Source organism: Flagellimonas marina (genome assembly GCF_042651185.1).
Lineage (GTDB): Bacteria > Bacteroidota > Bacteroidia > Flavobacteriales > Flavobacteriaceae > Flagellimonas > Flagellimonas marina.
The window spans coordinates 1-57,038 of sequence record NZ_JBHSCL010000010.1; the positions used below are offsets into that span (position 1 = coordinate 1).

General features: G+C 44.6%; 64 protein-coding genes. 60 read left to right on the forward strand and 4 right to left on the reverse strand.

Annotated elements, in window-relative coordinates:
* The 26 genes from ACFOWS_RS16630 to ACFOWS_RS16755 all read left to right on the forward strand — a co-directional run.
* Positions 1 to 1,988, forward strand: a 1,988-nt coding sequence (locus ACFOWS_RS16630) for a hypothetical protein (RefSeq protein ID WP_379767063.1), incomplete at its 5' end; no start/stop codon positions are given.
* A 23-nt stretch (positions 1,989 to 2,011) separates the two neighbouring features.
* Entirely contained in the window at positions 2,012 to 3,922 is a 1,911-nt protein-coding gene (locus ACFOWS_RS16635; RefSeq protein WP_379767066.1) for a hypothetical protein, read from the forward strand.
* Positions 3,923 to 4,002: 80 nt separating this feature from the next.
* Positions 4,003 to 7,086, forward strand: coding sequence for a hypothetical protein (locus ACFOWS_RS16640; RefSeq protein ID WP_379767069.1), 3,084 nt, complete (start codon positions 4,003 to 4,005; stop codon positions 7,084 to 7,086).
* Positions 7,087 to 8,079 carry a hypothetical protein gene (locus ACFOWS_RS16645; RefSeq protein WP_379767072.1) on the forward strand — a complete coding sequence of 331 codons (993 nt, stop codon included), beginning with the start codon at positions 7,087 to 7,089 and terminating at the stop codon, positions 8,077 to 8,079.
* Between the two features lie 10 nt (positions 8,080 to 8,089).
* Positions 8,090 to 8,953 carry a baseplate wedge tail fiber connector gene (locus ACFOWS_RS16650; RefSeq protein ID WP_379767075.1) on the forward strand — a complete coding sequence of 288 codons (864 nt, stop codon included), beginning with the start codon at positions 8,090 to 8,092 and terminating at the stop codon, positions 8,951 to 8,953.
* Positions 8,950 to 10,767 (forward strand): phage baseplate protein, encoded by a 1,818-nt coding sequence (locus tag ACFOWS_RS16655; protein ID WP_379767078.1) that lies wholly within the window; start codon positions 8,950 to 8,952, stop codon positions 10,765 to 10,767. The genes ACFOWS_RS16650 and ACFOWS_RS16655 overlap by 4 nt, the downstream gene beginning before the upstream one ends.
* A complete protein-coding gene (locus ACFOWS_RS16660; RefSeq protein ID WP_379767081.1) occupies positions 10,767 to 11,432 on the forward strand; it encodes a hypothetical protein in 666 nt (221 codons plus the stop codon). The genes ACFOWS_RS16655 and ACFOWS_RS16660 overlap by 1 nt, the downstream gene beginning before the upstream one ends.
* Before the next feature lie 9 nt (positions 11,433 to 11,441).
* Positions 11,442 to 12,833 (forward strand): phage tail protein, encoded by a 1,392-nt coding sequence (locus ACFOWS_RS16665; protein WP_379767084.1) that lies wholly within the window; start codon positions 11,442 to 11,444, stop codon positions 12,831 to 12,833.
* 11 nt (positions 12,834 to 12,844) lie between these two features.
* Positions 12,845 to 14,875 carry a phage neck protein fibritin gene (locus tag ACFOWS_RS16670; RefSeq protein ID WP_379767087.1) on the forward strand — a complete coding sequence of 677 codons (2,031 nt, stop codon included), beginning with the start codon at positions 12,845 to 12,847 and terminating at the stop codon, positions 14,873 to 14,875.
* A 34-nt stretch (positions 14,876 to 14,909) separates the two neighbouring features.
* On the forward strand, positions 14,910 to 15,833 hold the full coding sequence (locus ACFOWS_RS16675; protein ID WP_379767089.1) for a hypothetical protein: 924 nt from the start codon (positions 14,910 to 14,912) through the stop codon (positions 15,831 to 15,833).
* 8 nt (positions 15,834 to 15,841) lie between these two features.
* On the forward strand, positions 15,842 to 16,588 hold the full coding sequence (locus tag ACFOWS_RS16680) for a hypothetical protein (RefSeq protein WP_349043825.1): 747 nt from the start codon (positions 15,842 to 15,844) through the stop codon (positions 16,586 to 16,588).
* A gap of 9 nt (positions 16,589 to 16,597) precedes the next feature.
* Complete coding sequence (locus ACFOWS_RS16685; protein WP_379767094.1) at positions 16,598 to 17,371, forward strand: hypothetical protein; 774 nt, start codon at positions 16,598 to 16,600, stop codon at positions 17,369 to 17,371.
* A 2-nt stretch (positions 17,372 to 17,373) separates the two neighbouring features.
* Complete coding sequence (locus ACFOWS_RS16690; protein WP_379767097.1) at positions 17,374 to 18,195, forward strand: tail sheath stabilizer and completion protein; 822 nt, start codon at positions 17,374 to 17,376, stop codon at positions 18,193 to 18,195.
* Positions 18,192 to 18,740, forward strand: coding sequence for a terminase small subunit (locus ACFOWS_RS16695; RefSeq protein ID WP_379767100.1), 549 nt, complete (start codon positions 18,192 to 18,194; stop codon positions 18,738 to 18,740). The genes ACFOWS_RS16690 and ACFOWS_RS16695 overlap by 4 nt, the downstream gene beginning before the upstream one ends.
* Entirely contained in the window at positions 18,715 to 20,538 is a 1,824-nt protein-coding gene (locus tag ACFOWS_RS16700) for a terminase large subunit domain-containing protein (RefSeq protein WP_379767103.1), read from the forward strand. Before ACFOWS_RS16695 ends, ACFOWS_RS16700 begins: the two co-directional genes overlap by 26 nt.
* An 18-nt stretch (positions 20,539 to 20,556) precedes the next feature.
* Positions 20,557 to 22,548, forward strand: coding sequence for a phage tail sheath subtilisin-like domain-containing protein (locus ACFOWS_RS16705; protein ID WP_379767106.1), 1,992 nt, complete (start codon positions 20,557 to 20,559; stop codon positions 22,546 to 22,548).
* A gap of 46 nt (positions 22,549 to 22,594) precedes the next feature.
* Positions 22,595 to 23,080 (forward strand): phage tail protein, encoded by a 486-nt coding sequence (locus ACFOWS_RS16710; RefSeq protein ID WP_016054005.1) that lies wholly within the window; start codon positions 22,595 to 22,597, stop codon positions 23,078 to 23,080.
* A gap of 53 nt (positions 23,081 to 23,133) precedes the next feature.
* Positions 23,134 to 24,708 carry a portal protein gene (locus tag ACFOWS_RS16715; RefSeq protein ID WP_349043862.1) on the forward strand — a complete coding sequence of 525 codons (1,575 nt, stop codon included), beginning with the start codon at positions 23,134 to 23,136 and terminating at the stop codon, positions 24,706 to 24,708.
* Positions 24,708 to 24,962, forward strand: coding sequence for a prohead core protein (locus ACFOWS_RS16720; protein ID WP_016054007.1), 255 nt, complete (start codon positions 24,708 to 24,710; stop codon positions 24,960 to 24,962). The genes ACFOWS_RS16715 and ACFOWS_RS16720 overlap by 1 nt, the downstream gene beginning before the upstream one ends.
* Positions 24,963 to 24,974: 12 nt before the next feature.
* Positions 24,975 to 25,382, forward strand: coding sequence for a hypothetical protein (locus tag ACFOWS_RS16725; protein ID WP_349043864.1), 408 nt, complete (start codon positions 24,975 to 24,977; stop codon positions 25,380 to 25,382).
* 2 nt (positions 25,383 to 25,384) lie between these two features.
* A complete protein-coding gene (locus tag ACFOWS_RS16730) occupies positions 25,385 to 26,044 on the forward strand; it encodes a prohead core and protease (RefSeq protein WP_016054009.1) in 660 nt (219 codons plus the stop codon).
* Between the two features lie 26 nt (positions 26,045 to 26,070).
* Entirely contained in the window at positions 26,071 to 26,865 is a 795-nt protein-coding gene (locus ACFOWS_RS16735) for a hypothetical protein (RefSeq protein WP_349043865.1), read from the forward strand.
* 19 nt (positions 26,866 to 26,884) lie between these two features.
* On the forward strand, positions 26,885 to 28,459 hold the full coding sequence (locus tag ACFOWS_RS16740) for a hypothetical protein (protein ID WP_379767113.1): 1,575 nt from the start codon (positions 26,885 to 26,887) through the stop codon (positions 28,457 to 28,459).
* An 86-nt stretch (positions 28,460 to 28,545) separates the two neighbouring features.
* Positions 28,546 to 29,181: a GIY-YIG nuclease family protein gene (locus ACFOWS_RS16745; RefSeq protein ID WP_379767116.1), complete on the forward strand. Its 636-nt coding sequence runs from the start codon at positions 28,546 to 28,548 to the stop codon at positions 29,179 to 29,181.
* The gene (locus ACFOWS_RS16750) at positions 29,163 to 30,518 is read left to right on the forward strand and encodes a hypothetical protein (protein ID WP_379767119.1); all 1,356 of its coding nucleotides are present in this window, start codon (positions 29,163 to 29,165) and stop codon (positions 30,516 to 30,518) included. The genes ACFOWS_RS16745 and ACFOWS_RS16750 overlap by 19 nt, the downstream gene beginning before the upstream one ends.
* Positions 30,519 to 30,783: 265 nt before the next feature.
* Complete coding sequence (locus ACFOWS_RS16755) at positions 30,784 to 31,206, forward strand: recombination mediator protein UvsY (protein ID WP_016054014.1); 423 nt, start codon at positions 30,784 to 30,786, stop codon at positions 31,204 to 31,206.
* 560 nt (positions 31,207 to 31,766) lie between these two features.
* Here the strand turns inward: ACFOWS_RS16755 and ACFOWS_RS16760 are convergent.
* Together ACFOWS_RS16760 and ACFOWS_RS16765 are read right to left on the reverse strand one after the other, a co-directional pair.
* A complete protein-coding gene (locus ACFOWS_RS16760) occupies positions 31,767 to 31,997 on the reverse strand; it encodes a UvsW-1 domain-containing protein (RefSeq protein WP_379767123.1) in 231 nt (76 codons plus the stop codon).
* 9 nt (positions 31,998 to 32,006) lie between these two features.
* Positions 32,007 to 33,506, reverse strand: coding sequence for a DEAD/DEAH box helicase family protein (locus ACFOWS_RS16765; RefSeq protein WP_379767125.1), 1,500 nt, complete (start codon positions 33,504 to 33,506; stop codon positions 32,007 to 32,009).
* Between the two features lie 70 nt (positions 33,507 to 33,576).
* Between ACFOWS_RS16765 and ACFOWS_RS16770 the strand changes: the two genes are divergently transcribed.
* From ACFOWS_RS16770 to ACFOWS_RS16790, 5 genes are all read left to right on the forward strand, one after another.
* Positions 33,577 to 34,236, forward strand: coding sequence for a hypothetical protein (locus ACFOWS_RS16770; RefSeq protein WP_379767128.1), 660 nt, complete (start codon positions 33,577 to 33,579; stop codon positions 34,234 to 34,236).
* 70 nt (positions 34,237 to 34,306) lie between these two features.
* Positions 34,307 to 34,654, forward strand: a complete 348-nt coding sequence (locus tag ACFOWS_RS16775) for a hypothetical protein (RefSeq protein ID WP_379767131.1) — start codon at positions 34,307 to 34,309, stop codon at positions 34,652 to 34,654.
* Between the two features lie 40 nt (positions 34,655 to 34,694).
* The gene (locus tag ACFOWS_RS16780; RefSeq protein WP_349043872.1) at positions 34,695 to 35,267 is read left to right on the forward strand and encodes an HAD domain-containing protein; all 573 of its coding nucleotides are present in this window, start codon (positions 34,695 to 34,697) and stop codon (positions 35,265 to 35,267) included.
* A 28-nt stretch (positions 35,268 to 35,295) separates the two neighbouring features.
* On the forward strand, positions 35,296 to 35,799 hold the full coding sequence (locus tag ACFOWS_RS16785; protein WP_349043873.1) for a hypothetical protein: 504 nt from the start codon (positions 35,296 to 35,298) through the stop codon (positions 35,797 to 35,799).
* Between the two features lie 20 nt (positions 35,800 to 35,819).
* Positions 35,820 to 36,320: a hypothetical protein gene (locus ACFOWS_RS16790; protein WP_016054023.1), complete on the forward strand. Its 501-nt coding sequence runs from the start codon at positions 35,820 to 35,822 to the stop codon at positions 36,318 to 36,320.
* Positions 36,321 to 36,353: 33 nt separating this feature from the next.
* On the opposite strand, the gene ACFOWS_RS16795 is transcribed toward ACFOWS_RS16790, so the two are convergent.
* Complete coding sequence (locus tag ACFOWS_RS16795) at positions 36,354 to 36,821, reverse strand: hypothetical protein (protein WP_016054024.1); 468 nt, start codon at positions 36,819 to 36,821, stop codon at positions 36,354 to 36,356.
* 49 nt (positions 36,822 to 36,870) lie between these two features.
* Entirely contained in the window at positions 36,871 to 37,704 is an 834-nt protein-coding gene (locus tag ACFOWS_RS16800; protein ID WP_379767136.1) for a hypothetical protein, read from the reverse strand.
* A 114-nt stretch (positions 37,705 to 37,818) separates the two neighbouring features.
* On the opposite strand from ACFOWS_RS16800, the gene ACFOWS_RS16805 reads away from it, so the two are divergent.
* From ACFOWS_RS16805 to ACFOWS_RS16945, 29 genes are all read left to right on the forward strand, one after another.
* On the forward strand, positions 37,819 to 38,688 hold the full coding sequence (locus tag ACFOWS_RS16805) for a hypothetical protein (protein ID WP_379767139.1): 870 nt from the start codon (positions 37,819 to 37,821) through the stop codon (positions 38,686 to 38,688).
* A gap of 111 nt (positions 38,689 to 38,799) precedes the next feature.
* Entirely contained in the window at positions 38,800 to 39,042 is a 243-nt protein-coding gene (locus tag ACFOWS_RS16810) for a hypothetical protein (protein ID WP_379767141.1), read from the forward strand.
* Between the two features lie 147 nt (positions 39,043 to 39,189).
* Positions 39,190 to 39,570, forward strand: coding sequence for a hypothetical protein (locus ACFOWS_RS16815; RefSeq protein ID WP_379767144.1), 381 nt, complete (start codon positions 39,190 to 39,192; stop codon positions 39,568 to 39,570).
* On the forward strand, positions 39,567 to 39,893 hold the full coding sequence (locus ACFOWS_RS16820; RefSeq protein WP_349043876.1) for a hypothetical protein: 327 nt from the start codon (positions 39,567 to 39,569) through the stop codon (positions 39,891 to 39,893). The genes ACFOWS_RS16815 and ACFOWS_RS16820 overlap by 4 nt, the downstream gene beginning before the upstream one ends.
* A 2-nt stretch (positions 39,894 to 39,895) precedes the next feature.
* Entirely contained in the window at positions 39,896 to 40,240 is a 345-nt protein-coding gene (locus tag ACFOWS_RS16825) for a hypothetical protein (RefSeq protein ID WP_349043877.1), read from the forward strand.
* 18 nt (positions 40,241 to 40,258) lie between these two features.
* On the forward strand, positions 40,259 to 40,777 hold the full coding sequence (locus tag ACFOWS_RS16830) for a hypothetical protein (protein WP_379767147.1): 519 nt from the start codon (positions 40,259 to 40,261) through the stop codon (positions 40,775 to 40,777).
* A gap of 2 nt (positions 40,778 to 40,779) precedes the next feature.
* Complete coding sequence (locus tag ACFOWS_RS16835) at positions 40,780 to 41,823, forward strand: RNA ligase, Rnl2 family (protein WP_379767150.1); 1,044 nt, start codon at positions 40,780 to 40,782, stop codon at positions 41,821 to 41,823.
* The gene (locus tag ACFOWS_RS16840) at positions 41,813 to 42,394 is read left to right on the forward strand and encodes a hypothetical protein (RefSeq protein WP_016054034.1); all 582 of its coding nucleotides are present in this window, start codon (positions 41,813 to 41,815) and stop codon (positions 42,392 to 42,394) included. Before ACFOWS_RS16835 ends, ACFOWS_RS16840 begins: the two co-directional genes overlap by 11 nt.
* 69 nt (positions 42,395 to 42,463) lie before the next feature.
* Positions 42,464 to 42,907: a hypothetical protein gene (locus ACFOWS_RS16845; RefSeq protein ID WP_016054035.1), complete on the forward strand. Its 444-nt coding sequence runs from the start codon at positions 42,464 to 42,466 to the stop codon at positions 42,905 to 42,907.
* Between the two features lie 87 nt (positions 42,908 to 42,994).
* The gene (locus ACFOWS_RS16850) at positions 42,995 to 43,246 is read left to right on the forward strand and encodes a hypothetical protein (protein ID WP_016054036.1); all 252 of its coding nucleotides are present in this window, start codon (positions 42,995 to 42,997) and stop codon (positions 43,244 to 43,246) included.
* 18 nt (positions 43,247 to 43,264) lie between these two features.
* Entirely contained in the window at positions 43,265 to 43,720 is a 456-nt protein-coding gene (locus tag ACFOWS_RS16855) for a hypothetical protein (RefSeq protein WP_379767155.1), read from the forward strand.
* Positions 43,721 to 43,742: 22 nt separating this feature from the next.
* Positions 43,743 to 45,176: a nicotinate phosphoribosyltransferase gene (locus tag ACFOWS_RS16860; RefSeq protein ID WP_379767158.1), complete on the forward strand. Its 1,434-nt coding sequence runs from the start codon at positions 43,743 to 43,745 to the stop codon at positions 45,174 to 45,176.
* A complete protein-coding gene (locus ACFOWS_RS16865) occupies positions 45,157 to 45,465 on the forward strand; it encodes a hypothetical protein (protein WP_016054039.1) in 309 nt (102 codons plus the stop codon). Before ACFOWS_RS16860 ends, ACFOWS_RS16865 begins: the two co-directional genes overlap by 20 nt.
* Complete coding sequence (locus ACFOWS_RS16870) at positions 45,462 to 46,313, forward strand: Dam family site-specific DNA-(adenine-N6)-methyltransferase (RefSeq protein WP_016054040.1); 852 nt, start codon at positions 45,462 to 45,464, stop codon at positions 46,311 to 46,313. Before ACFOWS_RS16865 ends, ACFOWS_RS16870 begins: the two co-directional genes overlap by 4 nt.
* A gap of 6 nt (positions 46,314 to 46,319) precedes the next feature.
* Positions 46,320 to 46,589 carry a glutaredoxin family protein gene (locus tag ACFOWS_RS16875; protein ID WP_379767162.1) on the forward strand — a complete coding sequence of 90 codons (270 nt, stop codon included), beginning with the start codon at positions 46,320 to 46,322 and terminating at the stop codon, positions 46,587 to 46,589.
* A 32-nt stretch (positions 46,590 to 46,621) separates the two neighbouring features.
* Positions 46,622 to 47,104, forward strand: coding sequence for an endonuclease domain-containing protein (locus tag ACFOWS_RS16880; RefSeq protein WP_379767165.1), 483 nt, complete (start codon positions 46,622 to 46,624; stop codon positions 47,102 to 47,104).
* Positions 47,101 to 49,224, forward strand: a complete 2,124-nt coding sequence (gene nrdD, locus ACFOWS_RS16885; RefSeq protein ID WP_379767168.1) for an anaerobic ribonucleoside-triphosphate reductase — start codon at positions 47,101 to 47,103, stop codon at positions 49,222 to 49,224. The genes ACFOWS_RS16880 and nrdD overlap by 4 nt, the downstream gene beginning before the upstream one ends.
* Positions 49,225 to 49,295: 71 nt before the next feature.
* Entirely contained in the window at positions 49,296 to 49,814 is a 519-nt protein-coding gene (locus tag ACFOWS_RS16890; RefSeq protein ID WP_379767171.1) for a hypothetical protein, read from the forward strand.
* Positions 49,815 to 49,864: 50 nt separating this feature from the next.
* Positions 49,865 to 50,053: a hypothetical protein gene (locus tag ACFOWS_RS16895; protein WP_379767174.1), complete on the forward strand. Its 189-nt coding sequence runs from the start codon at positions 49,865 to 49,867 to the stop codon at positions 50,051 to 50,053.
* Positions 50,050 to 50,550 (forward strand): hypothetical protein, encoded by a 501-nt coding sequence (locus ACFOWS_RS16900; protein ID WP_379767177.1) that lies wholly within the window; start codon positions 50,050 to 50,052, stop codon positions 50,548 to 50,550. Before ACFOWS_RS16895 ends, ACFOWS_RS16900 begins: the two co-directional genes overlap by 4 nt.
* 9 nt (positions 50,551 to 50,559) lie before the next feature.
* A complete protein-coding gene (locus tag ACFOWS_RS16905; RefSeq protein WP_379767180.1) occupies positions 50,560 to 51,156 on the forward strand; it encodes a hypothetical protein in 597 nt (198 codons plus the stop codon).
* A gap of 29 nt (positions 51,157 to 51,185) precedes the next feature.
* Complete coding sequence (locus ACFOWS_RS16910; RefSeq protein WP_379767183.1) at positions 51,186 to 52,136, forward strand: hypothetical protein; 951 nt, start codon at positions 51,186 to 51,188, stop codon at positions 52,134 to 52,136.
* Between the two features lie 323 nt (positions 52,137 to 52,459).
* The gene (locus ACFOWS_RS16915) at positions 52,460 to 52,654 is read left to right on the forward strand and encodes a hypothetical protein (RefSeq protein ID WP_016028219.1); all 195 of its coding nucleotides are present in this window, start codon (positions 52,460 to 52,462) and stop codon (positions 52,652 to 52,654) included.
* A gap of 58 nt (positions 52,655 to 52,712) precedes the next feature.
* Complete coding sequence (nrdG, locus tag ACFOWS_RS16920; protein WP_349043928.1) at positions 52,713 to 53,204, forward strand: anaerobic ribonucleoside-triphosphate reductase activating protein; 492 nt, start codon at positions 52,713 to 52,715, stop codon at positions 53,202 to 53,204.
* A 50-nt stretch (positions 53,205 to 53,254) separates the two neighbouring features.
* The gene (locus ACFOWS_RS16925; RefSeq protein ID WP_379767187.1) at positions 53,255 to 54,223 is read left to right on the forward strand and encodes a hypothetical protein; all 969 of its coding nucleotides are present in this window, start codon (positions 53,255 to 53,257) and stop codon (positions 54,221 to 54,223) included.
* 48 nt (positions 54,224 to 54,271) lie between these two features.
* A complete protein-coding gene (locus ACFOWS_RS16930; RefSeq protein WP_379767190.1) occupies positions 54,272 to 55,006 on the forward strand; it encodes a hypothetical protein in 735 nt (244 codons plus the stop codon).
* Positions 54,966 to 55,244, forward strand: coding sequence for a glutaredoxin domain-containing protein (locus ACFOWS_RS16935; protein ID WP_016028224.1), 279 nt, complete (start codon positions 54,966 to 54,968; stop codon positions 55,242 to 55,244). Before ACFOWS_RS16930 ends, ACFOWS_RS16935 begins: the two co-directional genes overlap by 41 nt.
* Complete coding sequence (locus ACFOWS_RS16940) at positions 55,245 to 55,583, forward strand: DUF7570 family protein (RefSeq protein WP_349043925.1); 339 nt, start codon at positions 55,245 to 55,247, stop codon at positions 55,581 to 55,583.
* The gene (locus ACFOWS_RS16945; RefSeq protein WP_379767195.1) at positions 55,580 to 57,007 is read left to right on the forward strand and encodes a hypothetical protein; all 1,428 of its coding nucleotides are present in this window, start codon (positions 55,580 to 55,582) and stop codon (positions 57,005 to 57,007) included. The genes ACFOWS_RS16940 and ACFOWS_RS16945 overlap by 4 nt, the downstream gene beginning before the upstream one ends.
* Positions 57,008 to 57,038 lie beyond the last annotated feature (31 nt).

The window sequence follows — 57,038 nt, forward strand, 5'->3', positions numbered from 1 at the left end:
AGGGACACACAGAAAATTACCCCGCTGTTGGGGTAGAATGGGCGACCGAAATCATCCCGATCGGAACTCACCTGTATACGAGTTCTCCATTCGGGCAGAAAAGCGATCCACTTCCGGTGGTGAACTCTCCAAACGTACCCACAAACCCAGACGGAACCCCAGGGGTTTCTACTGACATTCTGGTTACGAAGATTGGTTATTATTTCGCCAGTCAAGCGGATATTGATGCCTATATCACATCGATCGGGGCTACTAAGCTCGCGGGTAATGACTGGTACGGGGCTGATTTGTCAAAAGCGAATCTGTTCAAGAACCCTGGCGAACTCGCGATGTACAAGGTGGAAAACTCCGGTGGTTACTTGCTGACTGCTGGCCCCCGTTGTGATCAGCGAATCCGACAGGTATACAACCCAGACACGGGCGCATTTACCAGCATTGATTATTACTGGAATGGCAATCGTATTGCTTACATGAAACACGACGAATCCCCAGCGCACCAGTGCAAATATACAGGGATGTCGGTAAACACGAACGCAGATACCAGCATTCCTCCGGTTCCTCCGGCTCTCCCGTCAACGTATGGGGCGCTACCGAGTGAGATCTCTTTGTTGCGTTCTGCTCGTTCTGGACTGGGTTGTATTCCGGCGACCGTAGGCTTTGCATACACTAACATTAGTGATGCTATGTTGTCCGCATGGAACGAAACCCGCGAAACGTTCAAACTTGCATTTAACATGTTGACGGGTACGATCAAGAACGGTACAGGCATAGCAACGATGTTTGATGGACTTTCGATCGGGATGGAAGAAATCACAGCGGGTGCTCTGGCATTGTCACAGCAGGCATGGCAAACCGCAATGAAGGTATTCCGGCAGATCATTAGCTCTGCGTTTAACATCGTGGGCGGTGCATGGAGTCTGATCAATAACTTCCTCCCGACTGTTGCGATCATGGGTGTTGCAATCAACATTTACGATCTGGTGTTTGGTGATAGTTCGGTTCAATCCCTGAAAGATTCTTTCCAGGCTCTGATTGATTCCGGCGCACAGACGTATGAAAGCGTCATAAACGCAATATACGGGGCTATAGGCAGTTCTTACAACTACGCCGTTGAATACGTCAAGGCTGGCGCTCGCGACCTTGTAGACGCGTGTAGCGCGTTATTTGACTGGTGTTTGACTATGTTCCAAAATGGTTGCGTTGCTTTGGTGGATTTGTACGGGCGTATGATGCAGATCTGGTCAATGCCTCCTGAAACACCAAACCCGCTTTGGTCTGCGGTGTTGGCTATCCGTAACATCATGCGACAGATTAAACCACTTGATGTGATTCTGGGCGGTAACTTCCCAGGGTTTACAGCAATGGATCTGTATCAGCAAGCACAGGTCAAGGTTAAAGCAGTTATCGATGCATCATATGCGCAGATCTCCGCATTGTATGAACAGGCGCAAGAAGTTTACAAAACCTTGACTTCTCAGACTCAGGAAAGGGATTCTATTAAACGTAAGTTCGACCAGTACCTTAACTGGATGTGGGAACCTGTAACTGAAATGGCTACCGCTGCTTATCAGGCTTCACTCGATGCAGCAAACGCGGCTATTGCAGCGACTAAGGCAACATATGAGGGCATCAAGGCGCAGATCGCATCGTTGCAGGATGGATTGAAAGACACCTACAGCATGGCGATGGATGAACTCAAGAAACTTCCTGTAATGGCTCAGATTAACCAGTTCTTAGGTTACTGTGGGGTTGCATTCGATGACCTGTTAAAAACGTATGACAACGCACTGACGGGCGCTAAATCGCTATACAAAGACTTTGTTGACAGTTCCAGATCGTTTAAGGATACATGCAAAGTAATATATAACCAGATTTGTACGCTTGCCCTAAGTAAAGTGACTCAATATGTTAACAAGCTATTGTCTCTGATTGGACTTGCGATCACTTTCGGTTCGATTAGTGTTTGCGTCCCTATGGTTCAATACTAAATACCCGATAAAGAGGGGTAATAATGGCTACTTTAAAGAAACAAATTAATCAGATCCCCGATATTTTTGTCGGGGCTACTTTCGAAGAAATCAAAGCGGACTTAATTAACTGGCTCCGTGGACAAGAAGAATTCAAAGACTACGATTTTTCAGGCTCGCGTATGAACGTGCTTGTGGATCTGCTGGGTTATGCTACTCTGTACATTCAACAGATGGGTAACACTGCACTGTTCGAATCGTTTATTCGTACTGCGGCGCTTCGTAGCTCTGTTGTGCAACACGCTCAAGATTTGGGCTATATGCCGGATTCCCGTACTGCTGCAAGCACTGCGATCATGGTTACTGCTAAAAACCCACTGAACCCGACATCGATCCGTATTCCGCGCGGTACGAAATTCATCGGTACAGTAAAACAGACAAACAGTTTCCCGTTCGTCGTATCTGATGACGTGGTTATCGTTCGTGACAAAGACAACAACTATGTTTCTATGCTGAACATCGTTCAGGGGCGTTTAGTACGTACCGAAGTCATCTTCGACGGCTCTACTATCCTGATTCGAGATCCAAACATCGATCGTAGTCAGGTTCGCGTTACTGTTAACGGCGCACAATGGGATGACTGGACGAATGAAAGTATCGTAAACGCCACGGGCGCATCAACAATTTTCTATATGCGTGAAACTGTGGACGGACACACCGAAGTTTACTTTGGTGAAGGTGAAACAAGCCAACAAGTCGCGGGTGGTGCTCTGACTGCTGATTATATCGGTGGTCTGAAACCAGCAAACGGATCAACTATCGTTATTGAATATATTTCGACGAACGGAGAAGATGCTAACGGTGCTGAAAACTTTGTTTACGTGGATACGTTGACAAACATTAGCATTACCAGCATCACCGAAAACCCTACAGATTCCGCTGATTATGTCGGTGCTGATGGTGGTGGCGAACCGGAAAATATTGAACGTATTCGTGAACTGGCTCCTATCATGCGTGAGACACAGCGACGTTGCGTTACTGCATCGGATTATGAATCGTTCTTGTCACACCGTTTCGGTTCTGTTATTCAGGCGGTTCAGTGCTTTACAGATAGCGAGAAACCTGGTTATGCATTCATTTCCGTTAAGCCTAAATCTGGTTTACGGTTGACTTCTGTACAAAAAGAAGACATGCAAAACTATCTTGCGAAGTATAATCTTGCGACGATCACGCCGTCTATTCTCGACCCGAACTACTTGTATATTGTACAAAGCATCAAAGTAACGTATGATATCAGCAAACTCGTTGAGTCGGAAGAATGGTTGCGCGGTCAGGTAATCACAGCGATTGATAATTACTATACTGATAACGTTGAAATTTTCAACAAATCATTCAGTAAGTCCAAAATGTTAACCTATGTTGATAATGCGGACGTGTCGATCATTGGTTCCTCTGCTACGATTAGCCTGTTGCGTGAACTGGACAACTACTACAGCGCCCCAATGTCAGGTATTCACTTCCTGAACCAAGTAGCGCCGCGCAGTATTGTTTCGAACGGTTTCAAGTACACAAACGCCGCTGGTGATTCGTATAACGTTCGTTATGCGTCAACCGCTGCCAACAGTTCTGGACGGGCAAAAATCGTGATTGGGCCTTTCAAAAACGGCGATATCGCTATTACTGCGTATACAGGAACCGATTTTAATAAATACCCAGGAGTCACGGATCGTACTAAATATTACGAAGTCGGATATGCGGAACACTACACTGATTTCATTAGTTTCGATCTGGGTGTGCTTAACGTCCCTGCTGAACGCTTTAGCGCTGCATACATCGAACTGACAGCAACACCGTTAGAAGAAACTATTTTCACCCGCGATGGTTCCTTGATTGTATTTGAAAACGATCTACGTCCTCAATATACAACGCTGACGATGAACCCGATCAGTCAATAATTTCAACCCCTGTCATCCGGCAGGGGTTTTTTGTTTGCTAAATATGGGATATAAGTAAAACGCAAATTTGGAGAAACATAATGATTAAAGCGCCGTCAATTACCAGTTTGCGCGTTGATAAACTGGCTGCTAACTTCGTATATTTGAAGTGGGATAGCGTAGGCATGGATTTCTACTACGTGGTAGAAATGGCTGAAACTCGCGGTGCGGGTGGTGCTGTGGTTCCAGATGATGAACTTACCTGGTTTCAATTAGGTTACGCATATCAGAACGAATGGTTTTCTTCTGACGTACAGCCCAACAGCTATTACAAATATCGCGTCATGGTTACGCATAAAGGCTTTGACCCGTCTGACTGGGTTTATACAGAGGAACTCTGGACATTCGATCTCAACGCATACACATATTCGACTATGCGTGAATTCACACCAAGTGATGCATTCATAAACGAAAAATTTTCAAAGAATAACAGAAACTACGTGAATTTTGATTCTGATGTGGTAATGGCGGCTCTGATGAAAGAAGACTTTGTGTTTTCTCCATTATACACCGACGTTTCACAAATCAGTGATAAAATCCTTACTCAAGAAAACTATCATGAGATCCAGGATCATATCGAACACGTTTGTAACGACATTAACAGAACTTTCCTGGTAGCGTCAAACGGTTTGCTTTATCTGTTTGAACGTTTTCAGAACATGGCGAAGGTATCAAACGACAAAGGGCAAACATGGCATTACTACAAGGCGTTTAACGACCGCGTAGGAAACCCTGTATCGCGCTCTGTTGCGTATCAAAGCCGAAACACAACCTATGTACTGGGTTACGATCGTATCTTCTACGGGCGCACCTCAACAGATATTCGCTGGTCTGCGGACGATGTGCGATTCTCTGCTGATGATGTTACGTTTGCCAAACTGGGGAACCAGACGGGCTTAGATTTCGATGTAGACTCATACAACACGTTTGCTAAATTGCCTGGTAACGTGGCGAAATATGCCGAAGCAATGGCCTGTTCTGATGGCTGGCTCTATGTTGCTGCTAAAAACGTCATGCGTCGTATCGCTCTGAAACAGACACCGATCGATACGAACCCAAGTTCACCAACGTTCGGGGAAAAGATTTTCGATACTGTTAGCTATACAATCGTACCTGGTAATGATAAGATTGTTGTTAAGAAAATGGATGTTATGGACGGCATTCTGTACGCGCTTGTAACGGGTGAGGTGAAAACTGCTCTGTTAGATCCAACAAAACCTGCTAACGTTAAATCGTCTACTGCATCCGGTGTGTATCAGTGGCAAGAAGACACTAAAACTTTTGTACGCCTGTACGGGAACACGGAAAAAGAACGTTTCTTCATTGAACATCAATACACCAATATGTCAACAAACGGTACAGAAATTTTCATTTCTGTTGCAAACTACAAGTATCCTGGAACTTTACCAGATCCAGAACTGGTGGTGGAAAACCCAGCGTTGGTTGATGCGGTGAAATATGATCTGCGTCCTGGCTATACCTCCAGCCTTGCGATCAACTTCACGACGATTCGCGCACACATCGACGATCCTACTGTGTGGAAATTTGGTGCTCAGGAATACTACAACGAGGCAAACTATAGTTGGTTCTTCCGCGATTCTGTTCGCACATGGATTACCAATGATAACCGTCCTCTGGTGGTGTACCCGAAAATAACGTATACGCTAGTTACTGATAGTGCTGGCACGTCATCATCGCTTCGTGTTAACCGTGAAGTGTGGGATCGTGGTAATGTGAAAATCTATATCAACAACATCAAGTTTACTGGTTTTACCAAGTACACTAACGGTGTGTTACTGTATAAGAGTTCAGGCGAAATCATCGGATTTTATGAGTTGAGTTATCGCGCCCGTGACAGTTTAACGATTTTCTGGAAACCAGACAATACTTTGTTGATTGCTAATCTGATTCAGCAGGAACGAGAAAAACCATATACGCCAGATCTGTCTCCTGGTTTGATTGACCCAGATTTAAGCCATATGATTACGCGCTTTGCGCCTCAAAGCTATCTGGAACAGCAATATTTCGAGAAGTTCGGGGAATATTATTTGCAGTTCGTTTCATTGGGTGAAAATACCTATTATAACAAACTGTTGAACCTGATCAGGAACAAATATCCTCGCGAACCAAACAGCGTTGAATATCTCTGGTCGGAAGTAAACCGCCGTAATATCTACCTGGATAAATCGAAACGTGATCAGGTTGTTCGGTTCTTCGAATCCCGTGCGAGTGACTTCTATTCGTCAAAGGGTATCGAAACCAGTTACAAATTCCTGTTCAAAATGCTGTATAACGAAGATGTTACCGTTGAAATCGAAAGTTCAAACACTCTCGAATATGATATTTTGGTATCGTCAACGAATATCAGCCAGGATATTGTAGGCCGGACGATTTACACACCAACAGCAAGAGCTAACGTGACGTATATCGAACGCAACTATGAAAACGGACAATTACGCTGGTCAATGACTCTGCATAACGTGATAGGAAACTTCCTTGAAGGTCAGGTTGTCAAGTCAGAAAAAACTAACTTTACTGGAATGGTTCTGCGTGGTGTTCGTGGTAAACAAATGGCGAATAACTCGATCGACTACTTCAACCGTGGACGTTCGTACTATGTGATGAAAATTCGTTCGAATCTACCAGCATCCCGTTATAAGGATGATGTTCTGCGATTCGTTCACCCTGTAGGCTTCGGTTTTATTGGAATCACGATGTTGACTGTTTTCATTAACTCTGGTTTGTCTATGACGCATAGCGAAACGATTATTGATATTCTTCGAAATTATCGCTATGACAGTGGTTATCCGAAGTATTGGCCTGATCGTGTAGCCCGTCTTGATGGTAACGGAAATCAGACATTCGACCTCGTAACAGGAGAAGCATTATATGATGCACATCCTAAAGCCGGACAGCTTTTTGATGTTCCTCCTGAATATGATGTTGATGAACAACCGCTGAATGGTGTTTTACCTTCTGCGCGTCGATTTGATCAAAGTCCACTGTTCGATAGCTCTGCGGTTAAATACTCTCAGTTCCGTAACTTAGTGGAAAAACGATTGAAAGATGACGCTGGTAATCCACGCGATCCAAATCCACCGTCACAAAGAAAGGTAGGAAAATAAATGGCTCAACAAAACATTTACCGTGCGGTTGTAACTGGTAAGTTCCGCACGGAAAACATGATGAACTTTCGCGAAATGATCGGGGATGCCTCCGATCATAACTCGATTTATATGTCGATCGGGAGAACTGAACAATGGGCGGATAATGAATCCGACCCAGAATTCGCGCCCCCTTATCCTAACGATGATACAGATGGTATTGTCGATATGTGGACGCATATGATCGGGATGACTAAAGTTCCTGGCGAAATGATTGATGCGATCGTTCCCCGTAAAGACTGGGGCGATACACGATATCCGAACCCTAAAATCTTTTACGTTAATGATATTGTGGTTGTCAACTCCGCTCCTTATAACCGTACTGACTACGGTAAAGGATGGATGGTATATCGCGTTGCTGACGTTCCTGATATCGGTTCTTGCTCTATCTCCAGCATCACGGGGAAAGTTGAATGTGTGCGTATTGGTGGCGTTTGGACACCTACACACGAATCGATCGAACCTCCACGCGGAGAAGCGAACGGTATTGATATGGGCGACGGTTATATCTGGGAATATCTCTACACGATTCCACCAGATGTTGTGATCAACCGTTGCACAAACGAACATATCGTTGTTCCGTTCCCGAATGAACTCGAAGAAGATCCGGTTCGCTGGGGTTACGACAACGTAATCAAATGGTATCCAGATATGTATGATTTGGTTTACCGAATGAAGGTTCACTCAATGCGATTCCGTGCGTATATGGATTCGTTGTTCTTCCCGCAAGCCTCTTTACCTGGGAACCGTGGATTCCGTCAAGTAAGCGTTATTGTAAACCCGCTACTTAAAAAGGCGCAACCCTCAGACCCAGAAGTAAAAGCAACAGGCCAGTATTACACACGGAATCAACTTGAACTGGATTCAGGACAAATGATCTATATGGAAAACCGTCAACCGATTATTCGTTCTCCTGATCAGACCGAAGAAGTCAGTATTATTTTCGAATTCTAAGGAAACCATAATGGCATATCAAACAGGTAAAAAATTGATTGACGTGGGGCAGATCGGCAACCCGTCAACTGGTGATCCGCTGTATGACGGCGGTGTTAAATTAAACGAAATGGTAACGAACATATACAACGCATTTGGTGATGTTCGTCTGCTTAGTGCTAATAATGGCGTTGGTACAATGTTGCTTCACGCGACTGGTTATTATCAAAAGCTGCCTCGCACATATTATTCAGGGAACCCGATCGAATTGGGTTCTTTGCATGATATGGATACTTCTACAGGGCCGATTACAGTTGTTCTCCCTACGGGTAAGTTAGGTGAAGGATGCTATTTCATAAATAGTAACGGTAGCGTTTCTGTTGATCGCCCTATTGTTTTCCGTCCTCAAGTTGGCGATGGAATTACGGGAGTACAGGATCAGCTTTACGTGACCTCCCCGTATACCCGCGTTATGCTGTGGTGTACGAAGAAAGAGGGTTCAGTAACTACATGGGATTATTCAGTAGAATCAATGTTCGGTTCTAAAACAATGCCCGTTGACGCTACCAAACTAATTTTGAAAGCATCATCTACCGCAATACCGTTATTTGGTTACAGTGAGTTCAGCGGCGCGAAACTTCTCGTGTATGCTGAAAATATGAGAGGTACAGTCACTAAAATGGCTGAAATTCTGTTAGGCGTGGATCGTGTCGCTCGAAATGTGTATTCAACTGAATATGCAGTATTGAAAAACAGCGACGATGATATGTACACGCTAAACTTCACTGTTGGCGCTGGTGATGTGGTATATGCTAACGTTCAATCCAAACTCGAAGATCGTATTAAGTTTACGATTAAAGCGATTGACACCATTAAATCAGGGATCGCAGCATGAAACAAGAAATTATTATTGGTAACGTGGTTGATGACGGCGCTGGCGATTACTTACGCCGTGGTGGTCAAAAGACAAACGCGAACTTTACCGAACTTTACAACAAGCTGGGTGATGGGGAAATCCCTCACCCAGCGGGTGCATGGAAAACGCATTCAGCCCCTACGCTATCCCCTATTTTCGGTGATTCGTGGGCGCTGAATACAAGTAACAACCGTATTACTGTAAACCTCCCTAAAGGCGGCGTAAGCGATTATAACAAGGTTATTCGTCTACGTGACGTATGGAGTAAATGGGCTACCAACAACGTGCGTCTGATTCCTGCAAGCGGAGACACCATTAAAGGTTCCCCGACTTACAAAGAATTGTACAAAGATTTCATGGATGTTGAATTGGTTTATTGTTCTCCTGGTCGCTGGGAATATGTCGAAAACAAACAGATCGACAAAATCACTACTTCGGATCTTGCAACCGTATCAAAAGAAACGTATATCGCTACACAGGGACAGACAGACTTTCCTAACGTATTTGGCCCTAATAACTCGTATAACGTCCGTGCTCTGGAAGTTTACTATCGCGGTAACTTGCTGTACATCGACGACAAAAACGGCTTTGTAGAGGCAAACAGTGATTACGGTTCGCCTGGTGCTAGCGCCGGACAACTGGTAGATCTGGATGGGGTGAATATTCGCCTCAAACGTCCGTGTAACGCTGGTGACACGCTTCAATTCGTTACCTATCTGGATGGTATTGCCGCATGGCGTTCGACGTATGAGGCGCATACTATGCGCGTATACAACACAGGCGACACCGAACAGGTTAGTGTTCCTGGCGAAATCTGGGTTGGTGACTTGTCAACCAAACGCGAATTCACCAATGCCGAGTTCGGGATCAGTCCTCGTATTCTGGTAAACCCTAACTCGTTTGAACTGCTGCTTAACGGTCGTCAACTGGTTAAAGCTGGTGATGCGGATCTCCCGACCTTTACGTGCGAAGGGGCACAAGGTTACGATGAATCAAGCTGTTTGGCTAACTCCGGTGCGTGGGTTCCCTCTGGACAGGACTACAGCCTAATTTTCGTTGATTCTATTGTAACTGGTATCAAATTCGCTCAACCTCTGGAAACTCGCGATGTCGTAACAATTCGTTGGTTCAACAATGATATCGGTACGGTGATGGAATGGGACGGTGTAGGCGGTATTAAAGAACATACTGATAAGATTTATCTGAACAACGAAGAAGAAGTTGTTCTGGTGAATCAGATTGAATATACCGATTACAACAACCCGACACAGAAAACCGCTCGAAAAGTAGCCGATACCTTTACTGGTCGTCTGCTGGATCTGCAAGCGTTCTTTGATGTGATTCACCCGATTGGGACAATCTACGAAAACGCACACAACGACGCGAACCCAGGCGATTATATGGGCTTTGGTATCTGGACACGTTATGCCGAAGGAATGTTCCTTGCTGGCTGGACTACCGATGAAGCCGATAGTGATTTTGGTCTGAATAATAACGATCTGGATGGTTCCGGTCAACCAACTCATACTTCTGGTGGCACTGGTGGCGAACGTGGTTACGAAATCAAACCGATCAACGTTCCTCAAATTCAGTCAACCGATAAGGTTCTGATTAAAGACGCGAACGGGATCATTATTATCGGGGGCTGTCAGGTTGATCCTGATGCGAAGGGGCCAGGTTACACTAAATACCGCGAGGATGTAATTAAAGTAAATCAGGGTAACACTACCCCCGATAAACTTAGAACGCTCCCGCCATATATTACTGTTCATCGCTGGATAAGGGTAGCATAATGAAACAACAATTTATTTCCAAAACAAGGGAGGGGGCGAAAGTCCCTTCCCGCGAAGCAGATTTTTTACAATATGAAATGGGTACGAAAGACCCTTTGATTGGTGGTAAACGTACTATCGGCGGCGCTAACGTCGATCAGCTTCGCAAAGGGGTTGATTACCCTAACGTACAATCAGCAATCGACGATCTATATTCTTTATCTCAGCAGATCCCGATTAACGGGGTGATTATGATGACCGAAGATAGTCCGCCGTCTGCTGTTCAGCAAGTAGAAACAATTAAGTTTGGCGGTGCTGTATTAAACCCAGACCCGGATCAGACAAAAGCAACTATTCACGTATACGGATTCCCATTTGTATTCGATAATACAACTAACGCATCAAGTGTGTGTGAAGAAGTATATAACACCTTTAACGATTTTGTTACCCATGAAAAATATTTCGATTTGGTGACTCGTAAAGGGCTTAACGGGGAAATGCTGGAAGTTCGTTTTATTGATGCAGTTCCGCATCCGGTAACTAATAAAACAGAAAACGGTATTTCGATGGTTGGTACGATCGACGTTCAGGCTAAATCTGGTTATGGAACATGGTCGAAATTGGGGGAAGTTGATTTGGCAGTCACACCAGCAGTTCCGATCTACTATTTCCAGCGTATTGCATAAGGATAACAAATGAGTAACAACACAATTAACCACGTAAGCGATGCGTCCGTTTACGTGACTTTTGATCCTACGGGTACGCAATGGCCTAGCACGTATAAAAACGTCCAACAGGCTCTTGCTGTTATCGGTAGTTGGGCGCGTACTGATGTTGGCTTGCCTGTTGCTGCTCCTGGCTTCCGTGGTATAGCCGCGATCGCAACACAGGCACAAATTGACGCTGGTACTGATAACACAACGATTGTTACCCCTGCATTACTGCAATATCGTTTACAGAACCCTCATGCGTCACAAATCGTATGGGGATATACTCGCTATGCAACTGATGCCGAATCGGTAACTGTTTCGAACGATCTGGTGACTATTACCCCGCGTTCGTTGAACTACGTGTTCAATAACAGAAAATCAACAGAAACCGTGTGGGGTTCTGCTAAACTGTCAACTACTGCTCAGGCAACGTCCGGCACTGATGACACAACCGCAATGACTCCGCTTAAAGTTAAACAGGCGATCTCTGCTCTGGTTCCGGTACAATCCAACGCAACAGAAAGTTCGTTTGGTTTGGTTCAGTTGGCTACCGTCGCAGAAGTCCGCGCAGGTACAATCCGTGATGGATTTGCGATTTCACCATACACGTTTATTCGTCTGACTGCAAGCGAAAGCGATTTAGGTTTACTCCGCATCGCTACCCAGGCAGAAGTAAACGCGGGTACTGATAACACCAAAGCGATCACCCCGCAAAAACTTGCTGCTGTGAAAGGCTCCGGCTCTACTTTCGGTATGGTTAAATTATCAACAGAAATCAATACAGGATTAGCAAATACTGCGTTGTCCGCTGGTGCAAACGTTGTTCCGAGTAACCGAAACAGTGCGATCACTGGCGGTGCATTGTATCAGGGTTCAATTGATGTTGACAATAAATACCAAACAAAGACTGATGTTGACGCAAATATCCCGATCGGTTGCATGATGCTTGCTGCATTCAACTCCGATGCAGGAAACCTGTTTATCTGTAACGGTCGCTCATTAAGCACGACAACTTACGCAGATCTGTTTGCCCGTATCGGGTACACGTATGGTGGTTCGGGCGGTACTTTCAACCTCCCAGATATGCGCGGTGTTGCTGCTCGCGGATTTGATGCTGGACGTGGTTTAGACCCAGGTCGCGGGTTTGGTACTTACCAGGAAGACATGTATGAATCTCACGGACATGATCTGGAATTGATTTATAACAATGGTGGTAACATTCCAAGAAGTCAAGCGATTTACGAACTGAAAGGCGCAGAAAAGAATGACCAACGAGTTATTCATTTCGACAACCGCTATACCCGTGCGCTTCCTAATGGCGGCACAGAAACACGAATGAAAAACGTTGCGGTCAACTATGTAATTCGAGTACGATAAAGGGGTTATCCATGATTTCAAAACTTAACCCGTTACCTAAGATCCCGTTTGTTGATGGAGTCCCTACGGACTCCACTCAAACTAAGATCCAATGGATTATTAACGGTGAAACTCTCAATGGTGCAAACACCAAAACCACTAACGAGGGTTCATTAAACAGAAGCGGTGTTATGGTTCAACAGAACGCCGTACAACTGGAACAAAACACAACTACACAGACATCGAAGATCAACGAAGTCATTGATCAGGTTAACCTCATTAGTGAAAACCTTGCCGCAATCTCTGATGAAAGTGTAATTGACAAGCTGGATCAGGTTGTTTCTGATGTATCTGTTCTTAAAGTCGATATGACTGGCGTTCAGAATACCGTAGCAGGTCAAGTGCTCAAAGTAAATGACATCGAAACAGAAATTGGTGTATGGGATTCGACAACCGATCCTAAACACCGCACGATCCGCAAAGATATCATTTTCCTGAAAGGTGAACTGGGTGCATATCCAGGGTTTAACGAAAACGGTGATGTAGATCCTTCGTCTACTGGTTCTGGCATGAAATACAAAATCATGACGAACGCACAGGCGATTTCGATCCACGAAGGGCGTATTACCCGTCTTGAAGATGACTGGGCGAACTCAGACGTAGGACACTTAACCGATGAAGTGACCGATCTGCGTAACGAAATGGGGCCGAAACATTTGGCAACCTTCGAATCCGTATACGTTCGCTTAGATGGTATCGGGACGCGTTTAACAGGCGTTGATAACGAACTGACAAGCATCAACCAGTATATCGGTCGTAGTGGTTCTGGTGGCACTGGTAGCATCGTTAACCGTATGAATGTAGCAGAACAGAACATCGTTACTTTGCAAACTCAGGTAAACGATCCCGTTGTTGGTGTTCTGCCTCGCGTGATTGTGCTCGAAAGTTCTGTTGGTAACTCTCAGGTTCCTGGTAGTATCCGTTATGATATCAGTACCATGAAGCGAGACATTGGCGATCTTAGTATGATTGTCGGTGAATCAAGTGATGATGGTCTGCGCGGAGAAATGGCGCAGGTATTAACGGACATCGGTACTGACGTACAACCAACGAGTATGAAAGGCCGTATTCTGAACCTTGAAAACACCCAGCGTGACGATCATCAATCACTCATTGATGTTACTGCAATTGTTGGTAATACATCGTCTGGTCTGGTAGCTGCTAATATTGCGATGGGTAAAGCCGTCTATGGTGATGCAGCAAGTTCAGATCCGTTCCTGAAAGACGGTATTCAGAAAACTGCTCGCGATAGTAAAGCTGCAATCGGCGTGAACACTACTGGTTCTGAAACTGGTTTATATAAACTGATTTCCGATCTGACTGCTCGCGTTGCTGCTCTTGAAAGTGGTTCTGGTGGCGATCTCGCGACCCGTGTTACTGAACTGGAAAACAGCAAAGTATCTCACGATGACCTTGATTCTGCTCTGGTTCCGTATATTACAGAAGTTGAAGCAGATGCGAAATATGTTGCAAAAACTGCTCCAATGGTGTTCGACCAGAACATTTCTGGAAACAGTGACTACACCGAAGGTGGTACTATTTCGTTCAGCGTAGTTGTTTCGGGTGGCGCTACCCCTTACACGTATCAGTGGAAGAAAGATAATGCCAACGTAGGAACCAACAGCGCAACATTCTCTAAAGCGGGGGCAACCTCTGCTGATGATGGTGTTTACAAAGTTGTCGTGACTGATGCGGAAAATACTGTAATTACTTCTAACGAAATTACTGTTACCGTTCATCCGGTTCTGTCATTAAGCACTGATATTTCTGATGTGACTGTAACTACTGGCGACCCGCTAACGCTTCATGTTGCGGCAACTGGTGGTAAATCTCCATACGCGTATCAGTGGAATAAAGACGGCTCTGATTTGAATGGTGAAACTTTGGATACTCTGACAGTAGCATCGGCGGCAAGCGAAAACGCTGGCGTGTACTTTGTTTCTGTTCTTGATGATCTGGGTAACACAATCGAATCAACTCACGCAACCGTAACGGTTCAATAATTAATAAGGGGCGCAAGCCCCTTTTGAGGATCATATGATTACAAATAATCCAGAACAGTTAAAGGATGAAATTCTTCGTCGTCTGGGCGCGCCAATCATCAAAATCGAAATCACACAAGACCAGATTTATGACTGCATTCAACGCGCTTTAGATCTTTATGCAGAATATCATTACAACGGCACAAACAAAAGTTATATTATTCTGACTCTGGGTGACGATAACCCGCGCAACGTGTTCGACTTGAGCAAAGAACATATTTTCGCGATCACAAAAGTATTGCGTACAAACATGGGTTCACTGACCACGATGGACGGTACAGCGGTTTATCCGTGGTTTACCGATTTCCTGATGGGGCTTACTGGTGGTTCTCTGGGCGGTCGATGTGCATCAAGCGTGTACGGTATGAACGCATACGGTGCGGATATGGGATACTTTACCCAGATGATGTCCTATCAACGCTCAATGCAAGACTTGCTGGCTCCACTGCCTGATTACTGGTTCAACGATGATACTGGTCAGTTCTGCGCATGGGGGCAGGTTAACAAAGGCGATATTCTCGTTCTTGAAGCGATGGTTCGTTCCTTCGTTGATGTTCCTAGCTCCGTAGGAAGCGTCGCAGGATACGCTACAGCGGGTTCTAACGCAGTGGAAGACCAATCCATAGCCGACATCTACGAAAACCCGTATAACAGCGTTGTGGGCGGTGTACGAGCGGGACAGGGTTCAACTGTTACAGGCGGAACGTCTGCATATAACAACCGTTGGGTAAAAGACTACTCTACCGCATTGGTGAAAGAGATCAACGGACAAATTCTGGCTAAGTTCCAGGGAATGCAATTGCCTGGCGGTGTTGCTCCTGATGGTACGCGACTGATCCAGGAAGCGGAAACCAAACTGCAAAGTCTGCGCGATGAACTGATTTCGATGTCTGACGCAGTACCGATCATTATGGTGTAGGGGGAATAATGCAAAACTGGGATGAAAGTTTATTCGCTCAGTTGTCTACGGGGGAAGGGGTTGATCGCAACTTAAAGGATCAGGTCACTAACCCGTATGTAAACTGGTACAAATATAATCCGACACAACAGCTACATGATTCATTGACTGCTGAATCAATCCAGATGAAATCGCCTGATATGTATTACGTCCGGCGTGACTTCGTGAATATTGATAAGATCCTGGGCGAAGACCGAGAATCCAAATTTACGAAGTCATGGAAAATTGCTGCATATATTGAATCGTATGCCAACTATGAAGGACAACGAGATTTCTTTAGTAAATTTGGTCTGAGTTCAAACGATGAAATGACGCTGGTAATTAACCCTCGTTTGTTCGCACATCAAACTGATGGTGGTATTCCTGTTCTGGGGGATCTGGTTTATTTCCCTATGGACAATAGCCTGTTTGAAATTACGTGGGTAGAAGCCGATCCGTTCTATCAGTTCGGTGATCGTCCTCAACGCAAAATCAACCTGGCGAAATTCATCTACACAGGTGAAGAACTGGCTCCTGAATTGCAGCGAAATGAAGGAATCCACATCGAACCGGATGCAGAACTGGATCTCGAACCGATTCGAAATCTTGACGGGCTGGCTGATATCAACATTGAACAGTACGAAGAAGACAAAGAATTTGAAAGAGAAGGTGATGAATTCATCGAATCTTTTGATGTTGTCAACGGACGCGGTTCACCGTTTGCAAGTCTGCCATAAATACGTTATATGGGTATAGGCGAAAGTCTATACCCTCTTCGAAGAGGATTTTATGATATGGTTGCAAAAATCTCTATAGAACAAAGAGAACATCAATTAAAAGAACGTTGTGCGGAATTAGAACTATCTTTTGATGGATGGGTAGACCAATCAGCGATCACAAAATATTCAAAGTTTTATGTTGTTTGCAGTAAAGGACATAGAACAGAAAAACAGATCAAACCATTTGTCAACAAAAGTCGTCCAAACGGATGTTATTTGTGTTCCCCTAAGATGAAAATATCAAAGGAAAACAGAATCAAGGAAATCAAAACTCTTGCAGATTCAATTGGATATACATTCATAGATTTCGTTGGGGTGTATAAAGATGCACACACAAAAATATCAATGGTTTGCGATAAAGGCCATAATTGGGATGTAAGTATAGTTGCTTTTCTCAATCAAGGTCATCGCTGTAAAAAATGCGCAACGTCTGGGTTCAATCCGAACAAACCAGCATACGTATACGTACAATCACTATCTGGAAAATTTCTGAAATTTGGGATAACCAACAGAACACCAAAGAAAAGAATGTGTGCGCAATCAAATAAATCCGTTTATAAACACGAACTGGTTTATCAAAAATTATTCGATAAAGGTATTGATGCAATGAGTATTGAACAGAAGATCAAACAATCTCTTGTTTGTGGCGTAGTTGATAAATCAGATATGATGGATGGATATACAGAAACAACAGATATATCCAATTACGATAAACTGTTGAATATTATAGAAGGAGTATAAAATTGTTTGGATACTGGTATAATAGTTCGCTGCGTAACTACATTGTTCTTATGGGACAATTGTTTAACCATGTTCAGGTTAAAAGAGTACGCGGCGATCAAGAAAAATACATAAAGGTTCCGATCACCTATGCATCGAAAGAGAAGTTTCTCGCTTCCATGAACAAACTTAACTACACGTTGAGTCAGGAAAACGTTGCTAAAACGGAAACGATTTTACCGCGCATGAACTTATCACTGGTGGATCTGCAATATAACGCAATCCGTAAAACCAGTATCGCGGTCAACCAAAAAATGACACAGTTAGCAACCCCACGAAAAACGATCACACAGTTTAACCCTGTGCCATATCGTCTGATTTTCGAACTGGGTGTGTATACGCGATATGAAGATGATATGTTCCAAATCGCAGAACAGATTTTGCCATATTTTCAACCGCATTTCAACTGTAAGATTACCGAACTGCATAAGAACGATATCACAGTTGACCGAGACATCAAAATCAGTCTCCAATCGGTTGCGCCGGATACCACATTCGAGGGCGATGCAAATCAACGCCGTCATGTTGAGTGGTCATTTATGTTTGAATTACAGGGTTATCTGTACCCGCCTGTAACTGATGTCAAGGGTGAAATCAGAACCGTTTACACGGATTTCTTCGCTAACATGAACCCGTTAGATAAAGATAACTTTGAATCCGTGGATAGTCAAGCCGATCCGGTAGATCTGCCTATGCAGGACTACACGGGCGAAGAATATATTCAGACGTACTCGCACGATAAGCCGATCCCGTCTGGTGATGAACCTCCTAAGCCGAGGGAATGAGAATGGATGAAAAATTAGATTTGCAGCAATTGCTGAATATTGATTCCCTCCCTGGCGGCGTTGAGTCTGGGGAGGATGTGGTTGTTTACGAGAAACTTGAACTGGTTGACGTTCAATCACATCCAGCAGACCGGAAACCGGATCTGGAAGAGGATTATACGCTCGCGCGTAAGACTGCGCACCATATGAATCAGATGATCATGGATATGGCGCAGATCGCATTACACAACGCGAAGAACTCCGAATCACCTCGCCACGTCGAGGTATTCACAAGCCTGATGAATCAGTTAAACGTTTCAAACATTGGCCTGATGAAGATTCACAAAGAAATGCGTGAGATTACGGAAGAGACTACAAAACCAGGTGCTGAAAAAAGCGGTGGTGGTAGTGAAATGAATATCGAGAATGCAACCGTATTTGTTGGTTCCCCTACGGAACTGATGCAGAAATACGGCAGTGCATATGAACCCAAAGAGGGCTTCATTAATGGTGAAGCTGTAGAGGTAAACCCTGATGGAAATGGAACCGACGATCGATCCGAGTAAGGAATCAGATCACCCTATCGGATTAATGCATCCCAAATATCTGAAAAAGAAAATTGATGAATTGGGGATGGAGTGGACACAAAGCGAACACGATAAAAAATGGTATCCGACAACGTTCAGTGACTACCTGAAAATTAACGGCATTCAAAAGGTCGATATTCAGTCTAAGGACAGTTCGAACTTTGCCACGTACAAAAATAAAGGCAACAAGAAAACCCGATATAACGGGAACCCAAACCTGAAACGAGCATTCGTCCAAACTAAATGGACACAACAAATGCTCATGGAATGGGTTAAATGTCGCGACGACATCGTTTATTTTGCCGAAACATATTGTGCGATCACCCACATTGACTATGGTACAATCAAGGTTCAGTTGCGTGACTATCAGCGCGAAATGCTGATCGAAATGCACAAAAACCGTATGGTTGCCTGTAACCTGTCGCGTCAGTTGGGTAAAACAACCGTTGTTGCAATCTTCCTGGCTCACTTCGTGTGTTTCAACGAAGATAAATATGTTGGTGTGCTGGCTCACAAAGCCTCGATGTCTGCGGAAGTTCTGGATCGTACCAAACAGGCGATCGAACTACTGCCCGACTTCTTGCAGCCTGGTATTGTTGAATGGAACAAAGGTTCTATTGAACTTGACAACAAATGTAAAATTGGTGCGTTTGCATCTTCTCCCGATGCGGTGCGTGGTAACTCCTTCGCGATGATCTACATCGACGAATGCGCGTTTATCCCGAACTTTGTTGATGCGTGGTTAGCGATTCAACCAGTAATCTCTTCTGGTCGTAAATCGAAAATCCTTATCACAACGACACCTAACGGGCTTAACCACTTCTATGATATCTGGAACGCTGCTATAGAAGGAAAATCCGGCTTCGTGCCTTACACGGCGATCTGGACATCGGTTAAAGAGCGATTGTATACAGACGGTGACAACGGTACATTTGATGACGGTTATTCGTGGTCTGCGAAGATGATCGCTGGCTCCAGCAAAGAGGCATTCTTACAGGAACACTGCGCGGAATTCATGGGAACCAGCGGAACCCTGATCGCTGGCTGGAAACTGTCAAAGCTCTCATGGATTGATATTGATGAAACGGAAACGAACTTTTATCAGTATAAACGTCCAGTAGAGGGGCATAAATACGTTGCGGTACTTGATCCAGCGGAAGGTCGCGGACAGGATTACCATGCAATGCACATCATCGACATTACGACGATGCCATTTGAACAGGTTGCGGTGTATCACTCAAACAAAACGTCGCATCTTATTTTGCCGGACATCCTGTTACGTTATCTGAATATGTATAACGAGGCATGGATTTACATTGAGCTAAATAGCACAGGGCATTCAGTTGCCAAATCTCTGTTTTCCGAACTGGAATATGAGAATGTTATTTGTGACAGTTACAACGATTTGGGTATGAAACAGACTAAGCGATCAAAAGCTATGGGATGTTCGACGCTGAAAGACCTGATCGAGAAAGATAAATTGATCATAAATAACAAAAAGACAATACTCGAATTTCGTACTTTCTCAGAAAAAGGCGTTTCGTGGGCTGCGGAAGAAGGATATCACGACGACCTCGTTATGTCGCTTGCTTGTTTCGGTTGGCTTACAACTCAAATGAAATTTGCCGAATTCTGCGAGAAGGACGATTTAAGACTAGCCAATGAAGTTTTTGCACGGGAACGCGAACAGCTATACGAAGACGCACTGTGTCCGGTTATCGTTACTAGCGGTGATGAAACGATTTCGGTTGGTTCTCACGGTATTTCGTTTATATAAATTAGAGGAAATTCTATAATGGCTTTACAATCTCCAGGTATTGAAACCAAAGAAACATCGGTACAATCTACCGTTGTTCGAAATTCAACTGGTCGCGCTGCCATTGTTGGTAAATTTTCATGGGGGCCAGCTTATCAGATCCGTCAGATTTCTAACGAAGTCGAACTGGTAAACTATTTTGGTACTCCAGACAACTTGACCGCTGACTATTTCATGAGTGCTGTTAACTTCTTACAGTACGGTAATGATCTCCGTGTGGTTCGCGTTGTCGATAAAGATGCCGCAAAAAACGCAAGCGCAATTTTTAACCAGATCAAAACAACGATTGCTTCTCAGGGTTCTAACTACTCTGTGAATGACCAGATCAAAGTTAAATTTAACAACAACGTAATCGAAGAAAACGGTAAAATTTCTAAGGTTGACAGCAACGGTAAAATCCTTGCGGTAATCATCCCAAGCGAAAAAATCGTGGCCCGTGCGAAACAGAATGGTACTTACCCAGATATTTCTACTGGCTGGACTACCGAGATCGTTTCCGCGTCTTCCGGTGTTTCCGCTTCGATCACAATCGATGGTATCGAAAGCGATTCTGGGATCACTCTGCTGAACCTGGATATTGCGAAAGAAACCATTCAGGCAACCGCATTCCAGGCGCTTACCCAGAAATATCAGATCCCGTCTGTCGTGGCTCTGTATGCTGGTGAACTGGGTTCAACCGTACAGGTTGAGATCATTTCCAAAGCGGCATATGAAAGCGGTGCAATGATTACTGCATATCCATCCGGTTCTTCTGTGAAGAACAGCGGTCGCTCTGTTATGACCTATGGGCCACAAACAGACAATCAATACGCTTTTGTTGTGCGTCGTGGTGGTATTGTACAGGAATCCTTCATCGTGTCAACCGAAAAGACCGATAAAGATATCTATGGCGTTAACATCTTCATGGATGACTTTTTCGCGAACGGTGGTTCTCAGTACGTTTATGCAACCTCCCTGAACTGGCCTAAAGGCTTCTCCGGTATCCTGGAATTCGGCGGTGGTTTGTCCTCGAACGACACTGTAGGCGCTGATGAACTGATGACTGGTTGGGATATGTTTGCTGATCGCGAAGCGCTGCATGTGCCTCTGCTGATTGCTGGTGCTTGCGCTGGTGAAACCGTAGAAGTAATGTCAACCGTTCAGAAACACGTTGTTTCAATCGGTGATGAACGTCAGGATTGTACCGTGTTTGTTTCGCCTCCGCGCTCTCTTCTGGTTAACATTCCTCTGGCAACAGCGGTTGATAACATGATTGAATGGCGTACTGGTTATAAAATCAGTGGTGGTGCTGCGGTAGACAATAACCTGAACGTAAGTACAAGTTATGGCTTCCTGGATGGTAACTATAAATATCAGTATGATAAATACAATGACGTGAACCGTTGGGTTCCGCTGGCAGGTGATATCGCTGGCCTGTGTGTTTACACTGATAGCGTTGCTCAACCGTGGATGTCTCCAGCAGGTTACAACCGTGGTCAGATCCGCAACTGTATCAAACTGGCTATCGAACCGCGCACAGCACATCGTGACGCAATGTATCAGGTTCAGATTAACCCGGTAACTGGTTTCGCGGGTGGTTCCGGCTTCGTTCTGTTCGGTGATAAAACACTGACTAACGTACCGAGTCCATTTGACCGTATCAACGTTCGTCGCTTGTTCAACATGATCAAGAAAGACATCGGTGATAACGCGAAATACAAACTGTTCGAAAACAACGATGATTTCACCCGTTCTTCGTTCCGTATGGATACAGGTCAGTACATGACTAATATTCGTGCGCTGGGTGGCTGCTACGATTACCGTGTAATCTGCGACACCACGAACAACACGTCAGACGTAATCGATCGTAACGAGTTTGTAGCAACGATCTACGTGAAACCGCCTCGTTCTATCAACTACATCACTCTGAACTTCGTAGCAACGTCTACAGGCGCAGATTTCGATGAACTGGTAGGGCCGCAAGCCGTATAACGTCAAAGGGGCTGAAAAGCCCCTATAAATAAATCCGAGGTTAAAAATGCTTACTGACATTTTACGCGCCTTTGAATCTGGTGATTTCGCACGTCCGAACTTGTTCGAAGTAGAGATCCCATATCTGGGCAAAAACTTTAAATTCAAATGTAAAGCGGCAACCATGCCAGCGGCTACAGTTGAAAAAGTTCCTGTAGGATACCAAAACCGCAAAATCAACGTTGCTGGTGACCGTACCTATGATGACTGGACAATCACAATCTATAACGATGACGCGCATAATACGCGTGACGCTCTGGTAGCATGGTCAAACATGATGCACGGAATGGGTGATCAGATTAGCGGTGATATTCCAGCGAACTACAAAAAAACCGCTACGGTTAAACAGAAAAACCGTAACGATGAAATTACCGCCGATCACACCATCCACGGGCTGTTCCCTACTAACGTAGGCGAAGTCACCCTGGACTGGGACAGCAACAACGAAGTGTCAACCTTTGAGGTTACGTTCGCGCTGGACTGGTGGGAATAAAGGTTATAAATACAGGGGTAGCAATACCCCTATCATTATTTTTCGGAGTTACTATGAACTTTTTGGGCTTTGGCAATGTACTTAGCTTTTTCAAGAATTTCGCCCGTGAGGACGAATTAGATCTTGAACAGCAATTAAAAAATGATACAGGTTCGGTCGCGCCTCCTAAAAATAATGATGGTGCTTATGAAATCGAAACTGATCTGACTAATCAGAAATACGCAAGCGTATTCCAGCAGTTTTATTCTGGACAAGATCCGGCGATTCAGAACAAAGAACAATTAATCAATACATATCGCGGCATCATGTCTTACCCAGAAGTAGAAAACGCTGTTTCTGAAATTATTGACGATGCGATCGTGAATGAACAGGGCAAAGATATCATTACTTTGGATCTTGCCAAAACAGATTTTAGTAAGGCAATCCAGGACAAAATCGTAGAAGAATTTGATAACGTTCTAAATATCTATGATTTTGATAACATGGGTGCGCGTCTGTTCCGTGATTGGTATGTGGATTCCCGTATCTACTTCCATAAAATCATGCATAAAGACGAAAGCAAAGGTATCCGCGAACTGCGTCAACTTGATCCGCGTTCGATGGAACTGATCCGCGAATCTATCACTGAAACCCTTGATGGTGGCGTGAAAGTATTCCGTGGTTATCGCGAATTTTTCGTGTATAGCGCTCCTAAAAATGGCTATACATACAACGGGCAGATCTACCAGCATAACCAGAAGGTTAAAATCCCGCGCTCCGCTATCGTGTATGCGCATTCTGGTCTGGAAGATTGCAGTAACAACATTATCGGATATCTGCACCGCGCAGTCAAGCCAGCAAACCAATTGCGTTTACTGGAAGATGCGATGGTCATCTACCGTATCACCCGCGCACCTGAACGCCGTGTGTTCTACATCGATGTAGGTCAGATGGGCGGCAACAAAGCGACACAGTACGTAAATAACATTGCACAGGGGCTTAAAAACCGCGTTGTGTACGATGCTAAAACGGGTACTGTTAAGAACCAGCAAAACAACCTGTCAATGACAGAAGATTACTGGTTAATGCGTCGTGACGGTAAAGCTATCACCGAAGTAGACACGCTTCCAGGCGGTGCTAACTTCTCTGATATGGATGATATCAAATGGTTTAACCGTAAGCTCTATGAAGCACTGCGTGTGCCATTAAGCCGTATGCCTCGCGATGATGGGGGTATGCAAATTGGTGGTGGTGGCGAAATCACCCGTGATGAACTGAAATTCAGTAAGTTTATCCGCACACTGCAAATTCAGTTCAGCCCTGTGCTTTCCGATCCGTTAAAAACTAACCTGATCGCGAAAAAAATCATCACAGAGGAAGAATGGGAAGAGAACGTTAGCAAAATCTCCTTCATTTTCCAGCAGGATTCATATTACGCGGAAGTGAAAGATATTGAGATCATGGAACGTCGCCTAACGTTAATGTCACAGGTTGAAGGTGTAGTAGGGAAATATGTCTCCCATAAATACATCATGAAAGAGATTCTTCGAATGTCTGATGAAGACATTGACGAACAAGCGAAGCTGATCGAAGAAGAATCCAAAGAAGAACGGTTCAAAAATCCCGAAGAGGAAGAGGAAAACTTTTGATGAAAGAATTTATCGAAGCAATCAAAAGCGGTGATCTGGTGGAAGCGAAGAAGCAATTCTATTCCATCATGGAAGACCGTACCGAAGCCCTTCGCCAAGAAATGCGCGTTGAACTCGCGGAAGCTGTACGCATCGAAGGTGAAACCGACGATGACGACAACGATGACGATGACGACGACAAAGGCGGCGATGATAAAGGCGACGACAAAGACAAAAAGCCGTCTGATAAAAAAGACGACGATAAAGACGAATAAGAGGTGTAAATAATGCAACTCGAACTCGAAGAAATCAGCGTCGAAGATCTCGAACCCCATTTAACCGAAGCGAAAGCCCGTGTTGATGTTCTGGGGATCGATGACGGCACTGTGAAGATCATCGAAAATTTGGCGGTCAATGAACCTCATTTAGCCCTGGCTATGATGTCCATTGTCGAGGGTTTGAGTTTAGATGAAGTCATTGTTAAACACGTAGATTCGCGCGGTAATGTGGAACGTAAAAAAGACCGTAAAACCCGTGAACGTAATGCGTATCAAACAACTGGTTTAACTAAATCTCAACGTCGCCAAATTGCGCGTCGTGCGCTAAAAACAAAACGTGCAAACCCTTCTATTACAACCCGCGCACAGCGTAAGCGTAAAAAAGCGCTCCGTAAACGCGCCGCATTAGGGCTATAAATATGAATGAATCCCAACTCAATGAAAACGGCGATATGCTGCTAATCGAGGAATGGGGTTTACCTTGTGCGGATATTTCCGATTCGATTTTAGAATCGGTCGGTGAGTCGAAAAAAGACGGTAAACTTCGGATTGAAGGTATTTTCCTCCAGGCCGAAAAAGTTAACCGCAATAAGCGACTGTATCCGAAAAAAGTATTAGAAGAAGCAGTAAACGATTATATCAGAACTCAGGTTAATACCCGTCAAGCTCTGGGTGAAATGAATCACCCGCCGCGACCGAATGTCGATCCGCGTAATGCTTGCATCCTAATTGAAAAATTATGGTGGAAAGGTAATGACGTTTGGGGTCGCGCTGTTGTTGTCGAAGGTGATAACGGTGATGGGGATAAACTCGCGGCGTTAATTCGCGCAGGTTGGGTTCCAGGTGTTTCTTCTCGCGGACTGGGTAAACTTTCCGATTCTGGAAAAGGTTACGGTATCGTACAAGAAGGGTTTAAATTGGCGGTAGGCGTTGATGTTGTTTGGGGGCCAAGCGCTCCAGATGCTTACGTTAAGCCGATTACCGAATCTCAGTCAAGCAAAACGCTTGTTGAGAATAATAGTGCTGATGATGACGCTTTCAGAAAACTCTCTGAACGTTTGAAAAGTCTATATAAATAATATCATATCAAACAGGAAACTTAGAAATGCTTAAAGAACAACTGTTGGCAGAAGCCCAGAACCTGGATACCCCAGTTGAGTTAGACAGCATTTTCGAATCAGTTGAACTTTCTGATGATGCGAAAGCAAACTTCACCACTGTATTCGAACAAGCTGTAAAAGCAGGTGCTGCGAAACTCGCTGAAACCCACATCGCCCAGATCGCGGAACGCTCCGATGAACTGGTTGAAGCCCAGGTTGCCGAAAAAGCTGGCGAAATCGAAAATAAACTGTACGAAGATGCGAATAAATACTTCGACCACATCGCGCAGGAATGGCTCTCTGAAAACAAAGAAGCTGTGTCCCGTGATATCAAGGCCGATCTGTTCGAATCTCTGGTAATGGGAATGAAAGAACTGTTCGTTGAACACAACGTAGTTATCCCAGAAGCGCAGGTTGATGTTGTTGCAGAACTCGAAGATGAACTGACCGAGAATCAGCAGGAAGTTAAACGCCTGTTCGAAGCTAATCAGGCTCAGGCTAAAGAGATCGCCAACATGAAACGCGATACCATCGTTTCAGAAAAAACAAAAGATCTGACTGAATCGCAAATTGAAAAGGTTCAGAACCTGATCGAAGGTTTGGAATATTCCGACAAGTTCGAATCCAAACTGACCGCAATCGTTGAAATGGTAGCGACTAAAGCGGAAAAACAGGTTGAAGAGAGTACCACTACTCAGACAACCACTAAAGATGACTTTGTTCCGGTGAATGAAAATACACCTCCAGCAGAGAAATCGAAGATCAATAAATATGTACAAGCGGCTAAAGCCCTTTCCTAATCTTATAAGGTAAGAAACAATGTCTAAGAAAAACGAATTGATGGAAAAATGGAACGATCTTCTGGAATCTCAGGAAGGTTTACCGGATATCGCTACCAAATCCAAAAAACAACTGGTTGCAGCAATTCTGGAAACTCAGGAAAAGGATGCTGATACTGATCCAGTATATCGCGACGAAAAAATCATTGAATCCTTCGGCGGTTTCCTGGCGGAAGCAGAGATCGCGGGTGACCACGGTTACGACGCAACCAACATTGCCTCTGGTAAATCCAGCGGTGCAATCACCAACATCGGCCCTGCTGTAATCGGTATGGTTCGCCGTGCGATTCCTAACCTGATCGCATTCGACATTTGCGGTGTTCAGCCTATGACTGGCCCTACTGGTCAGGTGTTCGCACTCCGTGCTGTATACGGTAAAGATCCTCTGGCTGGCGGTACTCCTGCAAACGTTCGTGAAGCATTCCATCCGATGTTCGCTCCAGACACCATGTATTCTGGTGAAGGTGCAAACACCGCGTTTGCTGCTATCGCTTCCGGTACTGCTATCGCTTCCGGCGCTATCGTTAAGCACGTATTCCAGGAAACTGGTATCGCGTACTTCCAGAACGTAACCTCCGGCAACGTAACCGTAACTGGTGCTGATGCTGCTGCTCTGGATGCTGCTGTAATCGCAGAAAACGAGAAAGGCACTCTGGCTGAAATTTCCGAAGGTATGGCTACCAGCGTAGCAGAACTCCAGGAAAACTTCAACGGTTCCAGCGCTAACCCGTGGAACGAAATGGCTTTCCGTATCGACAAACAGGTTATCGAAGCTCGTAGCCGTCAACTGAAAGCACAGTATTCCGTTGAACTGGCACAGGATCTTCGCGCTGTACACGGTATGGACGCTGACGCCGAACTGTCTGCAATCCTGGCAACTGAAATCATGCTGGAAATCAACCGCGAAATCGTTGACCTGATCAACTACACCGCGCAGATTGGTAAAACTGGTTTCACCCAGACCGTAGGCTCTAAAGCTGGTGCGTTTGACTTCCAAGATCCAGTAGATATTCGCGGCGCTCGTTGGGCTGGTGAAAGCTATAAAGCTCTGCTGATTCAGATCGACAAAGAAGCGAACGAAATCGCGCGTCAAACTGGTCGTGGTGCTGGTAACTTCATCATCGCTTCCCGTAACGTGGTTTCCGCTCTGGCTCGTATCGACAGCGGCATCACTCCGGCAGGTCAGGGTCTCCAGAAAACTCTGAACGTAGACACCACTAAAGCGGTATTCGCTGGTGTACTGGGTGGCACTTACAAAGTGTACATCGACCAGTACGCTCGCCAGGATTACTTCACCGTGGGCTACAAGGGTGATAACGAAATGGATGCTGGTATCTACTACGCTCCATACGTTGCGCTGACTCCGCTGCGTGGTTCTGATCCTAAGAACTTCCAGCCAGTAATGGGCTTCAAAACTCGTTACGGTATCGGTATCAACCCGTTTGCGAACTCTCGCTCTCAGGCTCCGGCAGATCGTATCACCTCTGGTATGATCAGCAAAGAAATGTGCGGTAAAAACGCATACTTCCGCCGCGTGTGGGTTAAGGGCTTATAAGTTGTTGAAAAACAACGACTTTTTAAAGGGAACCTTCGGGTTCCCTTTTTGTTTATATAAATAATGAAAACTATTGAGGCTATATTATGAAACATATAATTTATAAAATAACAAACAAGATAAACGATAGAATCTATATCGGCGCACATTCGACAGATGATATTAACGATTCATACATGGGTTCTGGTAAAGCAATCAAAGCGGCTCAACGGAAATATGGAATTGAGAACTTCGTAAAAGAGATCTTGTTCGTGTTTGATACAAGCGAAGAGATGTATGAAAAGGAAAGGGAGATTGTAAACCTAGATTTCGTCAATCGTCCAGATGTGTACAATATGGGCGTGGGTGGTTCTGGTGGCCCTATGCTGGGAATGTTTCATTCAGAAGAAAAGAAACATGAAATCTCCAAAAGAACTCGTGAAAGAATGACACCAGAAGTAAAAGAACGCCTTTCAAAAATAAAAACAGGAAAGAAACAATCGGAAGAATCCAACAGGAAGCGTTCAGAGACTATCAAAGCTATGTACAAGGGTTCTGCATTCGACAGAACCGGATCTAAGCTCACAGACGCGCACAAGGCCAAAATAAGCCGTTCTGTGTCGATAGATGGAGTTGTTTACGCAAGCGGTTCCGATGCTTCTAAAGCGTTGGGGCTTTCTCGATCTGGCCTTGATTACCGTTTAAAGAGTGACAAATTTCCTGAATGGAAATTCGTTGCATAAATAAACAATATACTCCCTATAATTCAGGAACCAAAGAAATGAGTGATAAACACTACACAATTCACAAGTTGATGCGTCAGTCTGCGCTTCCGTCTGGTAAACGAGAAAAAGTTATCAACGAAGCAACAGGCACGACCGACATCAACGTACAGAACACGCGCCCAGAACTGGTTTCTTTGACTCGCGCGGTTAACAACCTGATCTATCATGAACTGGTTGCTGTACAAGAAACAGAACTCCCTGTTGCAACACTGTTCGGTGTTCGCTATCGCAACCCTAACGGTGATATGACTTTCTCCAGTGCTGCAACCTATTCAGGCCGAATCTCTGGACGTACAGATATCGACGAAATCGATCTGACTAAAGCCTACGTTAAAGGTGATTTGTTCAAGCATGACGGCACTGACGTTGTTTATGAGGTTATCGAACCGATTACCCTGAACACTCTGGATACTGACAAAGACACCGCGATCATGAAAGCTGTGTTCCAAAGCAAAATTCGACTGGTGAGTGAAGCCGCTGACACTTCTAAGTATGAAACCAGCGAAGATATCGCGTCAACCTCCTTCCAGATGGATCGCTGGAATATTCCGGTACGTTCGCGTAAGTTTAAAACCGAAATGACGGTTGAACTGATGCAGGATTTGGAAGCGAACCAGTTCGAAGCTGATGGGGTGATCGAAGACATCCTGGGAACCGTGGCAAGTGAAGAAGTCAACAAAGACATTATTCAAACACTGATCACCGTTTCCAAACGTTACAACGTCGATGGACTCGTTACGGATGGTATTTTTGACGGCACAACCGCATACACCGCGAAGGATGCCCCAGCATTGGGTCGTATCCTGTATCAATTAGCGTGTGAAATGGGGCAGGAAATGAATAGAACGACTTCATTTGATGCTACCTATGTCCTCGCAACAGCGCGTGTTGTAGGCATTCTGGCTGCGTCTGGTTGGATGCACGAAACCGACGAACAACACCCACTGGCAACAGGTAAGCTGAACAACGGTTATTATGTCTATACAGACACAACCAGTCCGTTCGATTATATGCTGACTGGTTGCAAATATGATCTGGGTGATATGGATCACGTAGGCTCTCTGTTCTTTGCTCCGTATACCGAAGCTGACGAAGCAGGTTCAATCAAAGTATCCGTAGATCCGGCATCCCTGCAACCAAAAGTTGCTATCCTGATGCGTTACGGTCTTTCCGTGAACCCATACACAGCAGAAAGCGAATCCGATCACCTGATCAAAGGTGATGATTGGTCTGCTCTTGCAGGTAAATCTAAGCTGAGTCAGATCGTAGGTATTAAGTTACCTAAACTGGGTTAACAAGTTTTGTTTTGAGAAGACCATTATAGTAATAAAGATCTATAAGGTCAAACGAGCGAAGCGAGTTTTCACGAACGAAGTGAGTGATGGGTAAGTACGATGTACTGTTTATAATATTTATATTTTATATATAGAGAAAACAGTACATTTCCGTATACTTTTTAACCAACATTCACTCACTACGTTCGTTCATGTACTCGCTTCGCTCGTAGATTTGACTTCTTGATCTAACTGGTTATAATGTTACTTTGTTTTGAGGTGATACATGGCTGAACTAAAACTTGAAGATCTACAGGCTGAACTTGAAGAGGATATGCGTATTGATCCGTTGAAGTTACAAAGCGAATCAGCAGACATTCCGAAGATTTGGTCAAAATGGCTTCGATACCATTCGAATGCTAAGAAAAAACTTATTCAACTCCAGGCGAAGAAAGAAGCGATTGTAAAAGATCGGTTACTGTTCTACACTGGTAGACACGAAAGCGAAATGACCGATGTCATTTACACTGGTTCGGGTGAAATCAAAATTGCTATCTCCGGTGATCCTAAGACCGTTGAAGTTAACAAGCTGATCCAATACTTCGAACTGATTGCAGAGTTTACCGGAAAAGCGCTGGATATCGTTAAGAACAAAGGCTACTCCATCAAAAACATGTTGGAGATCCGTAAACTTGAGAGTGGTGCATAAAATGGCAGAAGAATTTGATTGCAAATGCGTTGTGTGCAAACAACCGATGAACTCCCGTAATACGGCGTTTGTCAATGAAGCTGGCCCGATCTGCGGTGTCGTATGTTTGCAATATCTCAACGAAAGGAATGATCGCGGTATCAATGAAGCCGACGATCTGAACGAAGTTCAAATGTTGCTGTAGGTGGGGATATGAAAGACTATTCAAAAATCGACTTTAACGAAGTATTTCGTTTGCTGGGATTGATGGAAGAATGTGTGACCAGGGTTCATGCACTTCGAATTTCGTTTGAAAGCGGTTGTATCGAAGACGAACGCCCAGATTTATAGCAGTAAATAGATGTGTACCCCTTGTGGGGCTTGGGCTTACCGTGTGGCGTACCCATTTGCGCCGTCCGATAGAATTTACTTTCGGTGGGGTGATTGGTAAGATACCTTCGAGTAAAGGCCAGTTAATTATAATTCAGAATAGTACAGCACTGAAATAAAATAAATGTACGTGTCGGAACAAACGGTTTCCGAAATTAAAAAGCCCCTTCCTTTCGGTTGGGGCTTTCTTTTTAAAACTTCTCTTCTTCTCCGGTTTCAAGTTCGGCTTTCAGTTCTTCTCGCCGTCCCTTGATCGCGTCACGCATTGAAATGTCATCGGATGCTGCAACCTCGACTTCTTTCACGCGGGTGTTGTAATACTTTTCAAGTTCTTTCAAACCGTCCAGTGTCCGGCACGAAGCAACCTTATTCATGAAATCATCAATCGCTGCTTCGTTTACGAATGTAGTAAAACTTTTCATTTTGACCTCTTAAATTTCTACCTGTTTGATCGCGTAGTCGAATCGTTCTTCATTGTAGATCCGCACACGTTCCATAGCATGTTTCATACCGTAGTTTGTCGCACTGTATTTATTTTTGGCTGTCTTAGACTTTGACAGCGTAGCCAGGTTATCAACGATATCCCATACAGTAGCGAGCGCTTTCGATCCGTGCTTACGAAGTACACGACCGATAGACTGTTTCACCACAACAGCAGATTTGCAAGGGTGCGCAAAAATGATGTGGTGTAGGTTCTTGATTGAGATACCCGTACTCAATACTCCGATCGAACCGATGACGATTAAACCTTTCGTCGATTCCGCGATTTTCTTCATTTCGTTACGATCGTCAATGTCTGTATCACCATTGACCAACACCACGTTATCGTAAACCTTGCTCAACTGCTCGTACAGCCATTTTCCGTGCTCTTTGTACCGGAACATCACAAAGGCGTTTTCGTTCTTCTCACGGGCTAATTTGAGCGCTAATTTTAGAATCCACGCGTTGCGCCGTGTGTGGCTGGTTACGTACTTGATTTCCGTCTGGTAGTCCGCACCCTTCAATTTTTTGACCTCTTCTTCTTTGTATCGAAGGAAGATCGTGTTAATTTTCAGGTTGGTGACTTGTCCATCATCCATCAAACGACGCGTATCAACTGGTTTAAAGACTTTGCCGAACGCACCGATGTATTGCATCATGTTCGTTTTCCCTTCTTTCAGGGAACCGGATAAACCCAGTTTGAAGATACATTGATCCATCGTGTCGATAATCTTTTTGATGCTCATGCCTGTTGAGAGGTGGCATTCATCAACCATCAAACACATGAACTGTTGGAACCATTCGGCAGGCATTTTAACCGCTGATTGCCAGGTAGAAACGTAAATCAGTGCATTACTGTTTTTCGCTGTACCGGAACGGATACCCAGCATTGCCGATTTCGGGAACAAACGATAGTTTGCAATGTCCTCGATCATTTGGTCAACAAGTGCGGTAGTCGGAACGATGATCAACACCTTCCCGCTGTAATTTTCCAGACACCAACGAGAGATAAGCCCCTGAATCAGAGATTTACCTGCTGATGTTGGCAGGTTCAGAACACCGCGACGGTTTTTGATACCGTGGAACACGGATTCGCGTTGATACCAGTACGGATCGATCTGTTTGTCGCCGTCATAAACCGGATGTTCGCTAACCCACTTATCAAAATCTTCTTGCGTGATATCCTCAGTTTCGTGGATCTTTGGATCAACCCAGATTGAATACCCGCGTGATTCTGCGAATTTGGATACCAGATAGGCTAACCCATACGGGAGTTTCCCGTTGTAGTCCATCAAGTAAATGTAACCGTTCCATCCACCATATTTGTATTTGGCCTGATACTGATAGCCTGGGGGCTGGAAGCTGAAATAGTCACGCAGTTCATAGACAATGTTTGCTTCTGCCTGAATCTGTACGTGGCTTGTGTTTAAAAATTTGACTTCAATATCCACTATGATTACCCTATGTACAAAGTATATATGTATTTATGCTCTAAATATTGAATAAACACTGGAGATTCCAATGAACATTGATTACGAAAAGGTTGATGGGTTCCGTACCCTCGACGCAAAAGAACAGAAAGGCGCGTTAGCTGATTATGCTATGAACGTGTTTGCTGTTAAGCTGAACAAACAGAAATCCTTTGATAACATGCTGGCTGATCTGGTTGCTGCTTTACCGGATGAAGAAGAAAAGCCGGAACTGCTGATTGATTCCCCTGAACCGGAAATCGTCGCATACAAAGGTGAGGTGACTATGGGTGAACCTGTCATCGAAGCCCCAAACATTCCTGATGTGGTTATTGATGCTTCTGCGGATTTTATGGAGTACGTTAAAGAGGTCGCACCGGAAGTAGCCGATCAAATCCAATTAGTACCTGATGTCGTAGAAGCTCCTGTAAGCGCTTCTGACGAGTCCAAAGGCGAACTGGTATGGTTGGACACATTCAGTCCTACAATCTTCCTGATGGGGCGCTCTGCTCGTTCTAATGGGTATTATACTTGTCCGTGGTGGATCTATGACTGGATCAAGAAAAATCCAAACTGGTATAAAGATCCTGATAGCTGTCCACACGCAAGCGCGATAGACACCATCAAATCGCTGGTGTACTACATCAAGCGTGATGGGGAAGTTACTGTTCGTGAAACACGCAACAGTCGATTCGAAACTTTCCGATTTTAGCACTTTTTGCTAAAAAAACTTGTTGACGCATACCCTCGTTTAAAGTATATTTGTACTCGAAGGCGGGGGAATGGCTCTCGCAGTGAAGAAGGAAAGCAAAATGAAAAACGAAATGATGAAAAATGCTTACTACCCAGTTCTGTTTGTTTGGGCTGATGGTAAAGTGAAGAAAGTAGTCAATTCAAATGCTCCTTACTATACTGTTGGTGAAGCGCTGCGTCACGCTGCCGAAGCTAATTATCCTGTTCCTTCTGAACCTGGTTATGCTCGTTGGAATGGTTCAAAATGGGTTGCTGATACCTGGGACAACTACGAAGAAGCAAGAATGGAATGCGATCCAGATTATGTTTCTCGTCAGATGGAAGCGCACATGATTGCAGACCGTCGCCTTGATAACGAAGCTCGCGGTTTCTATTAAAATTCAAAGGGGGCTTCGGCCCCTTTTTTGTAGGTAAAATATGACTGAATTAAATCACGAATGCCTGAAAGACTTATCAGAAGGTAAAGAGATCGGAAACGTCATCTTCCTTGATATCGACGGCGTTCTAAATAATATGCGGTGCATGAAATTTGGTGAGCATATGGACATTGAATGTGCTCGACACCTGCGCCGGATCGTAAATCATGCGAACTGTGATATTGTCATTTCCTCTACATGGAGGATCGGCAACACAACCCATACTCTACGGGAAATCTTCTACCCGTGGGGATTGTATCGCATCATTGGGAAAACCTGTACGAATCTAACAGACCGACAAGCAGGACGCGGTGATGAAATCAAAGCATGGATCGACACCTTCGGATGTAAGAATTACCTTATCCTTGATGACGATACCGATATGCTACCGGAACAGAGTGAACATTTCATCAATACCGATGGGTTCGTAGGGCTGACAGAAGAACAATCCACTTACGCGATCCGTAATGTGTTCGGTGTAACAAACCCGTTCTGTCCTGAATGCAACGGCTATGGGCGCGTGAACCAATATGATAAATGTCCGTCTTGTGACGGCAAAATTTTACTTCTCTAAATAGAGAAAAACTAAAGAGGTTTTGAAAATGGCTACAGAAAAATGGACTACGGTACACCCGATCCCGTGGCGTAACACCAGCTTTACCTATCTGCCGTGGTGGATCTTTGATATCATCGTGGCTGCGAATGCTGCAAGCGAAGACTGGCGTGATTATGCCGAAGAAAAATACGCGAAAGAATTCGACACACTGAAACAAGCGTATATTGATTACACCGATGTTGATTTCATCGAATCTCGTAACGGTTATCTGTATAAGCTGAGTGATTTTACTCCTGCTGATCCTGTCGTAACAATTACACCAAAAACCGCTCCTGCTGATTTCAAAGTAGGTGATGCGGATCTGGCTGCAACTGATCTGTTTACCATCGATCCTTCTGGTACAGAAATGACTCTGAGTGTTGACTCTTCCGGTCATGGTTCTATCGTTGGTGGTAAACTTCATGCGGTTAGTGAAGGTGATGTTGTTGTAACAGCAACCTCTGGATCTGTTACTGCAACTCTGACGGTAAACGTTAAACCTGCACCATAATAACAACTAAGAAGGTAAAAATGCTACTATTTGAATTCAATGATGTATTCGCAAAATTCAGCGACGCAATCGAAGCCAAATTTGGCAAACGCCCACAAAACATGACAGATGCAGAATATGAAGCTGCTGTATCGTCCCTGGTTCGTACAGATTTCTATGAAAAACTGGCGATCGAGGTGTTGGGTTGGGATATGATGAAATGGGGCATGACCTATCGCGATCGCGAAGTCGGTTTTATTCTCGTCAACGAAGCAAAAAGCCCGTCCTGGGTGAATAGTCAAAAAATCGCGTACATGGATAAAGTATGCGCACAGATGGGTATTGTACGTTTAGACTTCTGGACTTGTCGGGATCTGAACGAACTGAAAGCCCACGCTTACCGTTGCCCTCTGATCTCCCGCAATGATAAGCATCGTCAAGCATGGGATAGCGCAGGGAAATATCGTAGTGTTTTCCTGAACGACGATATGAACATCACTATTCAGGATGTGAACCGCTCCTTTGCGGATTACACACCATAAACAAAAAAGGGAACCGCAATGGTTCCCTTTCTTTTATGCAATTTTTCTGATTTCTTTCAATGCTTCTTCTTTGCTACCAACGAAGAGAATCGCTTTACCTCCGGCTTTTCTGAATGGCAACACAGCTTTTGCCCTGTCATCAATCAGTATACCTTTGTCCGCATATGCTGCTTTCTCTCCGCTGCTTTTGGTGTAGTGGAATTCAGGCAGATAACCGAACACCTTCATCAACGCTTTTCTTTTTTGTTCTGCTACCGCATCGGAATTGTATTTCCCTACGCTGGTTAAGATCGCAACCTGACCTAAAGTTCTCAAATGACAGAACAGGTCGATGCCCTCTTGTAATGGTTCCAGATTTTCGTAGAAGTCAGTTTGTGATATAGCCTGTTTCGCTTTTTTCAATTCTTCTTCCGGCATTCTCGCCGGGTCACCGTACATCGGAACAAAAGAACCTTCCCAGTTGAACAGTACACCATCCATATCGAACAAAAACTTTTTCATATCAATTCCTCGGTTTGTGTGTGCATCATATTCATATATGTTCCTATTGTCAACCCCATGTATCAGTTTTCGGTGCGTATGCTGCAACTTTCGCCACTAACTCTTTATCAAGCTGATCAATGGATTTCTGCGGCTTTCCTTTTGCCTTAACTTTGATGTAGTTAGACTTAACGACAAACATACCGCCTTTGTCAGATTTCTTGATTTCACTGTCAATGCCTACTTTGTTGAAGCTGATCCAGATATCGCCGTCCATGTACTGTTTCAGAGAGTCGCCCATATTCAGGATCTTCGCCATAGTGAGCGCTGCCCCTTCGTGGGTATCCATGAGGATTTCTTTAGGCACAACACGATCGCGTTTAAGGTTCTGTTGCATCGCAATATGAACATCGTTCATAACCCAAACGATATGGATGTTTTCTTTCTGATAACCCAGCGCTTCAACATCACGGGCGATACTTGCCAGCTTACTCATGCTTTTTAGGGTAACGTCGAAAATCAGGTTTGGTTTACGATCTTCCGGTGCTGATGTGATACCCGCGTAAACACGCGCCTGGTTTTTGTTTGATACGTTGAACACGTCCGCGATCACATGATGCAGGGTTGCTACGTTGTCCGGGTTTTTCAGGTTCATTGTTTTGACATCGTGACCAGTTTTCGCTTTGATCTCTGCTGCCAGTTTGGTACTACCCATTACCAGTTTTTTGAGTGCGTCAACGTCCAGTGTGATACCTTCGATGCCTAACAGCTTTTCGAGGGTGAACCCTTTACCAGAACCCGCACCGCCAGCCAGGATGACTACCTGACCAAATTTAGGATAAGCCTTACCGCCGAAGGTGATCAGCGCTTCATCAAGGCTCGTAAAGTCTTTGAATGATTTCATCTTAGAACTCCAGGTGTTTATTTAAAAGTATTTATTGACACGGTTTATGAGTGCGTTTATAGTGCAATTGTTCGACGGATAAGCCGGAAGAACTTTAACCATAAGGTAACAATTATGAAAAATGAACTGCATGAATTCATCAACGCCGCTGCTCTTGGCGACCAGTCAAAATATAAAGCCCGTCGCGATACCCTGATTGACGATTTCTGTAATCTCCTGGGGTTCAAGCGCTGGCATACCCCGTCTATGCGTCCAGATTGTGATCCAAAATGGGACTACTTCAAATGGAGTTCTCGCGATCGTGGTTACGTTGATAACGTCCGTGTGATGTCTTTCACCCACTTATACGCAAACTCAATAATTGCTGTTGCAAAACGACATGATTCGACTTATCCGAACGGATGGAATGTTGCTAAAGTCATAGAAACACTTCTTCAACTGCGTCGCGAATATAAATCAGCATACCGTGTCAATCCCAATCCTATCTATAATGAATGGCAAATCGTCGCGAAATACCTGCTGAACATCACCTATTCTATTTTCTGTCGCTTCGGGACAAAAGAGATTGGATTTGGCTCTCATGATATAATTGCAGAAGCACGTCACCGGATGATCCATACAATCCTGAAAATTCAAAACTCTGGTGGGCTTGTTCTTGCTGCGTTCTGTGATGAAATTGTGTACTATGGTGAACAGGTCGAAGTTGATGATGTTCATCATGAAAAATTCAAAAGATTTGTATTCGGGCAATATAACAGCTATTCATATGGAAACGATATTCGTGTGATGATGCACCCGCGCATTATGTTGGATATGGAAGGGTGGGAACCAGGTCACGGAATTGGTGATGCCGAAAGCCAACGTGAACGCCGTGTTCGTTCAGTTGCTAAAACTCGCGAATTGATGACAGGTAGCCTTACTGATTACCTGTTCAGAACAAAAGAAGACGTTGAAAAAGAATTTGTTGACTTGTCGGGCGAATAGCGATAAGCTGTAATCTCTGAAAACAAGGAGATAACCATGAATACCATTCACTGCCGCAAAGAGTTCGTTGAGTTCTATCACGGATCATGTACTGCTGCCGGAATCGAAAGCATGTTGTTGCCTCCTTGTGATTCTGATACTCTGTCTGAAAAAGGCAGAAAGAAAAATCTGGATCGTGTTTTCTTCACTGCTGATATCGGGCTGGCTCGTATCTATGCTGGAAGGGCTGCACGTTCAATAGGTGGTGATCCGGTACTGTATCGGGTTGTGTGTCCGGTAGATGTGGTATGCATGAACGATGACAAAGGCGCAAGCGTTTATCATGCTGCATGGGCTTTCTGTGAGGAATTATGAAAGATAAGGTGTTAGCGTATCTCGTTTTCTTGCTGGGATATCGCGTTGAAGTGATGGGTGGTTATTCTTCTTTGTATGGAGATTTAACCGCGATCTGGATGGTTGCGTTGGGGGTTATGTTTACCTTTATGGCGATCTGTATTGCGAATGAGGCTGATCAAAATGCTTGAATTTTATCCTGCTGGTTGCAAGTCAAATCCGCCTGATGCATCGTTCCAATCGTGGATTTATTTTCACAGGGAACTAAACGACATCATCGAAAGTCAGTGGAAAGACCATCCTGAACGAAGTGCCCCCGATTTAGTCGATAGCGTAACAGATGTACGCACCCTGGAAAAAGGGCTGTATGATTGTCTGGTTCAGGGAATGGTGTGTAAATTGATTTTGTGGTATGCTCCGATCGGTTCAGATCTAACTCGCAAAATCGCCCGTGGCTATATCATGACGAAACGTGAGTTTGACCAGATCTGGAACGAACCCGACTGTTTCGAACGCGAAAAATATGAAAATGAGGTTAGTTGCATATGAAACTATTTCATGTTGTGTATGGTGGGATGAAAAATATCGACATCGCCGCGTTATCTGCTGGTATGCTGGACGAACTCGAAGCACAGATCGGGAAACGCTTCAAAGCCAGTATCACCGAAACACAAACTTTGTTTGTCGATCACCCTGCGGATATGGAAAACCTTGTCAACACTCTGGATGATCTGATGATCCCGTGTGCTGATGGTTGGAACGAAGCATCCGGTGTTCATGTAGTTGTAACTTTTGTTCTAAAAAATGTTGACAGCAGAAATGCCGAAGTGTTAGAGTTTATTCGTAAAATTGATTCTACTAAAGGAAAGTAACTATGAAAATCGTTCAGCGTAATATCAGCGAAGTTAGCCAGCAGGAAAAAGTACAGATTCATTTTAAATTCAATGATCTGAAACTGGGCTATGCACAGATCGCCCGTGAGCACATGCTCGATAACGGCGACATTTACGTGATTGTTCAGGAAATCGAGCGAATTCGTGCTTTCCGCGCAGAAAATCCAAAAGTGAAACATGTTCTGCGTCGTGTGTATATCAACAAACATCGTGAAGAACAGCGTAAGCCTAAGACCAAAGCTAAACGCGATCCTCGTCCAGATAACAAACGTAAAGCAATCAACGGCGCTATGGCGCTGGCGTTCCAGGAAGCGGGTTTGGTGTAAGGGGTTTATATGTCTTCAATGATGAATCGCTGGTCGGGCGTGATAACTTCGACTATCAAAAAGGATTTGGTGAAGGTTGAGGCAAAACCAAAGCCAGTAGAACCGGAAAAAGTTCAAACTTTGGTATCACTTGATCCTGCTGAGTTAGAACACCGTCGCCGTGCAAACCAGATTGAATTTGATTTGCGTGTGGCTCGCTCATACAATAACAAGTTCGACGATGCGCGTAACCGTCAACTGCAATTTTCTCTGACGTTAAGCGACTGGACAAAACTCATGAGCGAACCCGTATGCCAATATTCAGGCAGACGATTCAGCAATAAAAGCGGTAGTGATGATTCCCGCACGATGGAAAGAATCAACGCTTCTCTGGGATACACAACAGAGAACACGATCGCAGTAACCAGTGCCGCGAATAGTGAGAAATCACGTTTAGACGCTTTCATGAAGGGTTCTGTGATCCTTCCAGAAGTAAAACTGAAACTGTTACGCAAAGCCGCGTATCAAATCGAAAAACAACTGAAAATCAAGGGTTAATTATGTTTGTGAAATATTCTTCTCTGACTAACCATTATGAAGGTAAATTCATCAACGGTGTGATCATGAATGGTTTGACTGGTGGCGTGTGGGTAGCGCGTGAAAAGATCCACGGGGCTAACTTTAGCCTGATCACTTCGGACGGTATCAAAGTCATTCCGGCAAAACGTAGCGGTGAAATTCTCCCTGCTGAACAGTTCTACGGTTGCGAACCCGTAGTTGCGAAATACTCCGAACCTGTTCGTAAGATGTGGGAAATGATCTCTACTGCGCGTCAGTTAAGCGGTGAGTATAGCGATGAACTGGTGATCCAGGTATACGGCGAATTCGCGGGGCGTGGTGTACAGAAAGATGTTGACTACGGAGAAAAAGATTTCTACGTATTTGATATCCGCGTCAATGGTCAGTTCCTCCCTGATAACGTTGTTGCGAATTACGCTGTTGCTGTTGGCTTGAAAATGGCTCCACTGCTGGCATACGGTACGTTTGACGAGATCCGCACACTGCCTATCACCTTTGATTCGGTGGTTAACCTGGCGAACTCCGGTGCGATCCCTGCAAAGAACGGCGTTGAACCTGAGTTCAAAAACTTCATGACGCTGAAAGATGGTGAAGGTGAGAACATCGCAGAAGGTTTCGTGATGAAGCCTGTTCAACCTGCTTTCATGCCGAACGGTGAACGCGTTGCAATCAAATGCAAAACGACGAAGTTCACAGAGAAGAAGAACAAGCAAGCGAACCGCTTCAATGCTCCTTCTGAACTGTCAGAAACAGACAAAGCGAAGCTGAACGAATTCACTTGCTTCCTGACTGAAAACCGCGTGAAAAACGTCCTGTCCAAAATTGACAGCGCGAATCTCACCGCGAAAGATTTCGGTCGCGTGATGGGGCTGACTGTACAGGATGCGCTGGAAGAAATCGAACGTAACTACGGGCCTTTCCTGGAACAGTTCGAAAACCCAACGCTGGCGAAGAAAACCTTCACTAACGAAGCGTCAAATCTGGTTCGTGAGAACTGGGGCGCAATCCTGAACAATGAATTTTAAAACTGTTCTCGAAAACGCAAAAACGGCTACACTGATCGGTAGCCGTGAACCCCCTGAACGTATCGCGAGTATAGCCATAAAGATTGGACGTGCTTTAAGTGATCGGGGGATCTTCGCTTACTCTGGTGGTGCTCCTGGAATGGATAGCCATTTCATGTTTGACTACTCACCAGAAAGACGGCGTATAATCCTCCCTGAGAACGGTTTTAACGGGTTGTATTCGAATGGCAAGGATATCATCGACTATACAGAATACGACACGTACAAGGCCGCTGACGAAGCGAGAAAGGTAGCTGGACACTTCGACAACCAAAACGAATGGGTACAGCGCCGATATGCTCGCAATTCAATGCAGGTATTAACCGAAAACCTGGACAAACCTACAGATTTTGTTCTATTCTGGGCGGTAGAGAAAGATTTTTGTGTTAAAGGTGGTACTGCGATCGCTGCAAGGCTTGCCAGATTGTATAAGGTTCCAACGTTCAATCTTTGGAATCAAAACGTTCTGGATGAAGTCTGCGATACTTTAGGGATTAACACTAAACCTCCTACTCTGGATTTTCTCTGGTGATAACTCCCGAACAATCACGTAATTACGAACGCCTCTCAGTTGAAGAGGCATTAAAAAAGGCGAAACATAATGGTAGAAATCAATGGAATCGGTGTGAACGCACAGGCGGGAAGCGGGACACAGTGGGTCAAACGCGAAACGCAAGATGATCCCCGCTGTGGACGTAGCCCGACACTGGCGGAACGTGCGCGTAAACTTGTTGATGAAATCAACGCGAAAATGGTCGAAGCATCCCGTAAAGACATTTCCGAGTATGTCCTGAAATATCCGACTAAACAAGCATATACCTTTGATATGAAACGTTTTATCGGTAAGGTTATGGATCAGGAATGTACCGAAAAAGCATATGCGGATCTGGGTGAATGGCTGGCGGAAGAAGGGTTTACTTTCGATACCCAGCGCAACCGACAAGCTGCGTTACTCAATACCTTCGCGGGTTCGCGTCGTATTACCAACTTTAGCGATCCTAAGCGTGACGGATATAGCGATCTGACTTATTACATCACCTGGTGAAAATAATTCGAAAAACTTGTTGACGGGAGTTATGAGTGTGGTAATATAGCTCCCGTAGACAAGACACTAACCTAAAAGGAAAACATCATGGAAATCAAATTAGTACCTACTTGCGCTGGCTACTGCTTGGCACTGAATGGTGTAGCACACAACGGTAAAGGCTTACGGGCTAACGTTGAAGCAATGCTGAACGAACTGGGTGCGGTTTATGAATATGATGACGTTGCAACCAGCGTTAAAATCATAAGCCTTGAAAAAGATGGTGTTAACTGTGCGGGTTGGTGGGATTGCTACATCGACTATAGCGACAACCGGGTCTTCTTACTGACCAGCAATTAAGGATCGAACATGTTTGGAATGAATGAGTGTTCAGAAGCGGAAGCGCTCGAAGATTGGGCTGACTTTGATGACCTTGATCTCGATAATGAAGATGGAGAATTCTTCTGTGTTGGGCGCGGGGTTGAAAGAACAAAGCGTGAACTTCGAAGCCGTTTAGCAATGGGGCGTACTGTTGGATCTGGAAAGAAACAACAAGTTAAATATTCCGATGGTTCGATTCGAAATGAAACGGTTGTCAAAGAAGTAAACGGGCGTGTCATTACGTCCGAGCGGCAGAAGGACATCAAACAATTGTACGATGTTGCAAAAGCCGCTAAAGTAGGAACCATGATCACTTGTCCTACGTGCAAAGAGTTGCACAAGAAGACGACATATCATAAGGTGTTCTGCTCTAATGGTAAAAAATCCAGGAAAGACTGTAAGAGTAAATACTGGAACACGATCCATCCAGAACGGTTGGATCGTATATTTTAATCAAAACGTGGAGTACGTTTAAATGCAAAAATTTAATGAACTGAATAGCCTGATCACCTCAACTGATTCCTATAAAGTGTCCCACTGGTTGCAGTATCCACAAGGCACTGATGCAGCGATGTTCTATATTGAATCTCGCGGTGGTAAGTTTGATGAAGTAGTAACCGCTGGCGTTAACTTCGTTGCGCGGGTTCTTGCTGAACCAATTACCATGAAACAAGTTGAGTTGGCACGGGTACTTTACCGTAAGCACTTTGGGAAAGAGATTTTCAACTACGAAGGGTGGAAGAAGATCGCAGAACTGGGTTATGTCCCTGTTACTTTCCGTGCGATCCCAGAAGGTACGGTTGTTCCGGTTAAAAATGCCGTTGCGACTGTGTACGCCGAACGTGAATTTTCATGGTTGGCTGGGTGGCTGGAGACAATGACGATTCGCGGTATCTGGTATCCGTCATCTGTAGCAACGCTATCGCGTGAGTGTAAAAAGGTTCTGGCTCATTACCTTGATATGACTTCTGACCTGACTGGTGAAGCATATAACATCACACTGGGTACACGTCTGCATGATTTCGGGGCGCGTGGCGCGACCTCTGCTGAATCTGCGGGTATTGGTGGGCTGGCACACCTCTATAACTTCATCGGGACTGATACCGTTGAAGGTATGATTATGGCAATCAGTCTGTTTGCGGACTATCAAACTCTGTTTGATGAAGTTGAAAACGTCGAAGCAATCGGTGTTTCAATTCCGGCTCGCGAACATTCGACTACGATTTCCTACGGTAAAGAGAACGAAGACGAAGCATACAAAAACAGCATCGAAATGTTCGGTACAGGGTTCTACGCTTGTGTGTACGATTCCTGGGACTACAAAGGCGCTGTAGATCGCATCGCTGAATATAAAGAGCAAATTATTGCTGCGGGTGGTACTCTGGTTGTTCGTCCTGATTCCGGTGATATGATTGATAACATCATGTACACCCTGCGTAAACTGGGCGAAATCTTCGGTTACACCGTAAACAGCAAAGGTTACAAAGTTCTGCATAATTCAGTTCGAATCATCCAGGGCGACGAGATCCACGGACCTGAAACAATCAACCGTGTGTTAAGTTGGATGGAAGCGAACAAGTGGGCGAGTGAGAACATCGCGTTCGGTATGGGCGGCGGTTTGCTGCAAGAAGTTACCCGCGACACTCAAAAGTATGCTGAAAAACTGTGCGCTATCCGCGTGAATGGTGTGTGGAAAGGCGTTTACAAATGCCCGAAAGGTTCCGAATGGAAACAGAGTAAGAAAGGTTTGCTGATGACCATCACTAACGGTGTGGAATTCAAAACAATCGACACTCTGGAAACTGAGATTCCTGACGGGTGGCGTGATGCGATGATTACGTATTACGACAACGGTGTATTAAACACCTCCGATACAGTAGGGGTTATCCGTGAGCGAGCAAGGATTTAATATCCGCGCCAACGATAACGGATCAGTAGTCTTCTACAACAATCAGCCCCTTGTCGCTCGCAAGGGGCTTTTTTGTAAGTTGGTGGGCTACGGGTTCAAGTTGGAACAGGTGGACAACGCGACACTAAAAGAGGTTGTTCGAATTGCTTATCTGCTGAAAGATAAAAAAGATGAACATCGTGCTATTGCAATGCTTGAGAAATTAGGCGAAAATCATTGCTTCGTGGTGAATCGTGGGTATAAGTACGAAACGATCGCCTTATTTGAGAAAGGACTGAGTGAACTATGAGTTATTTGGGTGTTATTCCGTATACAGGTAACAAGCAATCGCTATTACCTGAACTATTCAAGCTGTTCCCCGAAAGAAGTTCATACATGCGTTTCATTGATTGTTTTTGCGGTGGCCTTAGTGTGTCGCTAAACGTCCCTAAACCCGTTCTAAGCAACGATTATGATAAGACGCTGATTGATATGTATGAGCGTCTTAAAACGCTTCCTGACCTGTCTCCGGTGCGAGAATTGATTGCATCGAAGGGGCTGGGGAAAGACAAGAAAGAAGAGTATCTGAAATTCCGTGATGAATACAACCAGAATAAAGATCCTTTATGGCTCTATGTCCTGATCCTGCATTCATTCAGCAACGTTAACCGGACAAACGACAAAGGCGATTTTAACGCTGCTGTAGGAAAACGAACCCTCAACTTTATGACAGAAAAACGTTTCGAACATTTCAAAAAGAATGTGACAGGAATTGAATTTCGTTCTGGTTCATACTCTGATATTGAAATCAACGATAACGATTTTGTTTATTGCGATCCTCCGTATCTGATCACTGATGCGGTGTATAACAAATTCTGGAACGCAGATCACGAACGCGAGTTATATGCTTTCCTTGACTCCCTGCATGAGCGGGGTATTTGGTTTGGTTTGTCCAACGTGACTCACCATGCCGGAAAACAAAATGATATCCTGATTGAATGGATGCAGAAATACCGCGTTCATAATCTGGATAAAAAGTATCTGTTAGGCCAGCATACCGACTCTTACGAGCAAAACAAAACGCAAGAAGTCTACGTGTGCAACTACCAGAAACGCGACGTAAATACATTCCCTTTAACACTGAACGATTTAATGTAGGTTAACATGTTTAAAATTTATGGCTATATCCCTTCTGTGTATAACTGCGCCCCTTGCCTGAACTCAAAGCGCTTGCTGGACGCGAAAAAACATCCGTATGAGTTCGTGTCTGTTGCTGATTCCGTGGAAGACGGTAAACCTGTACTGAACGAAGCGGTGATTGATGAACTCGAATCTCTGGTTGGTACGCGCCGGATGACTATGCCCCAGATTTTCCATGACGGGAAACACGTAGGCGGGTTCGATCAACTTCGTGAGTACGTCCGCGCCCTGTAATAAATAATGACACCTTACTGAATGGTGTTATTATGCTGACGAAACGAATTACCAAAAAAGACTACCCAACTATCAAGCAAGCCCTCTTTGAAAAACAAGGTGGGCATTGTGCTATATGTAAACGTCCTCTTGAGGGAGAGATCGAGAAACATCACCTTGACCATGACCATGCTTTAGACGGCGAAAACGCCGGACGTGTGCGCGGCCTCCTGTGTAACCTGTGTAACGGCACAGAAGGTATTGTAAAGCACAAATTCAACAGATCCGGTCTGGTGTCCCGTGATGTCGATTACATCGCCTGGTTAGAAAACTTGCTTACATATCTGAAACAAGACTATTCCGAAAACCGTATTCATGACAAATTCATACCAGATAAGGTAAAATGGTTTTCAAGACTTACCAAACCTGATATGATTGTCGAAATGGTTTCTATGGGCTTCGAGTACGCCGACAAAGACGAACGCAAAGCCTTAACCGCGAAATATAGAAAGCAATTAATGAAGGCAACGAAATGAAAGTTGAAAAGCGCGACGGTAAAAACGTCGATTTCGATAAAGAAAAAATCCGTATTGCTGTAGAAAAAGCTGGCGGGACTATGACGGATGCTGATGCCGCAATCATGCTGGTTCAGTACAATCAGATCCGCGATGGTAGCGCAATGAAGATCGCCCGTATCCAGGAACTCGTTGAAGAATCCCTGATGAAAACGAACCCAGCGGTCGCCCGTGCATACATCGAATATCGCCACGATCGCGATATTGCCCGTGAACAGAAAAGTAAGCTGTTCAAAGATATCTCCGGTATGGTGAATCTGTCCAACAAAGAGATCACCAACGAGAACGCGAACAAAGACGCAAGGGTATTCCCGACACAGCGCGATCTGCTGGCTGGTATCGTAGCGAAACACTTCGCACGTAACCACATTCTGCCAAAACACATTGTAGAAGCGCATGATTCTGGTGATATCCATTATCATGATCTGGATTACAGCCCGTTCACGCCATACACAAACTGCTGTCTGGTGGATTTGAAAGGTATGCTGGCTAATGGCTTCAAGATGGGTAACGCAGACATCGAACCCCCGAAATCAATCGGTGTTGCGACTGCTCTTATGGCACAGATCACCGCACAGATTGCCTCTCACCAGTACGGCGGGACAACCTTTGCTAACGTTGATAAAGTGCTGGCTCCATATGTTCAAATGACATATGATAAGCACTTTAAAGATGCCAAAAAGTATCAAATCCCTCGTGATGTTCAGTATGCAATAGATAAAACTGAAAAGGATGTTTTCGACGCGTTTCAGTCATATGAATACGAAGTAAACACCCTGCATACTGCGAACGGTCAAACCCCGTTTGTTACAATTACGTTCGGTACTGGTCAATCCCGATGTGAACGCATGATCCAGAAAGCGATTCTGAAAAACCGTATTCGCGGCCTGGGTAAAGAGGGTATCACTCCGGTATTCCCTAAACTGGTTATGTTCATGGAAAAAGGAATCAACCTTGATCCAGAGGATCGCAACTATGACATCAAACAACTGGCTCTGGAATGTGCTTCTAAACGCATGTACCCAGATATCATTAGTTCGGCTAATAACCGCGCTATTACTGGTTCTAGCGTTCCTGTATCTCCTATGGGTTGTCGCAGTTTCCTTAGCGTGTGGCATGATGATAACGGTAATGAAGTTCTGGATGGACGTAATAACCTGGGTGTGGTGACAATCAACCTCCCACGCATCGCTATTGAAGCGGAAGCACAGGAAAACGAAGACGCACACGACGCATTCTGGCGCATCCTTGATGAACGTCTGGAACTGTGTTTTGAAGCCCTGATGACTCGTATCGAAAGCCTACGCGGTGTTAAAGCCAGTGTTGCGCCGATCCTGTACACAGAAGGTGCTTTTGGTGTTCGACTCAAACCGGATGATGAAATTCTGGAACTGTTCAAAAATGGGCGTAGCTCTATCAGTCTGGGTTATATCGGACTGCATGAAACGCTGTTGATGTTTGGTTCAGGCCAACACCCATTTGATCGTATCGGCTCCCAGAAATTAGGCCGATTGATCATTGAATATCTCCGCGCTGCAACCGAAGCATGGAAGAAGAAAACTGGTTTTGGATTCAGCCTGTATTCAACCCCTGCGGAATCTCTCTGCCATCGCTTCTGTAAGCTGGACTTTGAGAAGTTCGGAAGAGTCAAGGGGATCACGGATAAAGGATGGTACACAAACAGTTTCCATCTGGACGTTGATCGCAAGGTAACACCGTTCGAGAAAATCGACTATGAAGCCGATTATCATTACATCGCTACTGCTGGTCATATCAGTTACGTTGAATTCCCTGATATGAAAAACAACCTGCAAGCCCTGGAAAAAGTCTGGGATTATGCGATGGAAAAACTGGACTACTTCGGAACTAACCTTCCGGTCGATAAGTGCTTTGTGTGTGGCTCTGATGACGAGTTCACGCCTACAGAAGAAGGTTTCCACTGTAAGCACTGCGGTAATCACGATCCGGCTAAAATGAGCGTCACGCGCCGTACATGCGGTTATTTGGGTGCTCCTGCTGTCCGTGGATTCAACGAAGGTAAGAACAAAGAAATGATGCACCGAACTAAGCATCAAAATTAATCAAAAAGCCCCTTGCGAAAGTGAGGGGCTTTTGTTATATTGCACATACAGAAACTATGAGGTATTGAAAAATGAAATTATGGTCTAAAAGCAAATTTGAACTACTTGACTCCGATGGGTTTGCCGAAATGGTCAACACGTTATGGGGCGATGATGCAGCACGTATCATGTTGACAGAGGTTCGTTTTCCGATCCAGATCACTGATTGCGATCGTGCTGGTGCTTATGCATTTACCGATGCAACAGGCAAAGAATACAATGCTGATGTGTTTGGCTTCCATCTTTCCGAACGCCTTTTCAATCAGAAAGACCGTACTCACTTCTTTAAAAAGGTGAACTACAACGCAAATCCGGTGACTGCCGAACCTCCTGTTCAGGAGAAGAACGAAGCGCAACAACTGCTGGACTGTGCGCACCTTCTGGGTCGAATTTACGTAGATGGTAAGATGGTGACGAAGCCAGGCGATCTGGAAAAGTTCTTGCGTAAAGAACGCGAAAGTAAATTGAAATCAATGGAACGGAATCTCGCGGACGCAACGAAAACTGTTGAACAGTGTGTAACCGATCTTGCTCTCTTACGGGGTGAATGATGTTTCCATTAAAGGCGCGAGTACGCAACAAAACCGGAACACAAGAATGGATGGAGTGTTTACGCGAAACTAAGCACTACTACATTTCACAGGCTGTAGGCTATGACGGAAAGAACATCCGTTATAACAAAGTAGGCGGTAAGCGTGTGGGGATGGAACAATATCTCCAATTAGAAACCGTCCGGCCTGTGAATGTTCCTTTCGATCTTAAACGACCAAACGGAAAGCCAACGATATGATCGGGAAAATCCTTGATACTTTGTTTCCCTCCCGTGTACGCGCACGGGTAGAACGGGAAAACCGACTCGAAGAAATCCGGTTCAATAAGTTCCTTGAGGACAAAAAGAAGCGCGAAGACGAGAAACACCCAAACGCGGTAATGGCTGAGGGTGTATCGAAATGTTCTGTTGGGCGGTTCTGGGTTGAAAAGGATTATCTTGATCTGATAGGTGCAATTGCCCCTGGAGTTACGCTGGAGGACTTCTCCCTCGCTACTGGGCGTTCGTATACTGGTTGCATCAACCGATTGCGTATGCTCTCTATAGTGGTGCGTAGTGCGCATTTCGGCTATCGTGACGTTATCCGTCCGGTGATCCCAGTAAGCAGATTAAAATTTTACATGGCGGGTGGAAAAAGACTTGACTTGACCAACGAACTATGTAAAATCGGTTATATCAGAGAGGGGAAAGTTGTTAAAGCCCCTGAATGGTTCACCAATCAATTTGAAATCAAATAAGGTAAAATTATGTTCAAGAAAATCGTAGCATTCGTGACTGGTAAAGTTGAAACTGCAATTGAACAAAACACTTCCCCAGAAGAAGCCTGGCGCAGTGCTGCACGTATCCTGATCAAAGAGATCGACCGTCTGCAACATACTCGCGTTTCTGCTGTTCAGGAAATCGTGAAGTTGAAAAAGAAAGTCAAAGAACACAAAGACCTTCACACTGGTAAAGAGTCGGAGATCAAAAAACTGCTGGCGGCGGGGCAGGAAGTGTCCAACAGTCATTACGTGCTGGCGCTGCAACACCGTAACATCTGGCAGGGCTTGCAGACGAAGATCGAAGAACTGGAAGGGATGAACAAAGAGATTGATCTCTCTGTCGTCGAACTGGATCGCAAACTGGCTGATGTCAAAATCAACCTGGAGATCATCGAACTGAACAAGCAAACCGAAAGTCTGGGTCTGACTGTACCAGAAGACGTGATCGCCGCTGTAGGCCACACCTCCGTAAGCGTCGATACCATCGTGACGAAGATTGATGTGTTGCTGGGTGGCAAAAATGCCGCTTCTGTAACCTCCGCTGACGTTAGCGCTTACATCGACTCCCTGAACGCGAAATAAGAGGAAGGGGCGCAAGCCCCTTTTTTGCTATGTACGATTACACTATTGAACGTGATCGCGGTGAAGAATGGTTGATTTCTCGTGCGAGAAACTTCTATGTTAAACTTCCTAAAAACTTTCATACTTTACCGAATGATGATACTGATCGCTTATTGAGGATTCTTGTAGATGGGAATGTTCCACAGCGCGTTTTTCAGGAAATGGTTGAACATGCGTGTTCTGAATGGGATAAAAAGTATTGCGAAGAACTGACGCATGATAGTATAGTAAACAGCAACCTAAAAGACGCTTACGAACGAAGAAGTGTGTACGACATTTACGAAAAAGAGAGGAAAAGTGAAATGATGTTCGAAGACGGCAACAGTGCATTCAAACCAGCACGTAAAACTTATCCAGACTGGCGCAAACAGTACGCAGAACAGCTATGGCACATTAACATTCCCGAAGCGCTCATGAAAGCGATTAGCCCTGCGGTTGACTACTATTCAGGCTGGAAAGATGAATATGAGTTAGAAGTCGGTTCGTTTAAGGCGCACGTCATCAAAGCGACCAGAATTCTTGATTTCGTTGAAGCTGTTGCGTCATGTGATATCGTTGAAGATATTCGTATTCCATCAATCAACGTTTCGCGGTATAGTTCTCCGGGTAGCATTCGCGGGGATCGTTATGCGAACCTGGCAAGCACTACGGATAAGCTGAACTTCCATAAAATCAATGAAAAAGGATTTGATGGTTGTGTTCTGATTTCAATGGTAGTCGCCACAACACAAGGCGAATACAAGCTGATCATTGATTGTGACAAAGCGGCTCGTGCAATTCCCACAGTCAAACAATGCTTTGGTGAAGATTTCAAAGTGTTGATGAAAGCCCGCGCAATGGAAAAATTCATCCATTCGTGCAAAAAGAACGTGCTGGAGAAGTATGATCCGGCGCTCACATACACCAAAATTGATAAAGATCTGGTAGGTGATTTATGCTGATTAACAAAGCGCAGTGCAAAGCGATTAACTTTCTGCTACACGAATTGATTGAAAACGGAATCAACTTCGAATTCGTCGATCCGATTAACAGTGATGATCGTCATCTTCTCCGCTGGGTATCTGGTAGCAATCCGCTGGATTCAGTATCCCAGGTGGTAGAGTCTGCACTTAAACATATGCCTTGTCGTGTTCTGTTTGGTAGCGTTAACGCCTCCACATGGAATGGATCTGATGCTTATTATGTCGGATTCAAAAAAGAGTTGACGGACGACGAATGATGTTATAATATGCCCCTGTAGACAACAAACTATAGGGGCTAAATCATGAAAATCAAAAATACTGCTACTGAAAATCTTTGCAACGAAATCGCGGTGACTTACTGGAAAGAAGGTCACGTAAAAGCAATGAAGGATTTTCAACAGTGGTGTGATACCCAGAAGTTAGCCAACTGGGAATACGCCGTAATCGTGGAACGGATCAAAGAACTGATCCTTGAGAAGAAAGGCACTATAAAATGATTCAACTGAAATTAGACACCCATACGCTGAACAATCTGTTCCCAGAGGCGAAAGGCTGATGAACTTTGACCGCATCTATAACATGGATGTGGTTAACGGTAAAGGAATCCGTGTAGTGTTGTTCGTGACTGGCTGCAATCATAAATGCGAAGGTTGCTACAACAAATCAACATGGAATCCCCGCAACGGTACACCATACACCGAAGAGACTGAAAACGAGTTGATTAAACTCCTTTCAAATCCCCATGTGGACGGGTTGACGCTTACAGGCGGCGATCCGTTTTACCGCACCAATCATCCGACGCTCTTAAAACTGCTCCAGCGCGTCCGTGCGACGTTCCCTGATAAAGATGTGTGGGTTTGGACGGGTTACACCCTCGAAGCCTTACAGGGCGATACAGAACGCTCTAAGCTGTTACCATTCATTGATGTTCTGATTGATGGAAGGTACGAAAAGGATCTACCGACTAAGAAACCGTTTCGCGGTTCGGATAATCAGCGAATGATTGAGTTCAAAAAGAATTCCATCGAAATTAAAAATATCGCTTGACCTGGTTGGTAGTTCTGTTAAGATATCCACGTAGCATAAATTTAACCCAATTGAGAGATAATATCATGATTCTGAATTTCAAAACCCGTAAAGAAGCCCGTGACTATTGCTGGAAGTGGTCGATCCCACTGAAAAACATCACCAAAGGAAACGGTTCACATCCGTGGACGGTGAGAACAAAAGAAACCCGTTTCGAAAACGGCAAAAAATACAAGCTGGTTGATGTCGAAGGTTTCACCAATGACGGCAAAAACACAGCCAATAGCGTACAGGCGAAACAGATCAACAAACATCTGGATGGTGTTGTAACCATCACACGCCGTAACGGTGACACCTACACCTTTGACGCTCCGGTCGGTGTTGCAATGTTTACCCTTCGTGCATGGGAAGCGAAATACTTCACAGAAGTTGCTCCAGCTAAAGCCCCAGCGCCAAAACGTGCTAAAAAGCCAAAACCAGTAGGCAAACCGTCCGTTGCTCCTGCGCCAGCGAAACCGGATCTGGATTCTGAACTGGATGGTGGTGTTAACCTCGCTCCAGCGACAACCGAACCAGTTGCAAAACCTGCTGCGCCACAGCCAGCAACGGTTGAAGCTATGCCTTATAACTTCGTTGCTGGTCGTCCGTATGTTCTGGTAGATGAACCTGGTTTCCGTCGTTCTCATGCTGCTAACAAGCGTATTGTAGATCACATCAAAAACAACAACGGTGTTATGGTGCTTGAGTCTGTTGACGGCGACGGTGATGCATCTATCACACTAGATCGTACTCTCCCGTATATTATGCATCGTGAGCGTAAGTTCTTCCGTGAACTCGGTACTGGTACAGTTCAGGCAGATACCCCAGCGGTTCAGACTGTTGACATTGCCAAACAGCAACGCGATAAAGAGATCATCGCTGCTGCGCTGGCAGTAGAAGACGCGCTGGCAGAACACCAGAAAGCGATCGAAGTTGTTGCGCAGAAAGCTCGCGCAGTTCGTGAAGCCGCCGCAAAACTTGCATTGCTGGCAAGTAAGTAATATAATTCGGGGGTGCTTACGGCATCCCCTTTTTTATTTGAGGTAATCATGGAATTATTCGCTGGAAAAACTTACGGTTTAACCGTATCCCCTGAAATCTTTGCAGAGAAAACCTGGAAAACAGGTATCGCAAACATCATTCGTGAAAAAGGTTACGTGACTATTGATCGCACCTCGATCGGTGAGTTCGAAGACCGCGCATTTATCATGGACGGTGGTTACGAATATGAACTCCCTGCATCACTATGGAAATGGTTCAAGGAAGTAACGCCGGAAGATGGTGAATTCACCACAGAAGAACCAGAAGAAGTTAATCTGGGTAAAGGTGTAAAGGCTGAAAACGTTATGCGTATCGCTACACCGGAAGAGGTTTCCGCTGGTGTCACTGGTTCGGATCTGTGCCTGATGGATATCCCTAAATTCACGTATCGCCCTGTACAGGAAAATCCTCTGCGTGATCTCCGCATCGATCCATCATTCGGGGCTAACCTGGAAACGTTGAGCATTGCACCGATGCCAGTACGTAAATCCGATGCAATGCTTCGTTTCGCCTTGCAACATGTTTTCGGTGGTGGTAGCATCTATCAAATCAACATGGAATCTGAACTGAAAATGCAGGAAGACCAGATTGCAAACCTGTTCGATCTGCACACTCAGTTAACCGCTGTTGAGAATATCGAAAAACTGTTAGGCAAAGAGAAAAAGCGTATTTTGCAGGATCTCAAACCATACGGAAAGAAGAATGAAAGTCGAAATCTACGGAATTCCCGAAAGTCTTCATAACTGTTACGGGTGTATACAAGCACAAAAGCTGTTGACAGAAAAAGGGATAGAATATACATTTTATCCCGTTCTGAAAGAAGCGAAAAACGATCTGGGCTTTGAATACGATCGCCCACGTATCGAAGAGTTAGCAAAACGGGTAAGGCAACGTAGTTTAGCGTTTCAATACCCGCGTATTTTTGTCGATAACAAACTTATCGGCGGTTATCTGCAACTGAAACAACTTATTGGTGATTAAATGAGCCGTGAAATTTTACTCCCTGCTGCAAATGCTGTTCATGCTGAAACGATGGAATACATGGAGAAATTCGTTGAACGCGATAACACCGCGATCATCACTCCTACTCACCTGGACGCGCTCGAAGATCGTCTTCATAAGCAGATTAAAGATCAATTCCCTGAAAAGGTTAGCCGCAACTTCATTCGTCAGGAAATCGTTGCAATGATGCTGAAACATTACGGCGTTGAAATCTTCGGTGTCGAACCACTGAAACCGAAGAAAGCACGTCAAATGCCTAAACAGATCACCGACGAAGCAATCAAGAAATACCAGAAGAAATACGCTAAGAATAAATGATCTTTCATACGATTGAATGTGTTCCGTCAAGTGGTAAAACAAAGGCGATTCTGAACCATATCAATCAAACGGGCGAAAAAGCAATCATCGCTTCGATTTCCATGATGTTATCAAAACAGTCTTATGACTACTACATCAACCAGGTAAAAGGGAAACGAGCGGTGATTGTGGACACGGATCACCGAACCAAAAGAACCAATAATGATGCGCTGCGTGAGGTTGTCAAAGATTATGATGTGATCTTTATCACTCATGCAGCACTCAAAAACATTGATGACTTTGATTTGTATAAGGATTTTTCTCTGTACATTGACGAAGTTCCTGATTTGGTTGCGTTCGAAAGTCTGCGATTTAATAGCAATATCAAGCACATACGCGAGATTTGCTTGCCGTTTAGTTGCAATGCCGATGATATCGTTGATTTAAAACTTGACGAAGAAAAACGAGAACTGGTTACACGATTAGCCTATGATGGGCTTCGTAAACGTGATGATATCGCAATGAAGATGTTCCCGCTTTACCGTGCTCTGTTAGGGGCTATTCCGGTGAAGATGCAATGTAGCGATTCGGGATATGTCTGTTACTTCGTAGAGGATCATGACGTAAGCCAGTGGAAGTTCAAAAATGTAACCATTGCTTCATCCAACATCAAAGATACGATTACAGGGAAGATCCTACAAACGTTTCATGATGTGGAGTTCAAAGATTCACCGCTTCAAACGCTGGTTGACTTTAAGCAATATAAAAACACGAAGCGCATTAAAATACATGTGCTCGCAGAGGGGGATTATTCGCGTTATACGGGTGATCTCTCTCAATCTGGGACGACAGTATACACCCAGATTAAAAAACGCGTGGAGGCGCTTTTAGGGGGCGAACAGTTCATCTATTGCACCAACACGTATCGATCGAAGTTTAGCGAGGGGCAGGAAATCCCGTATAACTCGCACGGATTGAACTTCTATTCGAGCTATACTAACGTGGTAGCATTATTCAGTTACAACCCGTTACCCTGGCTTCGTCAAATGTTGCGAGCGGTTGCGGTGTCCTCTGGACTCGAAGAGGAAGAATTAGTTGATGCTTATGTTGTCAGTAAATATTACGAACCAGCCTTTCAGTTATGCGCTCGTTCTGATATCCGACACAACAACAGCAAAAGAAAGATTAATTTATTTGTGCCTGATATGCGGTTAGCGAAATACATGAAGGAAAAATATTTTCCCGATGCCATTATCGAAACCACAGAAGCAGTTCAAACGAAAAGGCAACGCAAATCATTTCAAACCCTTTTCCAAATGACGGACAAAGAGAAAAACGCTTTTACGCCATACAAGAAAAGAAACAAATTAGATTATGCGAATCCTCTTCATCACGCGATTGTCAAAGATTGGCTGAACAATTACCGTGAGAAAAAGGCGACTTGATGGTCGCCTTTTTTGTTTATAAATATCAGTA

What these genes read in the sequence shown, in the direction of transcription:
- ACFOWS_RS16635 (WP_379767066.1), top strand. Translation starts at nt 2,012, where the DNA reads ATGGCTACTTTAAAGAAACAAATTAATCAGATCCCCGATATTTTTGTC.
- ACFOWS_RS16640 (WP_379767069.1), top strand. Translation starts at nt 4,003, where the DNA reads ATGATTAAAGCGCCGTCAATTACCAGTTTGCGCGTTGATAAACTGGCT.
- ACFOWS_RS16645 (WP_379767072.1), top strand. Translation starts at nt 7,087, where the DNA reads ATGGCTCAACAAAACATTTACCGTGCGGTTGTAACTGGTAAGTTCCGC.
- ACFOWS_RS16650 (WP_379767075.1), top strand. Translation starts at nt 8,090, where the DNA reads ATGGCATATCAAACAGGTAAAAAATTGATTGACGTGGGGCAGATCGGC.
- ACFOWS_RS16655 (WP_379767078.1), top strand. Translation starts at nt 8,950, where the DNA reads ATGAAACAAGAAATTATTATTGGTAACGTGGTTGATGACGGCGCTGGC.
- ACFOWS_RS16660 (WP_379767081.1), top strand. Translation starts at nt 10,767, where the DNA reads ATGAAACAACAATTTATTTCCAAAACAAGGGAGGGGGCGAAAGTCCCT.
- ACFOWS_RS16665 (WP_379767084.1), top strand. Translation starts at nt 11,442, where the DNA reads ATGAGTAACAACACAATTAACCACGTAAGCGATGCGTCCGTTTACGTG.
- ACFOWS_RS16670 (WP_379767087.1), top strand. Translation starts at nt 12,845, where the DNA reads ATGATTTCAAAACTTAACCCGTTACCTAAGATCCCGTTTGTTGATGGA.
- ACFOWS_RS16675 (WP_379767089.1), top strand. Translation starts at nt 14,910, where the DNA reads ATGATTACAAATAATCCAGAACAGTTAAAGGATGAAATTCTTCGTCGT.
- ACFOWS_RS16680 (WP_349043825.1), top strand. Translation starts at nt 15,842, where the DNA reads ATGCAAAACTGGGATGAAAGTTTATTCGCTCAGTTGTCTACGGGGGAA.
- ACFOWS_RS16685 (WP_379767094.1), top strand. Translation starts at nt 16,598, where the DNA reads ATGGGTATAGGCGAAAGTCTATACCCTCTTCGAAGAGGATTTTATGAT.
- ACFOWS_RS16695 (WP_379767100.1), top strand. Translation starts at nt 18,192, where the DNA reads ATGAGAATGGATGAAAAATTAGATTTGCAGCAATTGCTGAATATTGAT.
- ACFOWS_RS16700 (WP_379767103.1), top strand. Translation starts at nt 18,715, where the DNA reads ATGGAACCGACGATCGATCCGAGTAAGGAATCAGATCACCCTATCGGA.
- ACFOWS_RS16705 (WP_379767106.1), top strand. Translation starts at nt 20,557, where the DNA reads ATGGCTTTACAATCTCCAGGTATTGAAACCAAAGAAACATCGGTACAA.
- ACFOWS_RS16710 (WP_016054005.1), top strand. Translation starts at nt 22,595, where the DNA reads ATGCTTACTGACATTTTACGCGCCTTTGAATCTGGTGATTTCGCACGT.
- ACFOWS_RS16715 (WP_349043862.1), top strand. Translation starts at nt 23,134, where the DNA reads ATGAACTTTTTGGGCTTTGGCAATGTACTTAGCTTTTTCAAGAATTTC.
- ACFOWS_RS16720 (WP_016054007.1), top strand. Translation starts at nt 24,708, where the DNA reads ATGAAAGAATTTATCGAAGCAATCAAAAGCGGTGATCTGGTGGAAGCG.
- ACFOWS_RS16725 (WP_349043864.1), top strand. Translation starts at nt 24,975, where the DNA reads ATGCAACTCGAACTCGAAGAAATCAGCGTCGAAGATCTCGAACCCCAT.
- ACFOWS_RS16730 (WP_016054009.1), top strand. Translation starts at nt 25,385, where the DNA reads ATGAATGAATCCCAACTCAATGAAAACGGCGATATGCTGCTAATCGAG.
- ACFOWS_RS16735 (WP_349043865.1), top strand. Translation starts at nt 26,071, where the DNA reads ATGCTTAAAGAACAACTGTTGGCAGAAGCCCAGAACCTGGATACCCCA.
- ACFOWS_RS16740 (WP_379767113.1), top strand. Translation starts at nt 26,885, where the DNA reads ATGTCTAAGAAAAACGAATTGATGGAAAAATGGAACGATCTTCTGGAA.
- ACFOWS_RS16745 (WP_379767116.1), top strand. Translation starts at nt 28,546, where the DNA reads ATGAAACATATAATTTATAAAATAACAAACAAGATAAACGATAGAATC.
- ACFOWS_RS16750 (WP_379767119.1), top strand. Translation starts at nt 29,163, where the DNA reads ATGGAAATTCGTTGCATAAATAAACAATATACTCCCTATAATTCAGGA.
- ACFOWS_RS16755 (WP_016054014.1), top strand. Translation starts at nt 30,784, where the DNA reads ATGGCTGAACTAAAACTTGAAGATCTACAGGCTGAACTTGAAGAGGAT.
- ACFOWS_RS16760 (WP_379767123.1), bottom strand. Translation starts at nt 31,997, where the DNA reads ATGAAAAGTTTTACTACATTCGTAAACGAAGCAGCGATTGATGATTTC.
- ACFOWS_RS16770 (WP_379767128.1), top strand. Translation starts at nt 33,577, where the DNA reads ATGAACATTGATTACGAAAAGGTTGATGGGTTCCGTACCCTCGACGCA.
- ACFOWS_RS16775 (WP_379767131.1), top strand. Translation starts at nt 34,307, where the DNA reads ATGGCTCTCGCAGTGAAGAAGGAAAGCAAAATGAAAAACGAAATGATG.
- ACFOWS_RS16780 (WP_349043872.1), top strand. Translation starts at nt 34,695, where the DNA reads ATGACTGAATTAAATCACGAATGCCTGAAAGACTTATCAGAAGGTAAA.
- ACFOWS_RS16785 (WP_349043873.1), top strand. Translation starts at nt 35,296, where the DNA reads ATGGCTACAGAAAAATGGACTACGGTACACCCGATCCCGTGGCGTAAC.
- ACFOWS_RS16790 (WP_016054023.1), top strand. Translation starts at nt 35,820, where the DNA reads ATGCTACTATTTGAATTCAATGATGTATTCGCAAAATTCAGCGACGCA.
- ACFOWS_RS16795 (WP_016054024.1), bottom strand. Translation starts at nt 36,821, where the DNA reads ATGAAAAAGTTTTTGTTCGATATGGATGGTGTACTGTTCAACTGGGAA.
- ACFOWS_RS16800 (WP_379767136.1), bottom strand. Translation starts at nt 37,704, where the DNA reads ATGAAATCATTCAAAGACTTTACGAGCCTTGATGAAGCGCTGATCACC.
- ACFOWS_RS16805 (WP_379767139.1), top strand. Translation starts at nt 37,819, where the DNA reads ATGAAAAATGAACTGCATGAATTCATCAACGCCGCTGCTCTTGGCGAC.
- ACFOWS_RS16810 (WP_379767141.1), top strand. Translation starts at nt 38,800, where the DNA reads ATGTTGTTGCCTCCTTGTGATTCTGATACTCTGTCTGAAAAAGGCAGA.
- ACFOWS_RS16815 (WP_379767144.1), top strand. Translation starts at nt 39,190, where the DNA reads ATGAGGCTGATCAAAATGCTTGAATTTTATCCTGCTGGTTGCAAGTCA.
- ACFOWS_RS16820 (WP_349043876.1), top strand. Translation starts at nt 39,567, where the DNA reads ATGAAACTATTTCATGTTGTGTATGGTGGGATGAAAAATATCGACATC.
- ACFOWS_RS16825 (WP_349043877.1), top strand. Translation starts at nt 39,896, where the DNA reads ATGAAAATCGTTCAGCGTAATATCAGCGAAGTTAGCCAGCAGGAAAAA.
- ACFOWS_RS16830 (WP_379767147.1), top strand. Translation starts at nt 40,259, where the DNA reads ATGATGAATCGCTGGTCGGGCGTGATAACTTCGACTATCAAAAAGGAT.
- ACFOWS_RS16835 (WP_379767150.1), top strand. Translation starts at nt 40,780, where the DNA reads ATGTTTGTGAAATATTCTTCTCTGACTAACCATTATGAAGGTAAATTC.
- ACFOWS_RS16840 (WP_016054034.1), top strand. Translation starts at nt 41,813, where the DNA reads ATGAATTTTAAAACTGTTCTCGAAAACGCAAAAACGGCTACACTGATC.
- ACFOWS_RS16845 (WP_016054035.1), top strand. Translation starts at nt 42,464, where the DNA reads ATGGTAGAAATCAATGGAATCGGTGTGAACGCACAGGCGGGAAGCGGG.
- ACFOWS_RS16850 (WP_016054036.1), top strand. Translation starts at nt 42,995, where the DNA reads ATGGAAATCAAATTAGTACCTACTTGCGCTGGCTACTGCTTGGCACTG.
- ACFOWS_RS16855 (WP_379767155.1), top strand. Translation starts at nt 43,265, where the DNA reads ATGAATGAGTGTTCAGAAGCGGAAGCGCTCGAAGATTGGGCTGACTTT.
- ACFOWS_RS16860 (WP_379767158.1), top strand. Translation starts at nt 43,743, where the DNA reads ATGCAAAAATTTAATGAACTGAATAGCCTGATCACCTCAACTGATTCC.
- ACFOWS_RS16870 (WP_016054040.1), top strand. Translation starts at nt 45,462, where the DNA reads ATGAGTTATTTGGGTGTTATTCCGTATACAGGTAACAAGCAATCGCTA.
- ACFOWS_RS16875 (WP_379767162.1), top strand. Translation starts at nt 46,320, where the DNA reads ATGTTTAAAATTTATGGCTATATCCCTTCTGTGTATAACTGCGCCCCT.
- ACFOWS_RS16880 (WP_379767165.1), top strand. Translation starts at nt 46,622, where the DNA reads ATGCTGACGAAACGAATTACCAAAAAAGACTACCCAACTATCAAGCAA.
- nrdD (WP_379767168.1), top strand. Translation starts at nt 47,101, where the DNA reads ATGAAAGTTGAAAAGCGCGACGGTAAAAACGTCGATTTCGATAAAGAA.
- ACFOWS_RS16890 (WP_379767171.1), top strand. Translation starts at nt 49,296, where the DNA reads ATGAAATTATGGTCTAAAAGCAAATTTGAACTACTTGACTCCGATGGG.
- ACFOWS_RS16895 (WP_379767174.1), top strand. Translation starts at nt 49,865, where the DNA reads ATGGAGTGTTTACGCGAAACTAAGCACTACTACATTTCACAGGCTGTA.
- ACFOWS_RS16900 (WP_379767177.1), top strand. Translation starts at nt 50,050, where the DNA reads ATGATCGGGAAAATCCTTGATACTTTGTTTCCCTCCCGTGTACGCGCA.
- ACFOWS_RS16905 (WP_379767180.1), top strand. Translation starts at nt 50,560, where the DNA reads ATGTTCAAGAAAATCGTAGCATTCGTGACTGGTAAAGTTGAAACTGCA.
- ACFOWS_RS16910 (WP_379767183.1), top strand. Translation starts at nt 51,186, where the DNA reads ATGTACGATTACACTATTGAACGTGATCGCGGTGAAGAATGGTTGATT.
- ACFOWS_RS16915 (WP_016028219.1), top strand. Translation starts at nt 52,460, where the DNA reads ATGAAAATCAAAAATACTGCTACTGAAAATCTTTGCAACGAAATCGCG.
- nrdG (WP_349043928.1), top strand. Translation starts at nt 52,713, where the DNA reads ATGAACTTTGACCGCATCTATAACATGGATGTGGTTAACGGTAAAGGA.
- ACFOWS_RS16930 (WP_379767190.1), top strand. Translation starts at nt 54,272, where the DNA reads ATGGAATTATTCGCTGGAAAAACTTACGGTTTAACCGTATCCCCTGAA.
- ACFOWS_RS16935 (WP_016028224.1), top strand. Translation starts at nt 54,966, where the DNA reads ATGAAAGTCGAAATCTACGGAATTCCCGAAAGTCTTCATAACTGTTAC.
- ACFOWS_RS16940 (WP_349043925.1), top strand. Translation starts at nt 55,245, where the DNA reads ATGAGCCGTGAAATTTTACTCCCTGCTGCAAATGCTGTTCATGCTGAA.
- ACFOWS_RS16945 (WP_379767195.1), top strand. Translation starts at nt 55,580, where the DNA reads ATGATCTTTCATACGATTGAATGTGTTCCGTCAAGTGGTAAAACAAAG.